This window comes from Peribacillus sp. GL_122, from assembly GCF_057835005.1.
The window spans coordinates 1,906,547-1,964,217 of record NZ_CM174415.1 but is presented as its reverse complement, the minus strand read 5'-3'; the positions used below and the strand labels follow the sequence as shown (position 1 = coordinate 1,964,217).

The following is a 57,671-nucleotide window of genomic DNA, read 5'->3' as shown; positions in this document are numbered from 1 at the left end:
TATCAAGGCCTCCCCCAGCTTTAATCAGTTCATCACTAAGCCGGGCACCTGTGGAATCAAAGACATCTTTCAGCATCCCGATTTTCAATCGGCCGACGAAAGAACGGCTTCCGAACGTTGATAAGTTAAAATCATTAGATTCTTCAGCCGTAAATGAAACGATTTCCAAGTCATGGTCAAGAATCACGTTATTTTCAATTAATGTTTTAATAATCTCTTTCGCCATAAGAACACCTAACGGGCCATCATACTTACCTCCATTCGGAACGGAATCAAGGTGTGAACCAATGACAATACTGCCTTGTTTTTTTCCATTCCCCTTGTGCCTTCCCCAAATATTAGCGGCCCCGTCAATAGTGACCTTTAAATCCATATCCTCTAATTCCTTAATAAACCGTGCACGCACTTCATGATCTGCTTGTGAAAAACTGGGCCTTGTCACTCCTCCTTGATCATTTTTTCCGTATTCAGCATACTCTTTGATGTCCGACAATAATCGGTCAATATTGATTTTCATAGCTGTTCACTGCCACCTTTCCCCTAGGAACTCCAAACTGGTTAGCGTTACCTTTTATTCGTCACCTTTTACCCCATAGGAAGGTGCGAGATCCGGCTCAATTGCCCTAGATTTATAATTTTCTGCTTGCGGACTATAAATCTCCCATAGTTTTTTCAAATCATTTAGTGGATCATCGCTATAATCAACACGCAGATCTACATAAGCAAACGGAGTATCCGGATGATAGACCAAGAGTGCAATAGAATGTTCTTGATCAAGCTCCCCTCCCATGTTAAAACCGAGTTCAAGAGCTGAAATTAACCGCTCAGGTAAAGAAAGGTCCTTCCGTTCAAGAAAATGTTGGCCCATCGCTTTTGGGATTTCTGGATTGCTTAACAGGTTACCTATGCTGGCAACATTATCTGCATAATAGTCCCCGTGTACTCCAAGCGCTTTTTCACCTGTAAACACGCTTGATTCCCCGTTGGCATCGACAACAGCCAGCTGTCTAAAATCAGGAAAGTCTGAGGCAGCAACCATTGTCCGAATTGACGCTTGGGCGCTGTAACCTTTTTCCAAAGCTGAAAGTCCTATGTCCGCTAGTCTGGGATCTGTGACATTTTGCGTCAGGATGACACCTATATTTGATTTGACCCAAGGACATCTTGCCCCAACAGCGGGGCTGCTGGAAGTGACAATAGCTCCTAAAGCTCCTGTTGAAGAGCAACGTCCTGCCACGGAAAACGTACTTGTAATGTTCATTTTTAATCCTCCCTTGAGAAAATAAGGAGCAACAAACATGATTCTTTTCAATAGTTGCTGCTCCATTCGTTTAATTTATATTCGTCATATCCCCTTATTCCTTACTGCTAATAATTGCTTCGACGTCTATTTCCACCAGCATTTCAGGAAGAGCCAGCCCATTGACGACAAGTCCTGTACTAACTGGATATACGCCTTTAAAATGCTTAGCAATAACAGCGTAGGCTTCTTTTCGATAGGAACGATCAGTAACATAAGTTGTGAGTTTGCAAACGTCTTCCATTTTCCCCCCTGCTTCTTCAAGCAACTGCTTGATGCAGCGACAAGCATTCTCTGTCTGTTCAGTAACATCATTCTCCCCGTGAAAATTACCTTCCAGATCAAATGCAGTTTGCCCTCTCATAAAAATACGGTTTCCAGCACGAACAATCATAGAAAACTCATTTGCTACGTGATGAGATGCCTCCCCCATATCAGCTGGATAAAATTTATTCGTTTCAAATTTACGGTATCTTTTAATTTCCATTTTCTTAATTCTCCCTTGCTTCTTATTATATTAATGAATTTCCAACCTATTTTTTCTGGCATATGGGTTCTCACACATTGAAATCATCGTAAAACACTCGGCCCCTAGCAGCTTTTTTGCCTGAGGGTAGTTTCCTTGTTGCAAAAGCTTGCGAATGCGTGAAGAAGAGATCATTTCACCTCGTTCACATGTCAGGGGCTTTACCACTTCTACTTTAAAATAGCGGCGTAATACTTCGATAGTGCCCTTTCTATTTTTTCCGAATAAGAAGTTAGGGCCTTCCCAGATTTCAATGGGATTTATTTCTTTTAATTCTTCAATGAATACCGGAACTTCCTTTTGAGTAAACGCTTCATCAAATGGACCGACTATTACATGGTCAACTCCTAGCATTTCGAGGCGCTGAAGCTTCTCTTCCACTGACATTAACAGTTGGCAGCCTTTAAAAAAGACTTTTGGAGGAGGATCAAAAGTATATACAACCAAAGGAACTCCAAGCTTCATGGCCCGTTCTTTTGCCTTTAATAGCAATGCTTGATGCCCCCTGTGGATGCCGTCGAGTGCACCAATCGATAGAACCGATGCAGAAAGCTGTAAAGTACCTTGTGTATGTATTTCCAATGAAAACTTCCCCTTTCTATATTCAAGATTACTGATTAGTAACAGTAATAGCTGATTTTAAATCCGCTGCTTTACGAACCATTTCGCGCTGTGCTTCCATATCGAAGCTATTGAAAACTGACATCTGTTGAGCAAATGGAGGACTTTGAGCAAACAATTCAAAGGTAGTTCTATGTCCTGCATAAGAAGAATTCAAGAGGTCTCTCGCAAAGTATAGTAATTTTCCTCTTTCTTTCGCGCTCCACTCACCAACGGAATAGTACTTATCAACATATTCTTGAATCGCTGGATCTGCAAACGTTTCGGAATCTGGTGTAACGGCTAGTTGCCCTCCTACGAGTTCCCTTGTTAAATGCGCCATCGCCGGGAAATTAGATAGTGCAAATACACGGCCAGTGTAAAGAAGAGATTGGTTTGGCATCATTAAACCGCCGGGGCTGACTTCCGCATTTGCAACAGCAGCTGTTAAATGAGCATTAATTCCTTCACGATAATTAATAAGCTGAGATATTTTTTCCCTTACTGCCTGCAGCTTTGTCAGACCTGTTTGTTCAACGTTCAATAAAGCCGTTCCTAGCAAATAATCTGCTCTGCGCAATACTCTAAGGACGTAGTTAAAAGCAGAATACCGATGCAGTGTGGAACGAATGTACGCAGCAGAGGCCAAAGAACGATGGAACAAAACGTTTTCCCATGGAATAAGTACGTTATCGAATATTAGCAATGTATCAATTTCTTCAAATTTTGTAGAAATCGGATAATCTGTATCATTTTTTCCTGTCCCGAGGGACGTACGGCAAATGTGCTTTAATCCAGGAGCTCCCATATCAGCTATGAATCCACAAGCAAATGGCGCCATTGTTTCTTCACCGGCTTCCCAGTTCAAGATAGTCGGTTTAACGAATGCCTGGTGAGCATAAGCGGCAGCCGTTTCAAACTTCGCACCTTTTACGACAATTCCTTTATCGTTTTCTTCAACAACATGCAACAGGGTTCCGCCATCTTTTCCGCTAAAAAGTTTGCTTCGGTCACCTTTTGGATCCGTATTAGCGGAAACATGGAACAAGTCTTCCCTTGCCACTCGATCGATATGATTCGCAATATTTTTCGCATAAGTAGGGTTAATTTCATTTAATTTATCCTGCGCGTCATATAAGGACCACATTTCACCTATCGTTTCATCACCAACACGGTATACAACTCCGCCAAGATCATCAAGCACAGTTTCCACGTGATTGCGGATTCCAGTTAAATCTTCTTTAGTCTTTGGAGCTTTATACGCTCGGGAAACGACTTCGCCATCTTCCAATCGAGTTGTTAACTTCTCCTTGTTTTCAGGTTCAAAGGCCATGTCATACATTCTTGCTTTCACATCAACTATCGGTTTAAACGATGGGTGTTCAGCTACATTTGTGACCCTTTCCCCATCGATGAATACTTCCCTGCCGTCATTCAATGATTCACGATATTGCTTACCAGTCATTAAAGCCATACTATTTCCTCCTTTTAGATGATTTGTTATCTAATTTTCATTTTGAAAGGACTTAGACAAACAGCTTGTTTTACCTTCAGTTTTAAGCTTTCTTGAACGAACCAAATTCTCCTTTGAAATACACGAGCGGATCCCCTATGAGTGCATGGGCTTTTTGAACCTCCGCCAGAAAGACGGAATGAGTACCTCCTGTTACTTCTTCGACCACCCGGCATTCAATCTGGGCAAGTGTGTTGTTTAAAACAGGGTTACCAAGTTCGCCATAGGACATTTCCACACCTTTGAACTTCTCAGTGTTCGACCTGGCAAACTGCATCGCAAGCTCCCCCTGGTTTTCAGCAAGAATGTTTACAGTAAATGAACCTTCTTTCGAAATAGCATGGCATGTACCTGTATTTTTATTGGCACATACAAGTAGCATTGGAGGCTCAAGAGACACGGAACTAACTGCGCTGGCAGTAATCCCATAATCTATTTCACTTTCCCTTACTGTAATTATCGATACTCCACTGGTGAAATGACTGATTACATTTCTAAATGATTCAGGACTCACTAACTGTAACGATTGATTATCTCGAGAAGAGATATTACTCATATAAAATGCATCCCCCTTTTTTATTTAAGGAATTATTCTTAATGTATTCCTTAAATAAATCATAAAAAAAATCCAGCGGATTGTCAACTGAATTTTCTAACAATTCTTATTATTTTATTTTTCTTCATCATCTATTAAAGGTCCGTTTCTTTTAAAGGAAGAAATACTGCTTGTTGCAATAGAGCAATTCATTCAACATATATACTAATGTTTACTATAATTGTTATAATCGATTAGAGAATATCCGAAAAGAAAACTTAAAAGATTAGTAAGCAAAAATGAAGGAACTAATCAATTAATTAATTAATATATTTCCCTAAATAATACATAATGTTTTTGGAAAATTTGCAAGTTATTCTATTAGGTGGTGTTCGACTATGAAAATAAAAGCCGGAATTGTTGGTCCAAGTGACTATGTACAGATTATATGCGATATTGCAAAAGAATACTCCGACAGACTGTACCCGATTCCATTTGGATATCAAAATGCTGAAGAGGCGACAAATATCGTGAAACAAAATCAACAGTTGGTCGACCTTTGGATTTTTGCAGGCCCAGCCCTCTATCCTTTTGTAGAAAAAAGCGGTTCCAAACAACCTTTTTTTTATCTTAACTTAGATGGGGCAAGCTTAACAAAAACGTTGGTGGAAGTGGGTTATAAAGATTCTAAAAGCCTCAATCGGATGAGTATTGATTTGCTTAAAGAAAGTGATGTATATGAGACATATCATGATCTCGGCATTTCATATGAAGATATTCATGTTCATGAATATCTTCATGATACTTCTCTCCAGGATCTTCTTTCATTTCATCAAAAACTATTTAAAGAGGGACAAGTTGATATTTGCATTACCTGTCTATACTTTGTATACGAACAATTGAAGTTACAAGGGATTCCTGTGTATCGAGTAACCCCTACACGCAGCAACATACGTGAAACGCTAAAAACAGCGATCCAAAAATGGGAAACCCTTCATTTTAAACAATCACAAATTGCTGCTATATTTATCAAAGTAGAGAACATGGATACAAACATGAATCACCACACCATTTCCTACGATTTACATCGCTTGAACTTAAGAGTACAAGATGCTGTATTAAACTTTTCCGAATCAATTTTCGGCACTTTTGTACCTCTTGGGGTTGGAACATTTGTGGTTTTCTCCACGAGAGGCTCCATAAAAGAAACAGGGCAACAAATTGGAGATCTTCTGGAAAAATTAGCTCTAATTTCGGAATTACCATCGAACGTTGGGATCGGCTATGGAGAAACTGCACTAGCTGCGGAGGAAAATGCAAGGCTCGCTTTAAATCATGCACAAAATTACGATTCTTTTTGTGCATTCCTTGTTGATGATAGAGGGATTATTGAAGGTCCTCTTAAAGAACAAGAAAGCATTTCTTTTGGCTATCGAACGGAGAATAAGGAAATAAGTGAAAAACTTAAACAGTGTGGCGTCACTATTACAACACTTAACAAGATTTTGTCTGTACAAAAAAGAACAGGGAACCACTCTATAACAGCATCAATTCTTGCAGAATGGTTAAAAATGACACCCCGGAACGCACGGCGAATTCTTAATGGTTTAGTCGAGCAGGAGATTGCCGAAATAATTGGTGAAGAAGCACCTACAGCTAAAGGAAGACCTAGAAAGATATATCGAGTTAATAGTGAATTGGAGACTAAAACGGAATAGACCGATTAAAAGTAGAGGGCACTAAATTCCTAAGTGTGGAATTCCCACATCTCACATTTCAAATTGGATTAGGAGCAAAATGCTCCTTTCAAAGGGTAATTCAGAAGTTTTGTGTGTTGTATTTTTACAGATTCAAGAAATCTTGTAGTTCAACCCTACCATTAACAAAACGCCATTTAGAGCGTTTCAGCCTATAGGCGAACTCGATGAAAATCGAGTTTGTCTACAGTTTTTTAACGGTTTGTCCAATTTGAACGTTGCCTCCAGGCACTCGCTTTCCGCGTGCGATCCAATCAACTTTGTTTTAACTTTTAGATAGACCCACTTTTGTCTACAGTTTTAAATGCCATTTAGGGCGTTTAAAATTACCTACTGGGTTTTGGTAGGTAAAAACAACTTAATCCCCCAACCTATCTAATTCCGATTATCTTTTAAAGTTGATAGTTTAGGGTAGCCAAATAATGTCATGTTCGCAAAGTTTGTCCAAAATAAGAAAAAGAGCAATGTATTTGCTCTTTCCGACTCAAAGACATTATAATAACTCGCTAGCTATTGGCAGCTTTCCTATTTTGCTTACTACCATAAAAGACTAACTGTTTTCCTTCCTGTTCTTCCATTTTAAATCCACGCCAACCTTTTGCAATAATTCCTTGCTGGGATGCTATATCATTCATCTCAATGATCTGGATTTCCTGCCATGGAGATGCGTCCACTACAGACAATTCCTTGACAAATATATAACGTAATTGCCTTCCATATTTCTCTTTTAACGCCACAATCTCCATTCCTTGGGCAAATTTATCTTTTAAACTGGGAATGTTAAAAGGCGCAACTGTACAGCATACATATCTGTAAGGCGACTCCTGCTTGTTCAACTCCTTCATGATCAACGTTGCAAGTGTCTGTTGCAGTTTGTTTCCCCTGTATGCAGGCAGTACGTTTGAAATTTCCTGATAAATCACTTCCGACAGCTCGTATTCCATCATTCCGAAATCTCTCCCTAGATGTTCCTCATCAATAGGCGGAGCTAGCAACGCCCGGAATGCAATGAGTTCCTCACCAACGAATGCTCCAATCATGAGCCCATTTCCTTCTAGAATATATTGAAACTCTTCCTTAGTAAGCGGTTGAAGTACACCTTTATCGGTCAAATGGTGAACGACCTGTTCTTGAACTTGCAAAATATCGGTTAAATCCTCCAACACTAATTTTCTGACCTCATAGCATTTATGATTTTTATCCTTACTGATGGTACCCTCATAAATCAATTCCAAAGTTGCTCCCCCTTTTATTGAATGACATCCTGAAAAACTGTTAAATCAACTAGCGTTTCTTCATTAATCGCTACACCTAATCCTGGTTTTTCAGTCAACCTAATATATGGTACATCATAATAAAGATTCCCTACATCCCTGAAGAATTTCAATGGACCAGTGAGTTCCACGCTTGTGATCACCTTTTTTGAAAATGCGACATGGAAGCCAGCTGCAGAACCAATGGATGATTCTACCATCGAGCCAATCTGACATTCTAACCCAGCAAGCTCTGCTTGGTGGGCTAGCTTTATTGCCGGATATATACCACCGCATTTCATCAATTTAATATTCACTTTATCGGCTGCTCTTTTCTGGATAATTTCGCGCATTTCCCGTGGGCCTTTTAATCCCTCATCAATCATCAGCGGAATCGTAGACTTCGATTTTATTTCAACCATCCCATCGATGTCATCGGCAGCTACCGGTTGTTCAAGCCAATCAAGCTGGCATTCACGCAATTGATCAATCGCTACAAGAGTTACCGCACTGTTCCGCCATCCTTGATTAACATCTGCACGTATAGCGATATTATCACCTACACGGTCTCGGACAGCTTGAATGCGTGCCACATCTTCACTGACATTGGTGCCAACCTTCATTTTAAATGACTGATAGCCCTGCTCGACCATAACTGCCGCTTCTTCGGCCATTTTTTCAGGAGGGGCTATACTTAAGACATGGGTAATTGGGAACTCATCATGATAACGTCCCCCGATTAACTGGTAGACTGGCTGCCCCAGCTTCTTTCCCATGATATCAAAGCAAGCAATGTCAATGGCCGCCTTAGCTGTAGGAGCTCCATAAATCGCTTTGTCCATCAAATCATGAAGCCTTTCGATTTCAAATGGATTCTTGCCTAACAGTATGGGTCCCAACGTATTTTTCAACACTTGGTAGGTCCCTTCCAGAATCTCACCAGTCACATGTTCGTCTGCCACACCTTCCCCGTACCCAACAAACCCTTCATCCGTCTCTATTTTGACAATGATCGATGGCATAAATTCGTAAGTATGATAACTAACCACAAAGGGCTCTTTAAGAGGCAGATGGATTGCATAAAGGTGGATCGCTGTAATTTTCATTTCTAATACTCCCTTTCGATTCACAAGATTGTACGAGTTTGATATAGTTGTCGTTAATAAACCGTTATTTAAGAATACATTAGCTGTTTCACTTGGAGGTTAACAATGAATACAAGAATTGCTGTCATTGGTTCCACTGAATTTATCGAAAGAATTGAATCCATCACATCCGAAATTGCTGAAATTGATTTCGACGCCTATGTATATGAGAAACCTACTGAGGCTGGTATGCTTGTTAAGAAACTCAAGCCGTGTGATGCTGTGTTGTTCTCCGGGGCGTTGCCGTACTACTTTTCAAAAAAATATCATGAGCACCTTCCAATTCCTTCTTTTTATTTAGCACAAGATGAAATGTCGATCGCTTCTTCCTTACTATCCGTGCTTTATCATAAAAAAATCTCTCCTCATCGAATTTCCGTCGATGTTAGCAACGCCTTGATCGTAAAGAACGTATTAACTGACCTCGAAATCGAGATGGACCCGAGCTATATCATGGATTATCAGGAGATGCTGAATGGCTCATTTGATATTTCACTGATCACTTCTTACCATCATGAACTTTGGAAGGAGGGTTTCATAGACCTTGCATTAACAAGCATCCATTCTGTATTTGATCAACTGCAACTTATTGGGGTACCTGCCATGCGCATGGTTGATCCTCGAAGCTCCATCTTTAAAGCGCTGCAGGATATTAAAGCCAATACAGAACTAATTAAAAGCAGATCTTCACAGATTGCCGTTTGCTATGTCATATCGGATGAAGCGAACGCTCATGAACTGGTAGATGGTTTAGCACATGAAATACAAGCCTCGGTCCAGCTTCTTGAAGACTTCCACTTCATCCTGTACAGCACTCGTGGTGAAATCGAATCGTTGATAAAGAAAAACGGCCTGAATTATTTTTTTGACAAATTCAAGAAGAAAAGTAAAGTTGGTTTCGGATATGGTTCAACCATTATGGATGCAGATCGTCATGCAAAGATTGCCCTCGGATTTGCTGAAAAACATAGTGAGTACAAATGCGGATACATTCTCACGGAAGACAAAGATTTGCTTGGACCGTTTCCACAGCAAACCAAACAGCAACGCTTGAAAAACGATCATCCCGAACTACTTCAGGTTGCCAAACAGACAAAATTGAGTCCTGCAAACATATCTAAAATCATCCAGTTTAGTCATTCCCGCCAATCCGTCCAATTCACAGCTGCTGAACTAGAGGATTATTTACAGGTGACCCGTCGTACTACTGAAAGAATTTTAAAAAAGCTATCCGATCATGGGCATGTCACCATCGTCGGTGAAGAAATGACCTATTCGAAGGGACGCCCCAGAGCAGTTTATGAACTTAATTTGCCAGTATACTAGATTTAAATGTAAAGAAAGGTTCTTTTGGAAGGAACCTTTCTTCCTAGAGGTCTCTTGCTTTATTGCAGGTCATATTTAAAATTTGGCAAGTTTTTCATATAGGTAAAGTTGCTTCCTCTTCTTTCTTGATATTCTGAATTTCGGCTTCTGTCAATTTCGTAATGGTAAAGCCAGTCATCGCATAAATGATAGAAATAACTGGGATGATAAAATTCAGAATCGCATATGGTGCATAATCGAATGCATGCACACCAAGTGTTGCAAGGATAAATACTCCGCAAGTATTCCAAGGAACAAATACTGAAGTCAATGTTCCGCCATCCTCAAGTGCACGGGATAGGTTCTTCGAGTGAAGTCCTTTATCTCGGTAAGCTTTTACATACATACGTGAAGGAATGACGATGGAAATATATTGTTCTGAGCATGTTACATTCGTCGCAAAGCATGATAAAACTGTTGACGCAACTACACTTCTCGATGTTTTTGCGAATTTTAATATTTGCTTTACGATCGCTTGAAGCATGCCTGTGTTTTCAAGTATTCCACCAAATGTCATTGCAACAATCGTCATGGACACGGTGTACATCATTGAATCCAATCCGCCGCCGTTAAACAGCTTGTCGACCATATTATTGCCCGTATCAATCACGAAGCCGCTTTGCAAAGCTGCTATTGCATCAGCCATATTGCCTCCTTGAATGAAAATTTGGGATAAGAAGCCGAGCAGGACCCCTATAATCAACGCTGGAATGGCTGGAACCTTTTTAGCAACTAGAATAATGACGATTAACGGAATGATCAATAGAAACGGAGAAATGACAAAGCTATCCTGCAAAACACGCATCGTTTGTTCAATATTCTCAGCATTCATATCTCCTTTACCAAAATCCTTCCCAAGAAAGGCGTAAATAACCAAGGCAATGATAAATCCTGGAATCGTCGTGTAAAGCATATGGCGAATATGCACGAATAAATCCGTCCCTGTCAGTCCGGATGCAAGATTGGTCGTGTCTGAAAGCGGTGACATTTTGTCACCAAAATATGAGCCTGAAATAATAGCCCCCGCAATCATTGGTGCTGGTATTCCCATACTTAGACCAATCCCCATCCCAGCAACACCGATTGTCCCCATCGTTGACCAAGAACTGCCGATTGCCAATGATACCACTGCACAAATAACCGAGATGCTAACAAGAAAAAATGAAGGAGTGAGGATTTCAAGACCATAATATATCATGGTCGCAACAATTCCTCCTCCCATCCAAGCCCCGATTGTCATCCCCACTAGAATAATGATGACGACTGCTGGCAGAGCGAGACGTATTCCCTTGTACATGGACTCTTCAATTTCATTCCACTTATATCCAGAACTCCAAGCAACAATAGCAGCAGCTGATGTGCCTACAATAAGCGGAATATGCGGACCTTGTTCCAGCCAGACCACCGTCATTGCCATCATTACAATCATGACGATGAGCGGTATCATTGCAACACCGAATGACATTTCTTTTTTCATAAAGCATCCCCTTTGTTATTAATTTTCATGACTCTATTATTTTGATGACTATTTAAAAACGAATGACATGTCGCTAAATAGCCGTTAATAGAATTATCATAATATTTCTACGAATAACAGTCAATTAATATTTTGAAAGTTAGCTCTCTTTAACAAACCATTAGAAATCCATTACAGTTACTAAAAAAACTACAGTAATAACTGTAGTTCCTCAAAGATTTCATTGCCATTTATTTTTCATCTCTAGTCCTTCCTCAAACGACAAAGATTTCTTAACTATTAATTTCAATGAATTACTCTTTAAATCCAATTCATAAGTATTTAAAACCCAAGGTAAACCTTCCATATTGTAATAATTCATTGTTTCTAACTCATTTTTCTCATTAAATCTTGGTGGTAAAGTATAGGACAAAGCACTCTTTACTGATACTATTTCTTCATTATCTACATAATACAGATATCCTACCTTTGTGTTACAGTCTAATTGATTTGAAACCATCACGATATCAGGATAAGATTTAGATTTTATAGGAAACACGTGAAAGTAGCTACTGTAATTCTACCCTATCTAAATTCGCGCCAGTTTGTTTGTCGATAGATAACTTGGCATCCTGCTTGTTCAGTTGACCGTTACAAATTCTGTTCTTTGGTCAAACCCCTCACGTACCCAAAAGCATTTATACTTTTGGAACAGTGCGATCATAGATTTTACAGGCATTTTCATACTGTCCCATTTGGAGTACCTTATTGGGATATTTTTTAGAATCTCTGAAAATATGTATAAGATTTTAATAGAGTGGATAAACTAATAAAAAATATTGGTAGATTATGGAGATAGATACTAAGAAGAAAAGAAAGAAATGTGGAGTGAAATCAATGAATGTATAACTCAAATAATTGACGAAAAACATGATTTATCTTTTCAGAAGAAAAGCAATGATAATTATATGAATCTATATATTCAAACGGCCGTATTACACACCTTATTTGGAATTTCAGATGAACTTCAGAAAATTGAAAGGAAATATACTTATAGTGATGTTCCTAAAGAACTCATGCGCTAAATTTAATTTTATGGTGGATTAGGATAAAAAATAAAAAACTCCCCAAAGGGAGCCTTTCTAAATATCAAAACAAAATCTAATTTTTCCTAATCCACATTTTTCTTACACAGCTAAATCTCACAATGTAATATCGGTCATTCTCGACTCCAACAATTCTGCCCATTTTATAACTGTTCCATTTGTTCTTTACTTTTCCTACATTATCAAAAACCTCTACACGACTTGCATTAAATACATGGACTCCCTACGGAGTGAACGGATCTGTAATAGAATGCTTGGCAACCATATCTTGCTAGGCTCCATCATCAGTTAAAGCCGCTGAATAAGCTACTACATTGTTCCAAGATAATGTAGCCCCAGCTTCTACAAGGTTCGCTTCACTGGCAGTAGGTACTTTAACGGTCAAGGATAGACCGTAGGAACTGGGATTGGACCTCTAACGCGAGTTGCCATTATATATAACCTTCCATAAAAAAATTTCAGCATGGTCAATCTTTACCGTTTTCTTGGTTCTTCTTTTGGCTTGTTATCACATGACACCTGGCATTCCTATCAAAGAAAATATGACAGGGATAATAAATCAATAATGATAGGCAACTTTTATAGAATGTTGAATTAATTCCTATCCAGAAAATTGATTTATGGAACTATACATGTGGTCTCAGTAAAATAAATACTAAACTCAAATCAAGAATAGGAATCCTCCTAATACGACGTACTGTGTACCCATTCCTTATATAACTAATCCACCTACTGCCGGTTGTTACCCCTAAGTTACCAGATACTAAAAACAATCCATTTGAGAATTCAGGAGCTCCGGAGCTGCAGTCGTAATTGTATCTCTAGTCAATCACGTCATCACCATCCCATGAAAGGCGGCAACATAAGGATTCGCAAACTTGTTTCGATTTTCCGTCTTAAAGATTCATTTTCTTTAGAAAGCTGCACAACCGGTAGCTGTAAACTCTTCATAACCATCACCTCGTTTTCTTTTTATACACATGTTCAAAGAGCCTCAATGATTACTGAGATTCCTTGTCCTCCTCCAATACAGAGAGAGGCTAGTCCATACTTCTTTCCTCGATTCCTTAACTCTAGGGCCAATGAATATATAATTCTAGCTCCACTAGCCCCAACTGGATGACCTAATGCGATTGCTCCACCATTGACGTTAACTTTTTCCCTTTTCAAACCAAGCTCTCTCTCTACTGCAAGATACTGGGCAGAGAATGCCTCATTGATTTCGAACAAATCGATATCTTCAATATTGAGTCCTACTTTCCGTAAAGCTAATTGACTAGCAGGAACTGGTCCAATGCCCATAATATTTGGGTCTACCCCAGCAATCCCCCAGGATATAATTCTTGCCAATGGCTTCACATTGTGATTGGTTTGAAGGAAGGATTCACTTCCAAGTATTAAGGCAGCTGCCCCATCATTAATACCACTGGCATTACCTGCCGTTACGGTCCCATCCTTTTTAAAGGTTGGTTTCAGTTTCGCTAATCCTTCCATTGAAGTATTATGGCGAATATGTTCGTCTTCTAAAATGGTTATTTCCTTTCCTTTTTTGGTGAATATCGTGACAGGGGAAATCTCTTGTTGAAATCGCCCCGTCAGTTGGGCCTTTGCTGATTTTTGGTGTGATTGGACAGCCAAACTATCTTGATCGTCTCGGGTTAGTTCATATTTTTCAGCAAGAGTTTCCGCTGTTACTCCCATCCCGCACCCTATATATTCATCGCTCAAAGTCGCCCAAAGCATGTCGTCCATTTGTGGAGACTGTAAACCAGTACCAAAGCGGACATCTCGTAATACGTGAGGAGATTGGCTCATATTTTCGGTTCCCAAGGCTAGGGCGACTTCAGCATCCTTTAAAATGATCGACTGAGCTGCCGATACGACCGCTTGCAATCCAGAACCGCATAAACGATTGAGAGTTAAAGCGGGGCTCTCGATTGGAATCCCAGCTTTCAAAGCAATATGCCTGGATAGGTAGGAGGCATTTTTCGAAGTATGTATCACATTCCCTGCAAAAACATGCTCAACCTCTTCAACTGAAATATTACTTTTTTCAACGGCTCCTTTACTTGCGATCACTCCAAGATCGATGGCAGAAACATCCTTTAATACCCCTCCAAAACTCCCGAATGGCGTCCTAGCTCCACCTAAAATGTAAACATGACTCATAATTCATTCTCCTTTATTGAAGGTTGTTTGATTCGATTTAATGGATGGAAAACATCTTTTCCATTTCTTTATTTCACCCTCTAATTTTATACCGTTATAAGGACTGGATTGAAAAAGTGCAGTCCTATAACCTTTAGTCCCCTTTTTTGATTTTGTTATTCCAAACAAAATATCTTCTGAAAAACTATGTAAGCTATTTGCCATCGTAAATCTATAAAGATAATACTTTTAAAAACTCCAACCCTTTCAAGGATAGAACTTTAATGCTATTTACACTTTTTGTTCGATAAGCTTTCGGGTATAGATGGTTACCCATTTCCTTGGCAGCAATCCCACAGATTTAGCCATGAGTTTATTTTTAAAGCCTGGAATGATCACCGTTTTATTCTTCATTAACCCTTCAAATCCGCACTTGGCAACAGCTTGCGGTTCAATTAAGTTCTTAATGAAAATTTTTGTTCTTGTTGAGGCCAAGCCTTGCGTGAGCGGCGTTTTGGTAGAAGGGGGACATAATACAGAAGCTTGAACTCCGGTTCCTTTAAGTTCTTCCGCAATTGCTTCCGTAAAGAATAAGACGTAAGATTTGCTGGCCCCATACATCGACATCCGTGGAGTTGGCTGAAAGGCCGCTGTTGAAGCCACGTTTAAAATTTTACCTTGCTTTCGTTTCACCATGTCATCCGCAATAAGTCTAGTTAAATACGTGAGCGAAATCATGTTGAGCTGCAGGTATTCCATTTCTTTTTGAATATCCAATTCCGTCATCAACCCTAATCCGCCAGCTCCAGCATTATTAATCAATATATCGATGTCGATTCTTTCGCTTTTCAAGTATCGATGCAAGCTCTCTACCGTTGTATGGCTACTCAAATCGCCGGCAAAAGTATTCACTTGCACGCCATATTCCTTTTTTAGACTCTCGGCTTGTTGTTCCAACAACGCCGAACCTCTGGCAACTAATACCAAGTTATAACAATGCTCTGCAAAAACTTTTGTGAATTCATATCCGATCCCTTTTGTAGCACCAGTAATCAAAACCGTCTTTGCTGTCATTAATCATTATCCCTCCCAACATTATTATCTGTTAAATTTGAATATTAAAAATTTTGAAAACATTATTATGTTAATGATTATACTTATAAGTTTTAATAAAATAAAATTAAAAATATTAATTTGTAAATTATTATGACTAATATTAAAAATGAAAAAGCCAAGAAAAAAGAGAAGCCTCTTCGTCAAGTGGACGCCGGACTTCTCTTTTTTTTATTAATCAAATTATCAAAATTTAGTCACATCAATAGGTTCAATTCCTTCAGCCGCGCAATGTTCATAGTATCTTTTCAGGAATGTTTCCCAATTGTCTCTGGCAAGAATTTCTCCTTCTTCACCTATATAGTCTAATGTTCCTTCTACAATATTGAAGGTGATAACATCTTCATCCCCTACAGCTGTCGGCGTATGTTTGGAGCCTGCAGGCTCATAAACCATGTCACCAGGTTTGGAGATCCAAGGCTCCTCGAGATATCTCCAAGTCCCTTGGACGGTATATACAATGACTGTTCCAGGATGGAAATGGGCCGGAAGCTGCATTTTCGCAGGAACAGATAATAAAGTAACCGTTTGTCCTGTCACAGGGTTGGCTTTAAGCAATTTAAATTTCGCATCTCCAAAATATGGAATCCAAGGCAATTCATCTACACTAACATTACCTGCATGAAATACTTCTACTTCTTTTACATCTTTTAAATTACCCACTTAAAATCCCCTCTTCCAATAAATATTTATTAAATTCGCATATTGTTATCGCTTTCATCAGCAAGCAAATTAACTAGTTCGAATTTATTAATTTCAGTATATTCTTAATTTTCAGTTAAGTAAAATTGATATTTTTTAATTGCAATTAAGTATGATTAATTTACGCAACCACGTTATTTGGATGAAATTTACTTAGCCCCAAGTCCACCATCAAGAGTCAAAATTTGTCCAGTACAATAATCAGATGCTGCTGAAGCAAAGTAAAGGAGTGCACCTACCAAATCATTGTCACTGCCTAATCTTCTAACTGGAACTTGTGAGGCAATGAAAGGGCCTGCTTTGTGTACAAGTGTTCCCGGTATTTCTGGGTTATTCATTCCTGTAGTGAAAACTCCAGGAGCAATTGAATTTACATACACTCCATGTCGTCCCCACTTAACTGCCAGATCCTTCGTTAAAGTCATGACTGCACCCTTACTAGTTGTATATCCGACAGAATCTACAGCTTCCGGGTCAACACCTTTAAAACCGATACTAGAAGAAATGTTAATGATTTTACCGTATTCGTTATTAATCATATGTTTACCAACTGCCTGACACATCAAGAATGTTCCTGTCACATTTGTATCCAGCATAGCTTGCCATTGTTCTAAAGGCATATCCGTAGCAGGAGACTCAAAAACTGTTCCACTGCCGTTGACTAAAATTTTGATTTCCCCAAAATGAGAAACCGCTTTCTCCACACCTTGAACGACAGATTCCCGATCTGTGACATCCAATGATAGAGCAAGTGCCTGTCTTCCTAACGCCTCGATTTCTTTTACAACTGCTTCGCAAACTTCTAAACGCCGTGAACAAACAACAACGTTTGCTCCGGCTTCTGCCAACGCCAGTGCCATTACACGCCCTAACCCGCTGCCGCCTCCGGTAACGATTGCTGTCTTACCATTTAAATCAAACAATTGGTTCAATGACATTCTAGTTCTCCTCCTGTTTTTAGAATATTCAAAGATTTTAAAATATTATTGATATTGATTATACTAATAAATTATAATTAAATAAAATTAAAGATTTTAATCTGTAAGTAAGTATTACTAATATTTAAAAAAGGAGAACAGTCATGAATATTGAACAATTACTATATATCGTAGAAGTCGCAAAATACAGTTCTCTGTCTATCGCAGCACAGAATCTACATGTGACTCAATCCAACATCAGCCAGTCCATAACCAACTTGGAAAAGGAGTTGGGGATTAAAGTTCTTAAGCGGTCACGGGGACACGGCGCTGTCCCAACCGATGAAGGAAGAATCATTCTGAAACTCGCCTATGAAGTACAAAAAAAACTTGAGGAAATAAAAGTGACTGCTAACTTATTGAATTCCACGGAAGTGGGGGAACTAAAAATTTCGTCATTACCTGGATTGATGACGTTCCTGGTAAAAGCGATAGCATCGTTTAGACATGATTATCCGCACGTAAATTTGGAGGTTTCCGATAAAAGTGGATCTGCTGTAATTGAAGATGTTCGACAGCACAAGACTGACATTGGACTGATTACGTATTCAAGTGATTTGAACATAAACATGGAAGGAATAGCTTTTGAAGCATTAATCGAAGGGAAGCAGAAAGTTTATGTTTCTAAGCATTCTCCCTTAGCCATCCTTGGTACTATAACTCCGCATGATATACTTGATCAAACTCTCGTGACATATAAGGGTGAATTTATGCAGTATTTTGTACAAGAATTCTTTCATAAATATAAGCCCTTGAAAATCTTATTTACATCAAATAATATGGATGGAGTTCTCCAAGCCGTCAATGAAAATTTGGCAATTACATTTGCTCCTGATTTCGTAATGAAAAACTATCCCCTTATCATTAATGGTGATATCGTTCCAATTGATTTGGTGTATCATCCGACTGTAAATATTTCTTTAGGATTAGTTCGATCAGAAAATAAACATTTGTCCACTTTTGCCAACAAATATATTCATTATTTAAAATCAGAAATTATTAAGAATTAAAAAAGAAAAAAAAGAGAAGGTTCTTCGTCTCAAGGTGGGCGAAAAAGCTTCTCTTATTACAAATCTATCTCTACCCTTAGCAGTGTAATCTCTTTACCTTGTAATAGAAGTCTTTTGGCGATCCCCTTTACCACATGTCAAATTGGTGCTGATCGTAAAGGAAGCCTCCGTCTTTTCTATCACTTCATCAAGTGAAACACCTTCTTGAGTTTCCACAAGAATCATTCCCTCGGGAGTAAAATCAAATACAGCCAAGTCAGTAATCAGTCGATTTACAACCTTTTGACCTGTCAATGGAAGGGAACAGCTTTTTTTGATTTTGGATTCATTGTACTTATTGGTGTGCTCCATTATGACCACAATTCTTTTGGCACCATGGACAAGATCCATCGCACCTCCCATCCCTTTGACCAATTTTCCCGGAATCATCCAATTTGCCAAGTCACCTTGTTCGGAAACCTCCATACCTCCCAAGATAGCCAGATCAATGTGTCCCCCACGAATCATGGCAAAGGACTCAGCACTGTCAAAGAAAGATCCACCGATTACCGCTGTAACCGTTTCTTTCCCTGCGTTAATAAGATCAGGATCTTCCATCCCTTCAACTGGATAAGGTCCGATGCCAAGCAACCCATTTTCGGATTGCAATAATACATGTAATTCTTTCGGTATTTCGTTCGCAAGTAAAGTAGGCATTCCAATTCCTAGATTCACATTCATCCCATTTTGAATCTCTTGAACCGCACGCTTAATGATTTTTGTCCTGGTATCCATACTGTTAATCCTCCTGAAAAATCGCATTGTAATTTTTGCGGTAAGTTACCCTTTAAAGGTAAGTTAAGTAGGTATGACGGTACGGCGTTCAATTCTTTTCACATAATTTTTTCCTTCCAATATCCTTTGAACATAGATCCCAGGTGTATGAATCTCATCCGGATCAAGAGCACCTACTTCAACCATTTGCTCCACTTCGGCAATCGTAATCCTGCCTGCCGTTGCTGCTAGTGGATTAAAATTCCGCGCTGTCTTCCGGTAAACAAGATTTCCTAACGGTTCACCTTTCCATGCCTTGACGAAGGCAAAATCCCCAACAATTCCTTCTTCAAGAATATGCGTTCTGCCATTAAATAATCGGTGCTCTTTGCCCTCTGCAATCGGTGTACCCACTCCAGTCGGCGTATAGAATCCAGGGATGCCAGCTCCTCCTGCCCGAATTCTTTCCGCCAGTGTACCCTGGGGAACAAGCTCTACTTCCAATTCTCTACTTAAAAATTGCTTTTCAAAGATCTTGTTCTCACCTACATAGCTTGCCACCATTTTCTTAATCTGTTTATTGGCAAGCAGTAAACCCAGTCCCCAATCATCCACCCCACAATTGTTACTGACAATCGTAAGGTCTTTTGTTCCCTTTTCTCGCAATGCTAGAATTAGATTCTCGGGAATTCCCGACAGACCAAACCCACCAACAATGATGGTTGCACCATCTTGAATATCTTGAATCGCTTCATAAAATGTTGTGTTTAACTTTCCTTGCCCAGCCAATATTTTCACTCCCTGCATTATTAACTTAATTAATAGAATTTTTTTATTATGATACCGACCATACTCATAAGTAATAATTAAATAAAATTAAATATTTTAATCGGTAAGTAAGTAATCTTTATATACTACAAACTATAATCTTAAATATAAGCTGTGTTAAACTTACCTGTTGATTTCCGCTCCAGGCACTTCGCTCCAATCAACATAGTTTGAAAAATCAACAATTATGTTTAACATAGCCTAAGAATAAATAAGGACCTCCGTAATAAAGAAGTTCCTTTTACAGTTCAAATCATTTACGAAACTTACTAATTTACTTAATCCTCCGCTTCAATATGATCATCAGCGTAAGTCTCGGATATCTTATCCTGACAACTCCAGCACTTACTGCGATTTCGCTCCATAATGGCTAATTCCTCATGACACAATACACAACTGTCCATCTCAGAAACGGCCTTTTCATTTTTACACATAGTTTATTTCCCTCCTTGATTCACCTATTAATGATTTTTATACAATAACTTGTTCCTCAGGTTTTATCGTTGTCTGACTTTGGTTCGCGGGACGGACAATGGTCCAAAATAATAATCCGATTACGAACATAACCAAAGAAGTTACTTGAAAGCCATAACTATATCCAATTGCCTCTGTTCCTGCATACTGGATAAGATACCCGAATATGAGTGGAGCAATAATGCTTGTTGAACTTGATAGAGCCACATAGGTCCCTTGAGCCTTTCCAATGTTTTTGGGAGAAAATAATTCCATTAATATGGCGGGTGCGAGTGAAAGAATAACAATCGCAAAACCCGGAGCAAGGATGAAGAATAGAATGGAAATAGAACTAGAATTAAAGGCATTTGCAAGAAATAAACAAATAGCGGATAGCACCATCGTAATCCCTGCAACATTTATTCGTGCTTTACGAATATCTCTTGTTTTGCGATAAAGCCGATCCGATAACAAGGCAAATACAATTTGACAAATGGCAGCAAAAAGAAAAGGTAAAGACACTGCAAGTTTTAACATTTTTCCATCAAAACGTTGAATTTCGGTAAAATATGCAGGAAACCATACCGCTTGAACGGACAATAACCAATAGGCACAACCTGCACACAAAACGATAAAAATAAAATTTTTAGATAATAGATACGGAAGAAACTGACGCCAAGAAACATTAGAAGAAATTATTGAGTGCTTATCTTCTTGATCAAAAGTATACGAACCGATTTCTTTTGGGCTTTCTTTTCCAAGAATCAACCATAAAACTAGCACCATTAGTCCAACAATCCCCATTGCAATAAAAGCAGATCTCCATCCATATCCATTAATCAAGGAGATTAATAATGGCGAGGCAATCGCGGGCCCGATTGTTGCTCCAAAGAGAACAGCGCCAAAGCCTATACCATGTCTATGTTTAGGGAACCATTTTCCTATTATTGAAGTTGATATAGCAACTGCAGGACCTTCTCCTGCTCCCAAGACCATTCTTGTGATTACTAGCAGAGACAGACTGGAAACAAAAGGTGTGGTAAATTGAACAATCAACCATACAAACGAGATCCAAGTAAACATTTTTTTCGTATTTCTTGAATCGGCCATTCCCCCTAGAATGAAAGATGAAAAGGTAAAGAACCAAAAAAACGAACTGCCGACAATTCCCCATTGTGAAGGACTTAAATGTAACTCTTTCATTAGAGGAACAGAAACCAAACCAATGATAATTTTATCAACCTGGTTGATCATACCTGAAGCTACAAGAATTAATAATATGATCCAAGAATATTTAGGTGTTTTCAAATTAATAATCTCCCCTTCTATTCCGTTAACATGAATCAATTGGTGTTTTAAAAGTTTTTAAAGGTAAATCTCCGTTAACCTCGTCTAAACTCTTTATATTTATTAATCCCATTACCTCATTTTATCTGCAATACCTCCAGCTGTTTTTTCACGTACCGGAATACCGCCGCGACCCGCTTTACCTGTTTTCTCATCAATGAACATCGCGAAGTCTGGCGCAATTTCTCGCCCATTTGGCATCGTGAGCCATAATCTTAATAAATGACGTTTGCGTTCAGGTTCTTCATAGTCTTCGTATACAGTACGTGAATGAAGAACAGTATAATTATTAACAAATTGCATATCACCCGGTTCCATCATCATATCAATATGCATGTTTTCATCATATAGGAGGGAATCCATTAAGTCATATGCTTCAGTTTCAACTTTTGACAAGTATCTCCCTGTTTTCGCCTGTGCCGATTCGACATATCCGCGGTTATATCTGCAGCTTAATTTACCTTCGTAATAACTAAAGACTGGTGATGAATAAACAGGAGATTCACCTGGTGTTTCCTCACCACGACGATCCAGGAAATATGGAAGATAGAGAATTCCAAGATACTCTGGGTACCTATCCACAATTTCATTGTAAACCGCGATGGAACTTACGATACTACTGTAACCGCCAGCTTTAGCTTTTCGAAGACTTAATAATCCGACTACGTCAGATCCATCTGGGTGAAAAGGAAGATGAGCCTTCGTTTGGTAACCACGTACATTTGAATCATTAATGTCGAGACCTTGGTCCACAACATGCCCTAATAGATCACCTTTTGCATTTTGCGTTACCGGGATGCCCAGGTGGACTCCGAGACCCCAGTAAATGATGCTTGCTTCTTCATCTGTATACTTTTCTATTGGTAAGCCACGAATTAATAGAAAACCTCTCCCATTTTCCAGTTCGTTTATAAAATAGGCTATTTCGTCAGAAAGATTCGGAATTGGAAAGTCCTCCTTGTTAAAATCAGGTGCCTTTAACCCTTTTTGTTTTACATAGAATAAAGCGCTTTCAAGATTTACAATCGTTTTCTCTGACAAATAATAAATCCATGAATCATCTTTTGCTAAATCAATACCTTTCCAAGCTACTGGTCCTTGAATTTTTTCCTTTAAAATAGACTGCACCGAGAACCCTCCTTCGTTTTCTATTGCAATTTTAACTAATGAAAAAGTTTGGGCTGTTTTCCTACTTTAAAAGCGACTGCCACTATCTTTCAGACCCTTATACAAACAATTATTGCTTAATAAATGATGTTCCTTGTCCCCCCCTTTTTTCATGAAAGCGCTTTAAATAACTTCTGACTGTTATAAATGTTATTCCGTTAATTATATTCATAATTTTCAGTTAAATAAAATTAAAATTTTTAATTTGCAAATAAACTTTACTAATAAATGGAAAATGTAACACCCTTATACATGCAATTTTACAACACTTATCATTATATTAATAAAACTTAAGTGCAATTTAAAATCTTTAATTTTATATAATTATCATTTATAGGTAGAATCAAAGATAGAAATGATTAAATATTCTAATAAATCACTTTCAAGCAGAGTCTTATACAAGTTAATTCGAAACAGGAGGTTGAACTATGGACTTAAAATTATCTGGAAAAAAAGCACTTATCGTTGGAGGAAGCAGGGGGATTGGCAAAGCTATTGCCCGTCAGTTGGCTTTGGAAGGTGTGGATTGTACGATTTGTTCAAGAAACGAATCTTCACTAAAGAATGCAGCAGACGAATTGGCCAATGAAACCAACAGAAATATTTATCCAATCGTGGCAGATACTAATGATCCTGGCTCTATCCTAAATTTAGTTGAAAAATCAGCAGCCGAAATGGGAAGCATTGATATTTTAATCAACAGTGGAGCCCGTGTTGGAGGTCATGAACCAGAGGATTTTAACAGCATTAAAGATGAACTTATCTTGAAAGATTTTGAAGAAAAGTATATGGGCTATTTTCGTTGTGTCCGGGCTGTTGCTCCTTATATGATCCAAAATAATTGGGGACGTATTATCAATATAAGTGGTCTGGCAGCTAGAATTGGCGGCAATTATTTTAGTTCCGGTCCTCGTAATGCATCTGTTGTCCATATGACAAAATCCGCTTCATTAGAATTAGGAAAGCACGGAATTACTGTCAATGCTGTTTATCCAGGGATTGTCGATACTGAAACGTTTAGAGGCCGTGTCACTAATGAGGAAGCTATACGCCAGGCAGCATCAATGAATGCCCTCGGCCGTTTGATTACACCAGAGGAAATTGCTAATGTCGTTACCTTCCTAGCCTCACCTTTGGCGGCATCGATAACTGGCGATGTCATTTCGGTAACCGGTGGAATTGGAAATACCGTTTATTACTAAATGCCTAGGGTTGCTATTGTTATTGTTTCATTGATTCTCAATAATTTCTATTTAAAAATTAAATATGTATTTTAAAAAGCGAGCCTCACTAAATTCTGAGGCTCGCTTCATTTAGAACATTTTCTTTCATTCTATCCCTATTGTATATTTTAAGGAACTCAAGAACTTCTCGATCCTAGAAACAGTCAATTCTATGTTCTTTGAGAAAATGGCCATTTGTACAAAAAATCCGTGGACCATCCCGGGTTCACATTCATATTCAACTTGAACACCAAAATCTTTCAGACGTTCAGCATAGGCCATTCCTTCATCCCGAAGTACATCATTTTCCGCTGTAATAACAATTGCTGGCGGGAGACCACTTAAATCTTGAGCGACCAAGGGGGAAGCATACTCATTACGCCTGTCCTCATTATTCCTTAAATAATGATCACGGAACCAAATTAACTGTTCGCGATCAAGACCAAATCCTTTTGCAAAGGTTCGATGGGATTCCGTATTGAACTCAAGATTTGTAGCAGGATAGATTAAGACCTGTGCAGTTATGTTTGGACCCTTTTTGTTTCTCGCCATCATCGTAACTACAGTCGCTAGATTTCCACCTACGCTATCCCCTCCAACTACCAATCGAGAAACTTCTCCGTTAAATGAAGTCCCTTTTTCAAAAACCCATTGCAATGCGGAATAGGCGTCTTCTACTGGAGTCGGAAACTTATACTCTGGAGAAAGACGATAGTTTACGGATACAACAATACTTTCCGTTCGATTCGCTATCATTCGGCAGCTTGCATCCGTTGATTCAATGTCTCCTAGAACCCATCCTCCACCATGGTAGTAAATAAATAGAGGGAAAGGACCTTGCCCTTCCGGTATATATACCCTGCATTTGATTGTTTCATCCTGGCTTACCGGAATCATGAAATCCTCAACTTTTGAAAGCGGTTCTAATTTTACAGCAGGACGCGGTGCTTTAGAAAGCATCTCTCTTACTGACTTATGATCCATCGTATGAATAGGTGGCAGCTGATTAAATGCTTGTAAATATTTTTCTGCTTGCGGATCTAAATTTGCCAAAAAACATCATCCTCACTTCAAAATAAAAAACATAAAATGGTGATTTCATTCATCATTTTCGTTGAATAAAATCACCATTCAAGAATTATTGGTGATTATTATTACCACCGGTTTTTATCTAATTACAGGTGCTCCTCCTATATAAAACTCGAAACCTGGAGCAATTTTTCGGCCATTTGGCATCATGAGCCACAATCTTAATAAATGACGTTTGCGGTCATCTTCTTCATAATCTTCAAATAGTGTACGTGAATGAAAAACGGTATAATTATTAACGAATTGCATATCACCCGGTTCCATCATCATATCAATATGAAAGTTTTTATCAGCAGTAAGGGAATCTACAAAATTAAATGCTTCGATTTCCTCTTTTGACAAAGAGATACCTGTTTTTGTTTGTGCTGATTCGACATATTGACGCATATATCTGCAGCTTAATTTACCATCGTAATAGCTAAAGATCGGTGATGAAACTACTGGAGATTGACCTGGTGCTTCTTCTCCACGAAGATCATGGGCGAATGGACGATAGAGAATTTCAAGGTACTCAGGGTGATTATCCAGAATTTCATTATAGATAGATAACGCACTAGCGATACTGCTTAAACCGCCAGATTTCGCTTTACGAAGACATAGTAATCCGACAACATCAGCAAGATCTGTGTGATAGTCAAGACGTACATTCGTTTGGTAACCTCTTACTGTTGTATTATCATTAAAGTCTTTACCCATGTTTTTGATATGCCCTAAGAGGTCACCCTTTTTTCCTTGGATGATCGGTAGGCCCAAGTGAAGTCCAAGACCCCAGTAAATGATACTAGCTTCATCGTCAGTATATTGATCCATTGGTAATCCACGAATCAATAGAAATCCTCTCCCATTCTCCAGCTCGTCAACAAAATAAGCAATTTCATCAGCGAGATCAGGAATCGGGAAATCCTCCTTGTTAAAATTGGGTGCCTTTAACCCTATTTGTTGAACATGTAATACAGCCTTGTCAAGAGCTGCAAGGGTTTTCTCTGACAAATAATAAATCCATGAATCATCTTTTGCTAGTTCGATACCTTTCCACGCTGAACGCCCTTGAATTTTTTCCTTTAAAATAACTGACATACATATTCCTCCTTTATATTTGTTATATCTCCATAATTGACTGAATATTTTGAATTCGTTATTCATGGCACACTTATTATTAATTAAATGAAATTATTATTTGTAACTTATAATTAAGTTAGATCAATATAATCTTACTAAGAATCTTTCAATCTACGTTTATACCTCTTAAATACTCAATTTCTCATCTGTTTCAATTATTGTGTGGCTTTCCTTTGCGGGACGTACACCGATCCAAAACAATAATCCGATAATGAGCATCCCTAAAGAAGAAGCTTGAAATGCGTATCCGTATCCGGTAGCTTCAGTCGCTGCATTTTGAATAAGATAGCCAAATACGAGTGGAGCAATAACACTTGTAGTACTCGCAAGTGCAATGAACGTCCCTTGTGCCTTTCCAATATTCTGGGGAGAAAAAAACTCCATCAATATTGCGGGTGCGAGTGAAAGAATGACATACGCAAAACCCGGAGCAAGGGTGAAGAACAATATGGACATCGCCGTGGAATTCGCGGCATTTGCTAGGTATAAGCATAGAGCGGATAACATCATCGTTATACCGGCAAGATTTATTCGTGCCTTACGAATATCTCTGGTTTTACGATAGAGCCGATCTGATAGAATGGCAAATCCTAATTGGCAAAAGGCTGCAAAAAGAAAAGGTAAAGACACTGCTAATTTTAATGTTTGACCATTAAAATGTTGAATTTTGGTAAAATAGGCTGGAAGCCATACCGCTTGTACGGACAATAACCAATAGGCAGCCCCCCCGCACAATACGATCAGAATAAAATTTTTAGATAATAGATGCGGAAGAAACTGACTCCAAGAAACTTTAGAGAGGCTGGATGATTGCTGCTCCTTTTGCTGTATCGACGGCCAGCCGATTTCTTGAGGATTTTCTTTACCGAAAATCATCCATAATACCAGCACAATCAGTCCCAGAATGCCCATCGTTATAAATGCAGATCTCCATCCATAATGATCAATCAAGGAGATTAATAATGGTGAAGCGATCGCAGATCCCCCTGTCGTTCTAATAGAACCGCACCAAAGCCGATGCCGTGCCTATGTTTCGGGAACCATTTTCCCATGATTGCCGTGGATAGAGCGGGGGCAGGACCTTCACCAGCTCCCAAAATCATTCTGGTTAACAAAAGCATAGACAAACTGCTAACGAAAGGGGTGAAAAATTGAACTATCAACCAAATCAACGACATCCAAGTTAACATTTTTTTCGTGTTTTTTGAATCGGCCAGGCCGCCAAGAATAATAGAGGAGAAGGTAAAGAACCAAAAGAAAGAACTTCCTACGACTCCCCATTGCGATGGACTTAAATGTAACTCTTTCATTAAAGGAACGGAAACCAAACCAATAATTATTTTATCCACTTGGTTGATCATCCCGCTAAGAACTAGGAATAATAAGATAATCCAAGAATATTTTGGAGTACTTGTCATGTAAATCTCCCCACATTTCCCTATATAAGGAACACTTTTTCTGAACTCTGAAAAAGTGTTCCCACTCGTTCTTATAAGCATTTTTAAAAAATCACTTCAGGGTTTCTACAATACCGCCAGATGTTGTTTTACGTTGCGGTACGCCGCCGCGACCTGGTTTACCGGTATTCTCATCAATAAACATCGCGAATTCCGGGGAAATTTCCCGACCATTTGGCATCGTGAGCCACAATCTTAAAAGATGACGTTTGCGTTCCGGCTCTTCATAGTCTTCGTATTGAGTACGTGAGTGAAGAATCGTATAATTATTGACGAACTGCATATCCCCTGGCTCCAACATCATGTTATAATGTAAATTCTCATCGTGAAGGAGGGAATCCAGTAAGTCTAATGCTTCAATTTCCACTTTTGACAATTGGATGCCTGTTTTTGCTTGTGCTGATTCAATAAATAAACGGACATATCTACAGCTCAATTTACCATCATAATAATTAAAGATTGATGATGTAAATACTGGAGGTTCTCCCGGAGCTTCCTCTCCACGACGATCAAAGTAAAATGGACGACAGAGAACTCCTAGATATTCCGGATTCTTTTCCAGAATTTCATTGTAAACAGTCATCGAACTGATGATACTGCTGTGACCTCCAGATTTCCCTTTTCGCAAGCTTAATAATCCAACAACATCAGAACCATCAGCATGAAATGGAAGATGCAGTTTCGTTTGGTAACCACGTACATTAGAATTTTCTAAGCTAAAACCTTGATCTTTGACGTGCCCTAAGAGGTCACCATTTGCGTTTTGCGATACCGGAATGCCCATGTGAAGTCCGAGACCCCAGTAAATGATGCTTGCTTCTTCATCTGTATACCTTTCAATAGGTAATCCACGAATTAATAGGAACCCTCTCCCATTCTCAAGCTCTTCAACAAAGTAAACGATTTCTTCATATATATCAGGAATCGGAAAATCCTCTTTGTAAAAATCAGGTGCTTTTAAACCCTTTTGTTTAACATGAACTAAAGCGTTCTCAAGCGAGGCAATCGTTTTTTCAGACAAATAATAAACCCATGATTCATCTTTAGCCAGGTCAGTGCCTTTCCACGCTACTTGCCCTTTAACTTTTTCCTTTAAAATGGTTGACATAATTAATCCCCCTTTAATAAGTTGGTTCATTTCTTACTTCACTTCAGTCAATTCTCTTAACTCTCTCCGCAAAATCTTCCCTGTTGAGTTCTTAGGCAGTTCTTTAAAAAATTCTACTCGCTTAGGAAGCTTGTACTTCACCAGCTTATCCTGACAGAATTGAATAATGTCATTCATGGTGACCTGCTCATCCTTAACTACGACAAAAGCTTTAACACTTTCTCCGTATTCCCCATCTGGAACTCCGATTACGGCCGCCTCTACCACAGCAGGATGTTGATATAGGACTTCCTCCACTTCACGAGGATATACATTGTAGCCTCCAACAATAATAATGTCCTTCTTGCGGTCAACAATGTAGATGTATCCTTCTTCATCCATTGTTGCGAGATCACCAGTGTAAAACCACCCGTCATTAAAAGCAGCTGAAGTAGCTTCCGGCATCCCCAAATATCCCTTCATTACATTCGGCCCTTGAACAACTAATTCTCCAACTTCTCCTCTCTGCAATTCCTTTCCGAACTCATCTACAACTTTGCTTTGGACAGCTGGAATATTCAAGCCGATAGAACCTGGCTTGCGAGTCCCATTTAAAGGATTAATAGCGACGAGAGGAGCAGTTTCCGAAAGCCCATATCCTTCCAAGACAGAAACATTAAACTTGTTTTCAAATTTATGCAGCAGCTCTGCCGGAATCGAAGCACCTCCTGAGATACACATGCGAATAGATTGGCAATCCTCCGCAATCGCTTCAGGCAATTGATAAATAAAACTGTACATCGTAGGTACTCCAGCAAACACGGTTGCCTTTTTTTCTCGAATGGTGCTGACCACGTCATGAGGGCTGAAATTAGGCTGGATTAGGATTGTTGCCCCACAAGCAATTGGCGCATTCAGACAAACTGTCATACAGAATACATGGAACATTGGCAGAACAGCTACGATACGATCTTTAACATCGAGTTCTAGTAATTTTGAAATGGAGTCCGCATTTGACACCAAGTTCCGATGCGTTAACATTGCACCCTTTGGTTTCCCGGTTGTTCCTGAGGTGTATAGAATGACTGCAAGGTCTTCCTCATCAATGTAAGGGCTTTCGTAAACATTAATGCTTGTGCTTGTTTCCATGAGATTCTCCCATGTCGATTCCTGGTCCTCGGCTTCGGTATAAACCACAAGCTTCAGATTTTCCAATTGCTTTTTTACTTCTGATAACTTCTGTTCTACAGATACATGAGTAATGACCGCTTTGGCTTGACTATTGTCTAATAAGTAGTTGATTTCCCCTTGGGTATACAAAGGATTGATTGGAACAACAAATGCACCAAGCCGTAAAATGCCGTGGAACGCAATGAGAAATTCAGGGCTATTTCCTAAAATAAGAGCCACTCCATCTCCCTTCCTGATTCCTTGTACATACAGACCAGCAGCCAATCGATCCACCTTCTGATTTAGTTCTTGATAAGTAACACTTTCATCTCTATAGATATAAGCGATACTTTCTGGGAATTTACTTGCGCTTCTTTTTAGATTTTCGTTTAAGTTATAGCTCATTAAATGAATTCCACCCCTTTTCTCACATAGGAGGCTTTGAACGCCTACTATTTTGAATATTTAAAATATTTACATTTTAAGTATACTCATTAATTGTAATTAAATAAAATTAAATATTTTAATTTGTATGTAAGTATTAATAATATTAAAAAGGAAATTCAGGATAACAGGAGGGCTACTTCGATGATCTCTACATCTACTTCTAAAAAAAGACAAAGCCCCAGTAAAGAGCTTTGTCTTTTTTTATATTTTTGATTAATTTATAAAATAGAGCTATTGCAATAATTGGTTCTTTAGATATTTTTCTATTAACTCAATAAATAAGTTCATAGATTTCGTATGCAATTCCACAGATTCTGTTATTACTGAAAAATTTCTTTTTATCGGTGTCCCTTTTACATTTAATACTTGAATGGTACCGAGCATTCTTTCTTTTTTAACAGTAAGTTCAGATAAGTAACTAATGCCGAGCCCGGCTTCAACTGCTTCTTTTATAAGTTGTGTGCTGCCGAACTCCATTAACTTGGAAGGACGTATTTGTAAAGATTGAAATAATGTTTCTGTTGCCTCTCTTGTACCAGAACCTTCTTCACGGACAATCCAATTCTCTTGTTCTACCTGTCTTCGTGTAACTTCCTTATTGAAATAAATTGGATATTTACCCCCTGCCACGATATACATTTGGTCGGTGGAAACGGGTTTTATATATATATTTCTAAGAGAAATTTCTCCCTCTACAATTCCTACATCGATCTCATGACTTGTGATTGCTTTGGCAATATCCCTTGTGTTGCCAATCTGTACCGAAGGGTAGATATTAGGAAATAGTTTTTTCATTCTTGCAAGTATATGTGGTAATACATACTCTCCAAAGGTATAGCTGGCACCAATTTTTAATGGTCCTGTTGGCTCGTTATTTAATTCATTCACTAACATTGACATTCGTTTATATAAACCTGTTATTTCTTTAGCATGTAAATAGACTATTTCACCTGCTTTAGTCAGCTGGACAGATTTGTTTGTTCGCAGAAGTAGTTTTGAACCTACATATTTTTCTAATTGTTGAATTTGCTGGCTGACTGCAGGCTGAGTCATATGAAGCTCTTCCGCTGCCCTTGAAAAGTTTCTTTTATCAGCTACAGATATAAATACAGATAATAGTTGATCCATATGCTCTCCTTCTGACTATCGCATTTACTTATTATAACTATAATAATCATTTATTTTCCTTATTGTAAATCATTAGTTACGATAAATTATAAATAATCCAAATAAGGGGTTGAAAAACATTGGAACAAAAAGCGTTAATAACTCCCAGTCCAAATAAGCAAAAAAAAGCGGCAAAAAAGCTAAATGTTTCTTTGATTTCTGGAATTGGTTTTACATTGATTATAGCCGTGTTAGGTTTTATTTTGGCAGCGTTGCCAGGTCTAAATCATATTGGACCTCTTGCGTGTGCCATTTTATTAGCTGTGGTTTATAGACAGGTTTTTGGATATCCAATAAAATTACGTACTGGTATTCAATTTTCATCAAAAAAACTATTGAGATTTGCCATCATACTTTATGGATTAAAGCTTAACATGATTGTGATATTTCATCAGGGTTTCCCTCTATTGCTAAGAGGGACAATGACGATCATTTTTTCAATTGTTGTTCTTATGATCATTGCAAAATGGCTGAAGGCAGATTTTAATCTTTCTTTATTATTAAGTGTCGGCACAGGCATTTGTGGTGCGGCTGCCATCGCGGCCGTATCGCCAATTATAAAAGCAAAAGATGAAGATACGGCTATGGGAGTAGGCATCATCGCATTAGTCGGCACAGTGTTTTCAATAATCTATACGTTAATATATCCTTTTTTATCTATTGGTCCTATGAATTACGGAAATTGGGTTGGAATCAGCCTACATGAGATAGGCCATGTTGCTTTAGCTGCTGCCCCGGCAGGCCAGGATGCTCTTGCTCACGCATTACTTGCCAAACTTACACGAGTATTCCTATTAATTCCGGTTTGCTTTATCCTCATGTTTTGGATGAAAAAGAAAGGAAAAATAGAAGGGGAGGCAAGATTCGAGTTTCCATGGTTTTTAATTGGCTTTATCGCTATGAGTTTTGTGGGAAGCTATATCATTGGTAATAAGGTATCGGTATCACAAAAAGTGATGACTGATATTGCAGGCTTCACATCATTTATCTTAACAATGTCAATGACCGGATTAGGATTAAATATTAGCTTGAAAGAACTACGTACCAAAGCAATACGTCCACTTATTGCCATTATTATTACATCAATTCTTTTATCCTCGCTAACGTATATTAGTTTTTAACAAAGAATAAAAAGGTGAATTTTTACCCACTGCAATACATATATGACGTCATGAATATGTTCAAACCGAATATTTTTTTATTTTTTTAACTCATTATAGATGCATGGATCATAGCAAAATCGTAATTTTCCTTATTGAAATTCTGAATAATATCTGTAGGGTTTTGCTCTACTAATTCAAATTCAAATGTTATTTCACTATTTTTTGAACCATGATTTCTTGAAGTATAAAAGAAAAAGTAAACGCAGTAATTAAATGAGTTTGATTGCTATTTTTATAATCATACATTTCATTGTTTTAGTTCTTTAATGGTGTTTAGTAATTTATTGCTTTCGAAATAACTATTTTACCTCGAAAGTGGGAGTAACTCCTTGTTTTGAACGGATTACCGCACGATTGCTTACAAGGTCTTAACAGGTCATTTCAACGCATTCCAGTCATCACTATATTTTTTAGCATAAAATTAAAATATTTAGGGAATTAATAAATACGTTAATCTGATAAAAAGGAGATGATTATGAGTATGAGTATGATTGATAACCCATTGAATAAAGAGAATTACGAAACCTCTGTAGAGTCAGTTGAAGGTGAAGCTGCTATCAACTCACCTAATGAACAATCCGACGCCCTTCCAATAACTCAGTCAAAAGATCCTGAATTCGATCTTTTCGGCACAGGATTAAATGAGTATCCGTTTTAATTTAAATTCCTTATCCCATGATACCTAATGAATATTGTTGATGATATTAGTGGATTAGATTTGATACCAAGGCATTTCATCGCTGCATTCGTTTTAAAGAACTCATCCGCTCATTGGGATGGTTTGTTTAGGAATAAGATTCACAGGCCTCACCCTAATAATATTAGAAACTGCCGGGTCAGGTTACAAAAATCGCGCACACAAAGTAAACCACAAAAAGGTACAGCGTATCATGAAAGAACTAGGGCTAAAATGTCTGTCCGTATGAAAAAATATCGCTTTTACAAAGGGACTGTGGGCAAGTAACCTTTAGTCTATCAGTCCGGTGCAATATCGTTACTATTTAGAAGGAAAGGTTCAAATGGAGAAAACCATACAATCGTCTTTCGAAAATTTACTATATCAAGATAAGGACTTACAGTACGAAGCCCACAATCATACCACCAATGAATAAAAAGGAGAATACATATCGGACGTTTATAATATGCATTCTCCTTTTACTGCTTGTAAGACAAAGCACCATTATGGGAATGCATTAGTCTTTAGGTTATTAATCCAAATGCATTTTTTAGAACTTTCGGTGCCTTTTTAATTCCTTCTGTTCCAATAAAACTGCTCGCACTCGCTATTAATACGCTTGAAGAAATGAATTTGACCACATAAAAAATTCCTGATCCAATAATTAGATCCAGGATTAAAAACCTTTTAATTGTTGAGCCTTTTATTATATAAATAACGATTTGGTCGTTTTTCTTCCTACTCAGCATTGTCACACCCTTATCTTTTTACTAAATGTTATGAAAAAGAGGGGTTGTCATATTCTTCTGCATCATGTCTTTCCTATTTAATAAAACTGGTTTTTTCTGCAATTTTGTGACGACTCCTAAAACAAACCAGTTCACAATATGACGGATATCAATCACAATTGTCAAAAGGTTATATCCGCCAATTTGGAAACCTTTAATTTCTCGTCTAAAAATGCATTACGAAATGAATGGGTTTTACAGATGTAACCTCTTCTTCTAAAACATATAAATTCACTTAATTTGTTCGGAATTATGCTTTAACTGAATACCTATGTGAAACTCTCCAACAAAAAACTCCAAAACTATTTAAAATGAATTTACCCCTTAATGATCGTTAGAATTGTTTCTTGTTTTTACTGTAATCACTACATCATTTTTTATCTTCTTTTTTCTTACTACTATTTTTCTCTTTACTCTTACAATATATTTCTCTAGCTGAAAAAGCACTCAGTAAATGAGTGCCTTTCGATGATTTATGAAAACGTTCAGAGGGTTCTTCTATGTATTATTTTCTTTATAGATTTTCTTGGAACTTCACTCCAATGAAGGAAAAAGTATTACTGCTATGAACATTTTGCTTATTCACTACTTTAAATAGATATAGTATTAAAACTCACCCTTTAGGTGCTTTTTAATTTTTTCACTTCCCCTTAACAGCGTCCATTCACACCCAATAGTATCACGATTAATTCCTATTAATTCTTTAACGAGAATTAGAAATGAAAAAATTTTGCCGTCTTATCACGTTCTTAGTACTAATCTCTTTTTCTCCTAATAAACTTAATAAACTAACTATTTAGGAGGGGTATAATGTTTAATCAAAAACTGGATAGTAATAGTCCACTTATTTTTAAAATTAATGACGTCACTTACCAAAAGTACAATCTATATAAGAAACCATACAATCGGGAAATATTCATCATAAAAGATTACGGTGAAGACCGCGGTATTACCGATAAAAGTATTGCGTTATTCGAAGCAGTTAAAGATCATTTTGACCGTTTTAAAATTGCAAAAATTGTTAAAGAAATTAATAAAGACAATCTTTTGCTCGATAGTGATCTCATACTTATAGACAAAAAAGGAAATGAGCTACACCTATCTGGTTGTAGTTGCGGGTATGCCGGCACTGGTGCGGATGGAACTGTTGAAATTTTGAACAAGGCTGGATTCGAGATAGATAGAAGGTTTGTTTTTTGTTCAAAAGGATTCACTCTTTTTCATCCGAATGAAGAAAAGGAACTATATGGCGAACGCTTATAACTTTCTACTTCTCCCCCGTTCTTTGATAGAACTCTCACAAATACAAAAATCAAACAAGAAACTCTATACAGAAAAGGATTATTATCTAATATAGATAATAATCCTTTTCTATTTTACAAAGAACTTAAAACTGCTTCCATCCAAATGCCAAAAAGGTCATCTAATGCATAGTTCTCCTATTTGTATACATTCCACTGCGAAATCCTCTTACTTACAAAACCTGTTATTCCTCAAGCATGCCCTTCACTCGCTTTACTTTGTCTTCCATCTTGCGGTCTTTATCACGACGGTCATCGATTCGGATATTCGTACAAACTCTAGCAAGACCTTTTTCAAAAGGTACTTCGTGCATCGCTTGAATCACTTCAAACAACTTAGGCAGGTCGCCTTCAATGATTGTATTCATGGGAGTCAGTTGAAAACGAATTTCTCCCTTTTCTTCATATTGCTTTAAAACTCTTTGAATATCTGCCACATAACTGCTGACACTTGGAGTTTGTGTACCGACAGGAATAACCGTTACATCAACTATTGCCATACTTATTCACCAATCCTTTTTATGTATTAATCAAGAAGCTTACTGACATCTATCCTATATAGACGGATGTTTTTACTATTATAACTTAAACTCCAAACTTTGCACCTACGAAAACAGATATAAGCTTTGGAGCTAGTTACCTCTTTTTAAACCAAAGTTTGAGATTCACAAATCAAAGCACTTCTGCAGGTAAGGAAATTACTGTAAAATCGGTGAAATAAAAAAGGAAGCACTGATTCTTGACGCTTGTCCTGCCGGCTAGGCCAACAGCTGCTTTTTAAGCATCCCCTGTATGCGCACGAGATGAACTAGATGTATTGCAGGTTTAGTGTATTGGTATTAAAGGTTTGTTTTCTTGAATAGCCTTCTTAAGTAAAAGCCATATTATAATCCACTTTTTTGCAAACAAATCCACCTCTATTATCATAGAGGTGGATAGTTTTCATCGATTTATATATTTTTATACCTTGACTTTTCAATTAAATAATCCTTATATACTAAAACTGCAACAACAATAAAACTTAGACTAACAAACCTGAAGATCATCTCTAAACTAATCCATTCAGCTAAAATACCTAATACAAATGAGCTAATTCCAACACCAACGTCAAAGCTGGAAAAAAAGGTTGCGTTGGCTGCGCCTCTTTTTTCTTCTCTTACATTTTGAACAGTCCACGTTTGTAAACATGGCATAACAGTTCCATAACCTGCCCCAAATAAAATCGCCGCAATGATAAGTTGAAGATCATTTGTTGCATAAGAAAGTATAAAAAGTGACAAAAATCCTAACACAGCTGACATAATGATAATAGACCAAGGTCCTTTTTTGTCATACCATTTTCCCGTAAACGGACGTAGTAATGTAGCGACAGTTGCATTGATAAGGAAGAATAGAAAAATATGATCCAATTCCTTTTGTTTTCCAAATAGAACGACAAATGTAATGATCGCTCCAAAACCAAGTGTTGTAATAACCGTCAGTAACGCTTGGAACCAAACATCTTTTTCAAAAATCATATCCAATAATCGAAATGGTTTCTTCTCACGCTTTTCAGTGGTAGGTGAATATACAAATTGAAGCGCAATTACTGCCAATAGGCTCAGTACTACTGATGACCAAATTAAAATATCGAAGGAAAAAGAGTCATAGATAAGGATACCTATACTTGGTGCAATGATAGCCCCTACCGTTGTGGATATAGAAAAATACCCTATTCCTTCTCCTAATCGTGTCTTAGGAATTAAATCAACTACTATTGTACTATTAGCTGTGGTCGATACTCCCCACGCTGCACCATGGAAAAGTCGTAACAATAGAAGAAGCCATATAATATTAAGAAATGGATACAGCATTGTTATAATCATTAAAGCTGCACTTGCACAAATGGCTAGACTTTTCCGCTGGTTATCAATTAAATAGTAACCTACAAAAGGTCTGATTAGAACAGCACCTATCGTAAATAATGTTGTTACTAGACCAACATGAATGGAAGATGCATTCATGCTTAACATATAGGCTGGCAAAATAGGAAGCAACATTTCAAACCCTATAAAAACTAATAAGTTGCTTGTAAATAAAAAAAGAAATGATTTATTAAAGATTCTTTGATTTTTCATATAACTATTCCTCGCTTCTAAATTATTTTTCTAAGTTAGAAGCGTTTGGAACACTGAAACGTTTTTCAATTGTCTAAGTTTTTTAGTCAATTGACTCACCCTCTCTAAACCCCTTAAAAATTTTCAAATAATTATATCAGAATCTCGACTTATAAACAAGCTAATTTTTAAACAGCTTTATTAAAAATTAAATGACTTTATTGTCATTCTACATGAATTAACATCACTGTTTTTGTTATTGTGTATTTATTCCAAAAAAAAACATCCTCGACAGGATGCTTTAAAATTACTAAAACCCATTAAAAGCAAAAATAACAACCTGATAATCCTTCACAAGCACCCTCGTAACGAATGATTTTTTCTTTCTCCCCAAGTGATTTTTAGCGAATTCTATTTTTCTTGATTTTCTTTATGATACTCTAATAATCTATTCAACATTTTTCCTTATTATCATAAGTCTCTTCAATTTACAGTTCACTTTCCTTTTTGCCCCTCTTTCCATGTTACCCATCAATTTTTGCGTAGCTTACAAGAAGGAATTCCTAGTATAAAACAAGTTAAACGAAGTGTATCAGACCATAAATTTCTCCTTAGTTATGTGAGATAGCCTGGGGACTTCCAATCTTTCGGCTTTATGTTCTTATTCATCCATTTTTTTTGTGGCGCGTGATATGGAGTGGAAGAAATTAAATGATCATTGTGCCAGCTTGCTGCTCCAGAACGAATCATTTCATCAAGCAGGACTCGAATAAATTCCTCTGGATTTAGCTGGAAAGAGTAGCGTGCAAAATCATGGAACCAACCACACTGTAATAGGTACTCATCAACTTCTTCTTTTGCCAATCCATTTTTAATGATTAATGTGAATGAAAAAATCCTCTTACAAGCATGCCATGAAACTTTTTCTGGTGCCTTTAGCCACTTTTCAAACCGTTTCCTTGCTGCATCAATGGAAACCATAGGATTTTCTATTTGAGGTCCATGTCCCGAATATGCCTTTCGAATTGTGAGCATGGACAATAGATCCAAACTTTCTATAGATCGTTGGATAGATGTTACACCCTCTCGGAAGATATTTAACCATCCGATATCATTTTTGTGGAAAAGATCCCCGCAAATTAGTATTTCTTCTTCCGGTTCATATAAAGAAATATGCCCTAAAGTATGTCCCGGAGTGTACAAGACTTTCAAATTTCTACTTCCTGTGTTAATCTCATCGTTATCTGAGAGCTTTATATCCACTCGATAAGGTTCTACAGGCTGATCTAACCATTCTGCACTACAGGATTCAAGGTCACAAGAATTAATTAAATCTGCTTCCCATTTATGAGCAGCAATCTTAACACCGAAATTTTTTTGAAAATGAAAATTCCCCCCTACATGATCGCTATGATAGTGTGTATTCACTATAAGGTGTAATTCTTCAGGTGAAACGCCTACTTCTTTAATTAATTGCTCTGTACCTTTCGCATCACTTCCAAAACCAGTATCAATAAGGACCGGGAGCTGATCCTTAATAAGTAACATGTTTGCACTAGGAAATTTTCTTTCAAAAAAAATAATACTTGAGTTGTTCATAAGCTATTCCTCCTTAAATAATCAAATAATCTGAATAATCAAAATATAATAACTATATCATCATTTGGATTTACACTTATGATCACTGTTATATCTATCGAATTTGCACACCGACAATGACAGTCGCCCCCAATTTGTCCCCTGTGTGGTTTTGCGTCTCAGTCACCCATGCTGCTACCTGCGGGGTAGGCGCTATAGAATCAGTTCAAAAACAATAAACAGAATAAAATTAAGCAGCTAGGTATATACGTTTATAATATGACTCCCGCAAAGCTTCCTCTTAATACTTGTTCCTCATTCTGGTTTGCGCATAGGAAAGTTGCCAAAATAGATATTCTACCATTATCTTTCTTTTCAAACTTTTCGATCGTTACTTCACATATTATTGTATCTCCTGTATAAACTGGTTTAATAAACTCAAAATTCATAGTACGAGCCAGTACATTGTTTTCTCCACCAACTTTTGTTGGTAAACAAGCAGTCAACAACCCTTGAATAACAAGTCTCCCCTGTTCATCGGGAGTAATATGGTGATTCCCCTCATCCCAGGATACTTTTGTGAACATTTCAACATCCTCTTTGGTGAAAGTCCGTTCAAATTTAATAATATCCCCTACGTTTAAAGACAACTTTATTCCCCCTTTTATTTTTATCCTAATTTAATCGTGTAGACTTATACGATTGCCGCCATTATATTTCTTGAAGATTTTCAGGATAGATGGCCGTGGTAACGTCTAATGTGCACAAATTCTACCCATTAAAAATGCTGTAATATTTAGTTTTACCTTGTTAAAAGAATCAGTCTTAATTTATCCCTTCTCATTTTAAATGTGACATATATTCAAATGCCGTTATTCCATATACGCTTTTAAAATGTTTATTTAAATGGGTTAAATCAACAAAACCACAATCAGCAACAGCTGAATAAATATCTCCGTTTTTTTCTATTAGCTGCTTTGCACGTTCTATCTTGCAGTTAAGAAAGTATTGATATGGTGAAATTCCAGTATGGGCCTTGAATAATCTGATAAACTGGAATTTAGATAAATTAAGCTCTTTACATATCTCGTCAAGTTTAAGTACATTGTCTAAATTGGTATGAAACATTTCCTTTGCTTTTCTAATTGGAGCGTTATCTTTCTTACAGTCTGTAGAAAGATTAGTTTGAATAAGGCTATCTGCGAGGGATAAGAGTAATTCACTGCACAAAGCCTCATCTTTTTCACTTAAAATAGCATTAGAAAGATTTAATATTCTTTGTTCAATTCTATAATCATACACAATGGGAGTTGAAAATCGTACTAAATCCTTTTTCTCAATAACCTCTAAAAGCAATTGTGGCTCAATATATAGCATAACATAATCAAGACCTGCCTCATCATGTGCCATTCCGTCATGTGCCTGTTCTGGATTAAAAAGCATAACACCATTTTGATATGATAATTGTAAACTTCCATCCAAGTTATAATGCTGAATACCACGCAATGTTACACCTATCGCATATTCCTTGTGAGAGTGCTTTTTATACGTAAAATCAGTAATACTGGCTGACAACGCCGTAATACCTGCAGATTTTTTATAGATAAATTTGTCCATTTAATTCACCCCTTATCTACATCCAAATCATTATAGCAGAATAAGCTAAAGATATTGCCATCACGGCATTAACAAACTTTTCATGCTTCTGTAAAAACTCCTTGAAGAGCGTACCGAAAAGAACCCATGTAATAAAAGCTAAAAATCCTACCATAGTTATAGAAACAACACTTATTGTCACTGCAGGCATTGCAGTATAGTGTGGCATAATAAAGCTGGGAATTACAGTCATTGTAAATAGAACCACCTTAGGATTTAAAAACTGCATAAGGAAGCCTGACATAAAAGTGGCAGTTTGGTTTACAGTTGGTTTTGATGTATCCATTTTGTAAATTTGATAAGCGAGATAGAACATATAAAAGCTTCCGATTATCTGCATAACGATCAAAATTTTTGGGATTATCGTTACTAGCATAGTATTCAACATAGCAGAAATAACAAGTAATAAACCAAAAGCAATAGTTGCTCCATACGTATATTCCATCGCCTTCTTTGTCCCCATATTATGCACTGTGGATAATATCACGATATTAGTAGGTCCTGGTGTAAAAGTTACAATAAAACAGTAAATTAAAAAAGATGTAATATTCATGAGGAAAACTCCTTTCAAGTAACCCATATATTACATCTTAAAATCAATTGGTATATAGTATATTATTGCAGGTTTATTAGGGTATCTCAAAGACTCCACAGAAAACATACTGAATATTTCAATCTTTCTTCAAGCTTTAACCCTTTATCTTGCCTTTTATGAAATGGGAGCACATAAAGGTTTATTATCATTATGACTCAAAAAGAACATTGCTAAATTTCTAAGTTACATAATCAACCGTTTTGATAAATGCTTGGAAATCCGTATAATCCTCTGAATCTGCATCTATAAAAACTTACCCATACTATATGAGTAAAAAGTTATTTGGAGTAATATGTTTTTTTCTACTGTCAATTAAAGCAATACAGTGAGCCAATCGCTCTACCCCCAGTTTAATTTGACTCTCGTTCACTTGTGAGATGCATAATCGAACGAGATTTTCCTTTTTATATTCTGCTAAAAACATTCTAGAGGCATCATCAACATATATATGCTGCTCATTTAACATATGAACCACCTGTTTTGCTTTCACATTTTCGGGCAAACTGATGGAAAGATAGAATCCGGAAGTCGGTTTTGAAAAAGAAGTATTGGCCGGCAGCAATAATTGACATGCTTCTTGAAGGATCTGCATTTTAGTCCTATATACCTCTTTGACTTTTTTGAGATGGCTATTAAACATACCGCTTTTTAAATAGATTTCTAGCGCACCTTGAGAAAGTGCTGAACTATTAAAATCCGAACTAAATTTATATCGTATGAAATTGTTAATCATTAATGCAGGAAGAACGACAGTACCAATCCTTAACCCAGGGAGAAAAATTTTCGAAAGGCTTTTAATATAGATCACTCTCCCAGAAGGATCAAAAGAAAATAAAGGATCTGATTTTGGATTTGGATCAAGGTCTCCTAATATATCATCCTCCACTATATATACATCGTATTTTTCAGCTAACTCAACGATTTTTTTCTTTTCGCTATTCGTATAACAATGTCCAAGTGGATTGTGAAATCTCGGGATAATATAGAAAAATTTTATATCATTATTTCGAAAAATGTATTCCAGACGATCAAGATCAATCCCTTCCATTGATAATTCAATTCCAAAAGTAGTAGTTTGATGCAGATTGATCGACTCAATGAATCCGAAATAAGTAGGCTGTTCAATTAGAATATTGTTTTTTCCATTTGGAAATGGCATAGACACTAATAAATTAAGGGCTTGCTGCGAGCCAGATACAACGACTAATCTTTCTGGTTGGGTGAAAACCTGTAAATTTTGCAGATATTTCACCAACTGTACTCGTAGTGAGTAAAGCCCTTGTTGATCAGAGTATGTAAAAAGCTCTTCTTTATAATGATCAATTGCTTGATTCATACAATGTTGAAATTCAACATAAGGCATAACATTTTTATCTGGACCGGCAGACAAAAAATCAATCACCTCATTTTCTTCCGTCGCTTTTTGGTATTCATTCACAACATAGTAGCCGCTCTTAGGAACAGAATAAATTAAATGCTCTTTTTCAAGTTCTACGTATGCTTTAATGACCGTATTTTTGCTACATGAAAAATACTCAGATAACTGACGAACAGAAGGCAGTTTACTGCCTGCAATTAGCGAACCATCTTCTAGTCGAAGCTTAATATCTTCCATTATCTTAATATATTTTGAATTCATTTAATGATCCCCCTCCAACTGTACCAGGACAGATAGGTAAAAAAATGGTGTATTTTTATTGAATGTACTCATAGTATGTTAATTATATCAAAACTGTTATAAAGATACGAAAAAAAACGGTACAGATGTGGTACAAAGTATAATTGGGGGTCTGAAAAGATGCAGGGAGAAAAAAGAGAAAAATTCGGATTATTTTTGGGATTAGTGGGGGTCATTTGTTTTAGCTTAACACTCCCTTCTACAAGTATTGCAGTAGAATATTTCGGGACTGCGATCGTTGGTTTAGGAAGAACAGTCGTAGCCGCTATTTTAGTAGCCGTGGTACTAATTGTTCGTAAGGAAAAACTACCTTCTCTTCGTCAATTTAAACGTCTACTCATTGTTGCTTTTGGTGCAGTTTTAGGATTTCCTCTCCTCACTTCTTGGGCAATGGAATCCTTGCCAGTTTCGCATGGAGCTGTAGAATTAGCTCTGTTACCGTTAGCGACAGCCGGATTTGCTATATTTAGGGCAGGTGAAATCCCATCTCTCAAATTCTGGATTTCAAGTATGATCAGCTCTTTAGCGGTAATTATGTATGCACTTCATCTTGGATTCGGCCAATTACAAATCGCCGATTTAGCTTTACTGGCAGCAGTGGTCATTCTGGGACTTAGTTACGCAGAAGGGGGAGAATTAGCGAAAGAATTAGGTAGTTGGCAAGTTATTGCTTGGGCAATTATGATCGGTGCTCCATTTTTCATTATTCCAGTTGGGCTAAACCTGACAACTGAAATGCTTCATGCCCCAATACATGCTTGGATTAGTTTTATTTATCTCGCAGTGGTTAGTCAATTTCTAGCATATGTTGCTTGGTATAGCGGAATGGCTATGGGCGGGATAGCAAGAGTTAGTCAGATTCAATATTTACAACCATTTTTGATGATTCTATTTGCAACAGTATTTCTAGATGAATCCATCACAATCTTCACTCTTGTAATAGCAGTGATTGTTGTCTTTTCTGTTATATTAGGCAAAAATGCTCCCGTATCAAAAAACACAGCTGTATCAGAGAAAAGCTAACTAAATGAAAGTTAGCTTTTTAGAAGACTAAATTGTATAGATGAGAAGTTGTCATGACTATAGATTTAACCTAGAAATACATCAAAAATCAAACCGTCTTAGCTATTTTTCATGGCCTGCATTGTTATATCTCTCGATCTTGGTATGAGTCGGATAAAGCAGTACCAACATGGAATTATGTGACCGTTCATGTTTACAGAGAAGTCGAACTGCAAGAGGATGAACATGAGTTAATTAGCGCCCTACATGATATGGTATCGAAGTACGAATCTCCTGACAGTTCATACAGTTTGCAAGATGTAGATGCTGAGTTTCTCGCTTGTATGAACAAAGGAGTTCAAGGATTCGAAATAAAAATAAACAAAATAGCAGGGAAAGCAAAGTTAAGTCAATATCATCCATTGCAAAGACAAGAGTTAATTTTAATCACAGCCCCAGGTGGCATAGATCAAATGGTATTATTAGCAGTTAATGCAGAGGTCTCGCTTGTTTCGATGTTCCAAATGTTCAGGCTACTGTTCATCTTTGTTTTAATTATGCCTTTGATGAAAATGTTTTATCGTTGGCGAGAAAAAAAAGAAATTCTCTACAATCAAGAAAGCAGTGTCCGCAAGAGACTGTGTGTTTTGAAGCGTTTGTTATATATGGACTGCTCCCTCCCGTAATTCCTATAGACCCGGTGATACCTGTAGCCCCTGTGGTTCCTGCAGTACCTGTAATTCCTGTAGCTCTTGATGATATATAAGGCTTATTGTAGAGTTGACGCAAACCGTGGGATATGTAAGTTTTTGGCCTCCACAATCTGACAAATCATTAAGAAACAAAGATTCGCTTAAAAGTTTGTTATCGCAAAGTATCTTTTCTTTAATGTCAGGATTGTCGCATTTGTAATAATCGTCCAATAACCGTTTAAGTTCGTGACAAATAGTTCAATTTGAATCATTTTATTCCAGATTTCTACGACTTAGCTTCACTGTCTTCTTAACCGCTTTCTTTTTCTCATCATGGTTCATCGGTCTCACCCCAATAAAAAAAGCATCCAAATTAATGGATGCGTTCTCCTTTTATTCATCAATTTTGACTTTTTTCAATAGATCATTTCTATACGAAATTGCATCTCGTTCAAAAACTTTTTTAAACCTATCTTCGTACTCTTCGCGGGTTATTAGTCCTTTTTCACCCAGTAATTCTACTATAGCTCTAACCCTTACTCTACTCGACACTAATTCGTTTGTCATATTGGATAATAAAATACCGATTTTCTCATAATCATCATTCATTTTTTCATCCCCTTTGTTTAACTAATTTGACAAAAGGGACTAATTCCCTGCAAAGAAAAGCACCCCAAATAATAGATGCTAATGTTTTTCAATAGGTAAAATATATAAAATAAGGGTGGGCTGTTAGTTCCTCTTTTACACCCTCATTTAACTATGAGGATATTATCATAGCACCCAACCACAAACACACCCGATTATGGAAAACTTTATAGGTTCACTTCATTTTTTACGGTCTCCTTTATTGCACCCTATGGATGCAACTGTAACTTTAAGTACACTACTTAACTTCTTTGCTACATTAAATAATGAATTCATGTTAGGAGTTAAGAGATTATGCTATTCAAGTGGCTTAACCTTATATCTCAAAACGGTTTTTAATTTTGCAGGTTCAACTTTTCTAAAATCTGAAAGATATATTTCTCTATGTTGTAATGAAGTTCTTTCAAGATTATTATTTTTTATGAATTCATTCATTAATTTAAAACTTTGAGGTTCATCATCATATGGACCTACATGAAGCATTTGGACAGATAAACCATCTTGAAATGTACCGAACTTTACATCATTTAAAAATGGATGTGGTTTCTTTTTTTCTACATTTTCAAATGCCCACTCTACTATTTCCCTCTTCTGTTAAATCCCAAATTCCTTCTAATGGATATACAGTATATTTAAAATATCCATCTGGAGTGTATCCTTACTTCGGCATCATTCTGACCGCATAAGCCAATGAATAAAGAACACCTATCTTTTCAGCGAATTCGTGTTCATTTGGATTTCTTTTTCCCTTTATCAAAAAAAATTCTGTTCTGGAATTGTTACAAGTTCAGATTCTCGTTTTGGAATATATAAATTCTATTCTTGTTTTCTCCATTCGTATTTCATTAGTTTTTGTTCCCTTCTATATATTTTTTTCAATATGTTTGATATTAATTCAACGTCCTTCTAAATAAACCTTCTTCTGGACAATTCCTTCAAGCCCTTGTTGGTTATCTTAACAAAGGAAAGTTGATGTCTATGCATGTGTCAAAGAACTCAAAGAAAAAAAGTGTTTATGGATATTCAAAATACATGAATTATGCCCATAAAGGATAACTTTACGATAACCAAAATGGTTTTAGACAGTTGTTCTTTCTCAGTTAACACAACTTATGATAAACTAAGATTATCAGAATTTTCCAAATAACGGAACGTTCATTGTTCCGTTAAAGGGCCAGTTTAATTGAACAAGGAATTGGCATGACACCTTAATTAGTGAGCTATCTACAACACGCCGCAAATGAATTTTGACCAAAGGGATTATCTAGTAAAGGGATTAAATTGGAGGGAATAGAAAATGGATGTAAAGACACTTTTGTTACAACAATGGGCAAGCTGCTTAGATGAAGAAGACTGGTTTCCACCACTTGAAAAAGTGCTAGAGGATATCACTTTTGAACAGGCAATTTGGAAACCAGCTGATGGGGCAATGAATTCCATTTGGGAATTAGTTTGTCATTTACTTTTCTATGAAAAGAGATTTCTGATGCGATTTCTTGGTGAAACAGCGAATGAACCACAGGCAGAAAATAATGAATCTACATTTCGATTACCAACTGAGAAGTTAGAAAATTGGAAGGAAACAAAACAAGAATACTTTTATGTTCATCGTGAACTTGGAAAAATACTAGCAAAATCAGAACATGAAGATTTGTATAGACAGATCCCAGGAGAAGATAATTCATTAGTGCTTGAACTGAAGAGTTTAGCATTGCACGACGCATATCATATTGGGCAAATTGTATTCCTAAGTAAAATGCAAGGAGCCTGGCCAGGGAAACGCAGCTTTTAAAAAAGCTTCATTAGCTTTACAGTTATTCCATAATAGGGGGCTTTAATGGATTAAGAACGGGAACGTCCAAATCGGACGTTCCCATATTTTATACCTAAAAAACAACATTACTACTTAACAAAGCCAAATTTGCCAAGGGTTTGAGATATTTATTGTTCGCATTCCCATGGGTGAACTTGTGTACGGAACAGACTTTGTAGCATAATCAGGACTCTTAAAACATCACAAATGCCTGTTTAACAGCATTTTTAATAATCGATGAAAAAAAATATCAGCTCCCCATTCATTAGCTGCTTTAGTACGTGCCGATAATGATAGAAAAGTGTCACCAGTACGACTCATTTTGACCGAGACTTTCTCATACTCAGTTAGAATGTCTCTAATCCTTTTTCCGATTCTTAATGTTAAATTCTTTTCTTTTATTCCGTTTCCGACTGCCACAGAAAAAGGGATGAACACAGGAGTGAGATATTTTTCTGTCACAATTTCTCCCTCTTTTACTTCTTTCACCAATTCGATCATATTGCGTTTTAGTTAGCCATTTCAAACATCTCCATTTCTAATAGGCTTTGTTATAGATTAATGTTGATTTTTGAACAATTAAAAGAGACCACCTAAAAGTGGTCTTCTTAAGTACATCCTATGGAACTAACGCACCCTATTGTTAAGAACAATATCTCACAATCTTGCTAAGCAAAGTACCAAAGGCAACTTTTGCTTCCAATCGGCCGACAGGGGGCTGACCGTTGGGTGTCGCGGGTTGAGGGCGGGCGTACCAGGCGCGGGCTCGGTGTCAGTCTTCGATTGCCTGGTAGACCATGGTCCAGAAGTCGTGGATAAGCCGCGCTGAATCCGGGGTGGACATCCCGACCTGGGTGAGCAGGATTCCAGTGAGCTGTTTGTCCGGGTCGGCGTACGTCGTGGTGCCGGTTCCACCGTCCCAGCCGAACTGGCCGATGGACGCGTAGTCACCACGGTAGGTGCGCACCGCCATCCCGAAGCCCCAGCCGCCGTGCTGCCCTTGGCCGAATGACACATGGACGTTGTTGCTGGCCATTGCGTTTCGGACGGATTGTTGCTCGGGCGTGAGGCGGTTGGTGGTCATCAGCTGGACGGCGGGCCGGGACAGGATCTGTTCGGTCCCTTGCATCCCGTGATTTAGCAGCATCCGGAAGTAGGCGTGGTAGTCGTCGACGGTGGAGGAAAGTCCGCCTCCGCCGCCCTGGAACGCTGGAGGCTGGCTGTGGCGTCCCCCCTTGGCCTCGTCCCACACGATGAACTCTCCGGTCTGCGGGTCGGGGGCGTAGAGGGGCGGCAGCCGGTCGATCTTGTCGGCGGGCACGTGGAAACCGGTGTCCTTCATGCCCAGGGGGTCGAAGATGCGTTCGCGCAGGAACGTCTCAAACGACTGGCCCGTGACCCTGGCGACGAGCACTCCGAGTAGATCGTTGCTGATGTGGTACTGCCAGCGCTCTCCGGGCTGGTGCATCAGCGGGAGTGTGCCCAGGCGGCGCATCCACTCATCCGGCTCGGGCATCGGCTCCGGTAGATCGGGAGTAAGCCCCTGCTCGAATATCGCGCCCATGATCGGAGTGCCCAGCGACGTCATATCCATGCCGAGCCCGAACGTGGAGGTCAGCAGGTCCCGTACTGTGATCGGCCGCCGCGCCGGCACGGTATCGTCCAGCGGGCCGTCGATCCGCTTCAGCACCCGCCGGTCGGCGAGTTCGGGCAGCCACTGCTCTACTGGGTCATCCAGCCGCAGCCTGCACTCGTCGAGCAAGACCATCGCCGCAGCCATCGTGACCGGCTTGGACGTCGAGGCAATCCGGAAGATCGTGTCCCGGTCCATCGCCGCGCCACCGTCATGGCGCATCGTCCCAATCGCTTCGACGTGCGTCTCACCGTACCGGCTGACCAGGGCGACGAGTCCAGGGATTTTCCCGGACTCGACATGCCGTGTCAGCACCTCACGCAGTCTACGCAGTCCTGCTTCGGAGAAGCTGTTGCTTTGTCCCGTAGTAATCTTTTTCATTTAGTTTCCCTCTCTTTACTTTTTTATCAGCCCTATTGTTCTACAAAATCTCTATTTGTTATCAATGCTTGAAAGCGTGTTCGATGCATCAAAGAGACTGAATATTGGTATTCAAAAGGTCACTCTCCTCCTTTCTGGGTGATCAGAATCTAGATATGTCCACCACTTAGCATAGAGCCATATGTTCATCGGACGTTTATTCTCGGTTTTATCAAATTCAAAGTCACCATTATTCCGTAAGTAATCTTCTTTGTAACCGTTGTCTTGCCCCCCCTTATTGGAGTCAAGCAGAGCGAGAATACGGCCCTTTTCCAGTTAAGCTCCCACCTCCACATTCCCTAATTATGTATATTCTAGATGTAAATATAAATTCCTTATTCAACTATCCTGCCCCGTTAGTTCATTAAGAAAAGCGATTCTGAATACATTTCATGCAAAATGAGTAACTTGATTTTTACTTTACATAAAGATTTTGCATTTGGGCAAAATTATAGAAACAAATTCAATTGGAGAACAACATTTATGATTTTCCTTGCCCTTTTATTAATGTTAGGCGGGTTATTAATTATTAATGCTATTTACGCTTATCACACCAAGCACATTGACTCAAATTTTTTATCCACTTTATGGTACTACATTAAACTTTTACCTTTGTTTCTGCCTGCGAGTATTATGATTGGATACGGAGTGAAGTTTTTAACAAAAATTGTAGATAACCTAACCTTCTCACTTATTGTCTCTAAAGGAATGGAGATACTAGTTAGTGTAGCAATTGGATACATATTTCTAAAAGAAATTCCCAATTGGCGAACAGGGGTCGGTATCACATTTATATTAATTGGTTTTTGGTTATTAAAAGGAAAATAAGAAAGAGCTTACCTTGATAGGCTCTTTCTTATGACAAACCATAAATATAAGAATTACTTATAATTATTCTAACGCCCTTTCATAAGTATACTTTCGTTAGTTATTCAATAATATGGCCAATTGTTGAATATAGATCAAACAGCATTCTTGAACTAACCTGCCATGTTAGTGCCATAAGAAAAAGCTGCCTTAAAGACAGCTCTGATCTTAAGATAGTTGAACAAAGAGCAATCACCTTATTCAACCATAGGTCCCGTTCCATACATTTTTTAAAGGCTAATTATCAATAAAATTTATGTTATTGTCTAGACACCATTTAATCGCAATTTGTTTATATCGTTTGTCACGATAAGAATACCATTGGTCTTCCACTTCAAAGTCAATAATTTTGTCCTTAAACCTTCTAAAAGCACCCTTCCCCTTAATTGAATTTAATAATATATCTTGCTTTCTTTCATCACTAACAGTAAAGCAAAAGTCTTCAATGATCTCATATTCATTTACTTCATATTTTGTTGGAAGTTCCTTGTAATTATCAAAGTTATCAATTACATCATTAGCAACTTTTCTATTTTCTTGTTCCCACTCTGGTAAATGACCGAATTCTTCTTCATCTTCAGCGGCTCTCAAGTCACCCAAAGTTACTGAAATGATTTCCCCATTTTTTACATTAAAAAATGTCCGAGACTCATCAAACTGTATTTCCAATTCTTCAATAATGGCCTGAATCTTTACTGGATTTCTCAATTATAAATCACCCTTTAATTTTTTTACTAATGTACCTGTTAGTTCATTAATAAGAGTTATTATTTTTCTTCTACATTACATAAATCTTCTGCTATCTGCTTTATTCTTTTAAATCCAAGTCCTTCTCTTTGCTCTAAGGATAATGGGTGGTTTGTTGGTTCTAATTCTATAGAAGGACGTAGACCTATTGGACGAGTATGAACCATTGTTTTTAAGTTTAGTGTTTCAGAATAACAAGGAACAGAGCTTAAGAAATTGACCGAAATAAACAATCATTTTTGTAAGTCTTAATGAACTAAAGCACTCGTTAGTTTAAGTGTATCTCTTCACTATTCCGTTCTGTTTTTATGTTCCCTTCTTTCATTTTTATATTAGGCTCTGTTAAATTTTAATCTTGTTAATTGAATAAAAATTAAAGGAAACCCTATTTAAAGGGCTTCCTCCTTTCTTGCTCGACCAACACACTCCGCTACTTTAAGTACAACCTTTCACTATCTTTGGTATATAAAAGAAATTATCTTTATCAGTAATGATTACACTAAACTTAGTTTTTCAATTGCCTGCTTTTCATCTGGAAAGAAAAATATATCCTTCCCTTTATTACTCTCATAAATAAAGTCTTTCAAACTTTTACTTGAATATACAGAAAAGTCTCCTACAACAGCTATTTTCACGTGATAATTGATAAACTTTTGTAATATTTCCCCTGCAAGTTTCGTACTTAAGTGAAAAAAGTCCTCACATATTGCCGATTTATTCAAAATTATACGGTTACAGCCAGTTTCATACTGTACTGTCGCTATAAAATCCAATGCCGACTGAACATCCTTTATTAGTATCTTGTTACTGCTTATAACAGCAATTTCAATATTATTCTGTTTAATTGTATTTGTTTTCATTAATAGTCCCCCATTTCAGTAAATATCCTCTGATTTTTGTTTTATTTTCATTAATACGTCTCATTATATTTTACAGTAGACTTCTTGTTGAACTATCCTGCCCCGTTAGTTCCATAAGAAAAAGCTGCCTTAAAGACAGCTCCGATCTTCAGCTAACGCACCCGTTAGTTCTTTAAGGAAACGATCCTTATTAAAGGAGCCCCCCCTTTGTTGAAGACCGACGAACTTCTATTATTTATGTATCCTTGACTGATAAATTCATTGAGAAATTGATATAATTCTTCTAATATCAAAAATTGTACATTCTAAAAGCCGCCTATAGGCGGACTTCTTATGGCTCTAGCCTGGATTAAACAGAAAACAATTAGGAAAAAATATTATTCTTCTGATGGGCTAACAAATAAAGAATCGGTTTGAGAAATTACACATAGCTTTTTTCCTTCTTTTTCATAGATTGTCATTGCCCCTTCTTGTGATTTTTTATCCCACCCCCAAAATTTAATAACCGTTAAATAATAAAGTGGAAGTCCGTTTTCTTCGGAAGCTGGACCCCATTTATATTCTTCATACATATTTTTATCGTCTTTTCTTATTAATTTGGCCCCTAATGGTATCGGGAATCCTTTATTTATTGCTGATTCACTATAAGATAAGAAAAAATAACTAAACATTGAAACTAAAATAACTATAATAATAATAAGAATAATAGCTTTTTTCTTTCTAAACACAAAAATACTCCCCTTTTTACGGCCCTGAAAGTGCCACCTGTTTTTAATTATTTAATCTCCCTCTATAAATTTTACTTTTAAATACAATATTTTAATCCACATATCGATAATAACCTACTTCAATAATCTGTCCCATTAGCTGTAAAAGGGTGATTTTCGTTTGAATATGACAGTACGATAAGTTTTAAAATCGCACTTTAAAAAGGCAGCCAATTGCCGGCCTTTTTTATGAAGCTAACGCACCCGTTAGTTCATTTAGAAGTAGTAAAAAAGGGCGTTCCATACTAATAATGAACATAATCATTCCCTCTAGTGAAATTATTACAAATGCATTGAGATTTCCAAACCTGTGGGTTTGTCCCCAAAAGGTCCGCTATATTCTCTAAAAACTAAATCAAGTCCTGAAATATCGTCAGGTAAAGGCGGAGACACGATAAAACTGTATACGAATTGCCCTGTTGAACCACTTCCAGCATCCCATCGACAATCATATTGTTCTCCTAAAAACAATTCGAAAAAATTGTGTTGATGTCGGGCTCCTGGTGAATCCTTCATCGAATCCCAATCGATATTAAGATGAACCACGCTTGCATTCTGGTACTGCCGAATAAAGGTTACCGTATATAAATATTCACCTTTATCAACTGATTTTAAGATGGGTAAATGCCGTCTAAATTCTTTTGGTTCAACACGTGGTCTAAATTCTTCATCATCTCTCAATGTACCGAATACCGAATTTAACAATTCCTCGTACAGTCCGAACCTTTCTGCCCAATTTGAGATATTTTTATGAGGTGGAAAACCTGGATCATTGTTTGAAATTTCCTTCCGTTGTTTTAGTAATGCACAAAGTTGTTCATCTATTAAAAAAACCTTTTCATCATAATGGTCTGTTGGTTGTTCGAATGGCATTCGTTTCATTGTATTCCTCCTCATTTTTAATTTAAACTCAAATAATTAGACCCCTTTATATTAACAAATATTGAATTTATTAGAAATAATGTTCTTCAACTAACCTGCCCCGTTAGTTAATTAAGGGTACTTATTCGCTTGAATTTGAACGTATGATAATGTAAATTATCATACATTCAAACCCTTGATTTCATTGATTTTTTTCATTTTTTCTCTTTATATTTAAAAAAGAGACAAAATCGTACATTCAAATCGTTGTTTTTAAAGAATTTAGAAGTTCGACTTACTCTTTGATAGTAAGTCGTCTCCTGCACTGTACGTGGATTGAGTACAATGGTATGTGATGGTCAATATCTTTGTGATGATAGGTGCACTGATTGGAGTATGTGGCCATATCATATCCTAACCCTTGTCCATACCCCCTATGATAAGTAGTCTTGCTGTATGCCGTATGCTGTTACGCGTAGTGCAGTTGTACAGGCCCTAGGATGGGTCATACGAAGGTGCTAGAATTAGGGGGGGAACTTAGGGGGGAGTTTGTTAACGTCCTGGACCTTATACGGCTTATATATTGATAAAAAAGTATTCTCTATGAGAAAAGATCCTAAAAAAAGACCTTAAAAAAATATTTAAGACCTCTACATTAGAGTGGCGATATTAACAGCATCCCTTTTTCTTTTTCTTTTTCTCTTTCTTGTTGCTTTGTGCACCGGATTCATTTGAATTGGATGAATGTATTGAACTTATTAAAATGAGTTTGAGAAGTTTTTTCAAGATAGACTTGTGTATCATCAAAATGTCTCTCCTTCATGACTGTTTTATTATATTTTATGAAGGTTGTACCAACTTGCGTAGATTATGATTCAAAACATCCGGCCATTTCGGAAATTTTTTTTTATCCTATGAACAGAGATGGAGACTATTGTGTCATTTTCCTAATTAAAGCATAAGGTATATAACCCATTTAATTAATTTCCTCCTTAAAAACAATTAAGGAGATGTCTTATGTCAGGTTGTGAATCAAGGTGTGACGACGGTTTTGGATTTGGTGGAGGTTTCGCCTTTATAGTCGTCTTGTTTATACTCTTAATCATTGTTGGAGCTAGCTTTGTTGGTGGCTGCGGCGGCGGTTACGGCGGCGGTTACGGATATGGCGCCTGTTGTTAAAAATAGTATGAAAAAAGCCGACCTTTATTGGTCGGCTTCTTCAAATTTGATTCCTATTTCTGGGGAATGATAGCTATTTTGAGGACTCTAATTATGGTCCAGACGACAAAACGCGAAAAACTATGATAATACATTCTATGAAAAATAAAGCCCCGAACGCTTAGAATCTTCAAGGATCTCATATCTTATAGAACTAACGCACCCGTTAGTTGATTAAGAATTTTCTATTTTGAATTTATGTAATAAACCAGATTATCAGTCCATTCACCAAATTCAAAAATAAATCCTTTTCTTATGCATTCAAACTCCATTCCTACATTCTCTGCTAAATTATAAGAAGGTGTGTTATCAACGTTTATATGAGCCTCAATTCGGTGGAAATTCAAGTCTTTAAAGGCGATATTAAGGGCTTCTTTTACTGCCTCTTTACCATAACCTTTTCTCCAATATTGATTATGAATAGTGTAACCTACCCTACCCCATTGAAAGTCATTTCTCTCTAAGGTGGAGAAATCTATTGTTCCAAGATGTGTACCGTCTTCTTTCCTAAAGACACCAAAAACATATGCTATATCATTCATTGCTAATTCTTGATGTTTTCCCACTAAATTGGTAAACCATTCCTCTGTACATTCACTCATATCAATCTTCCCTTGATCATACCTGTGTTGAGATGGAAGTCTATTTTTAAATTCGCTAAGCCAATTTTTAAAATCATCTTCTTTTAATGGTCTTATTACTAATCTTTCCGTTTCTGAAATCCAGTCAAATTTGTTCAAATAAAACAACCTTTCTATTTATGTCTCTTATCTCTTAAAATCTCTCCCTTTCAAAATAAATCCAATTGTTATCAATTCGCCTTAACAGTAATAATCCCTTTTTGCAACGTATTCTTTATGCAACTAAACTGCCCCTTTAGTTGCATAACAAAAAGGTTGCTTCAGCAACCTCCCTTATTGAACTAAAGCAACCGTTAGTGCGATAAGAAAAGTTACATTCTATTGCACATTATCTACGTACTTCGATACGAAAAAATCAAATCTCTAACTTTAAACCGATTTGTAATTTTTTTATTATTGTATACAATAATACTATCTTAAAGTGTGAAGGGACTGAACTATGCACAGATATCAATATCTAAACCCCAAATTAAAATAAAATGGAGGCAAAAATATTGATTACAGAACTACGAACAGAAAGATTAATATTAAAAAAAATGAAAGTATCAGACTCCTCTAGCCTATTTAAGATCTGGTCTGATCCTGAAGTTACAAAGTTTATGAATATCAATAGTTTAACTGATGAAAGTCAAGCAATACAAATGATTGAAATGCTTGATAAGTTATATCAAGAAAACAAAGCTATTCGCTATTCAATTTTTCATTTAGAATCAAATCAAATTATTGGTTCTTGTGGTTACAATACCTTAGACTTTGAAAATTCAAAAGCAGAAATCGGTTATGAAATTAGTAAAGAATATTGGGGTAACGGATTTGCTTCGGAAGCCATTCTTAAACTATTGGATTATGCATATAATACTTTAAATTTTAATAGGATTGAAGCGAAAGTCGAACCTGAAAATAGAAATTCAATAAAGCTTCTAGAAAAGTTAAATTTTCAATTTGAAGGCACACTAAGAAAGTCCGAAAAATCAAAAGACACATTTATTGATTTAAATATGTATTCAAAATTAAAAACTGATTAACATATATTGTGAAAAGCCTATATTCTATACGAATATAGGCTTTTTCGGCACTTTATTGATCGTTTTTATTCAACATAAGAAATATACTACTGTTTAATAATAAAATTATCTTTTCTTATTGAACTATCCTGCCCCTTTAGTTCCATAGTAAAAAGCTGCCTTAAAGGCAGCTCCGTTCTTCAGCTAACGCACCCGTTAGTTCATTAAGAAAAGCGATTCTTATTAAAGAAACGCGCCCTTTTATTGACTATCACTATTTATCTTTTAATTATTAATACAAAGTATCTATGTAATAAATGGAATTCAGTTGTTTGACTAAATATCACTAGGTAAGGTAGCCGAATTGTTGATAGTTCATCATACTTTAAGTTGATGGACTTATCAGCTTTACATATTTTCTATTCGTTATTTTTCAAGTAAACTTTTAATTGCTTTTCCAATTTTAATTTTTCTTTGATTGACTATTTTTTCACGCTGACTTTCAGCTTCAATCCACTCTATGGAGCATTAACATCTGCATAGAGTATCTTTTTTTATTAAGACTTATTCATGATCATAGTAGCTCTTTCTGCCTTGTATGTAAGAGTTGGCAAGGTCCAATGCTTTTTGAACGGCACCAATTCGGTTATAGAAGTGGAAGAGTTTTTTTTCGTAGTGTTCAATAAACATGGTGAAGCCCATATTTTTAAAAAAAGGAAGGGCTGTAGTCTCAATAAAATGATAGTAATCGTCTTCTTCATGATTAAGCTGATAAAGGTGTAATTCAAAAAAAATCCAGTTATACGATTTTGTCGATTTTGCTATTCTTAGGCCTTTATGTGCTAATTCCAATAAAATCTCGAATGAAAGTAGTTTTCCTTTATAACAAGTATTAATATAACCATCTAATGCAGTTAAATAATGAGGAACCTTTTCATCAATTAGTTCCATGGCTTCTTTGTATAGTTCGGATGCTTCTTTGTATTTTTTTCTTCTGTAAAGTTCAAATGCAAGATTATTAAGGAGCTTTGATTTACGGTCTATTTCATTAATGGTATCACAGGTACGTATTAATTGTTCGTACCTTTCTTTCGTCTCTTCATAATCATGAAGCTCCTTTGCATTTAATTGTAATAACATGATCGTCTCTGTAT

General features: G+C 37.2%; 55 protein-coding genes and 3 pseudogenes (2 of these 58 running past the window's edge). 14 read left to right on the top strand and 44 right to left on the bottom strand.

What is annotated here, in order from left to right:
• From AC3ISB_RS09565 to AC3ISB_RS09540, 6 genes are all read right to left on the bottom strand, one after another.
• Positions 1-517 carry the start of a M20 family metallo-hydrolase gene (locus AC3ISB_RS09565; RefSeq protein WP_489276188.1) on the bottom strand. It extends 725 nt beyond the left edge of the window, so the window shows 517 of its 1,242 coding nt (coding positions 1-517); it begins with the start codon at positions 515-517; its stop codon lies off the left edge, out of view.
• Positions 518-571: 54 nt separating this feature from the next.
• Complete coding sequence (locus tag AC3ISB_RS09560; protein WP_098372769.1) at positions 572-1,261, bottom strand: DUF1028 domain-containing protein; 690 nt, start codon at positions 1,259-1,261, stop codon at positions 572-574.
• 94 nt (positions 1,262-1,355) lie between these two features.
• Positions 1,356-1,787 (bottom strand): RidA family protein, encoded by a 432-nt coding sequence (locus AC3ISB_RS09555; protein WP_489276185.1) that lies wholly within the window; start codon positions 1,785-1,787, stop codon positions 1,356-1,358.
• 30 nt (positions 1,788-1,817) lie between these two features.
• Positions 1,818-2,408, bottom strand: coding sequence for an FAD synthetase family protein (locus tag AC3ISB_RS09550; RefSeq protein ID WP_141994126.1), 591 nt, complete (start codon positions 2,406-2,408; stop codon positions 1,818-1,820).
• A 28-nt stretch (positions 2,409-2,436) separates the two neighbouring features.
• On the bottom strand, positions 2,437-3,900 hold the full coding sequence (locus AC3ISB_RS09545) for a 4-hydroxyphenylacetate 3-hydroxylase family protein (RefSeq protein ID WP_141994125.1): 1,464 nt from the start codon (positions 3,898-3,900) through the stop codon (positions 2,437-2,439).
• Between the two features lie 82 nt (positions 3,901-3,982).
• Positions 3,983-4,495, bottom strand: coding sequence for a flavin reductase family protein (locus AC3ISB_RS09540; protein WP_098372765.1), 513 nt, complete (start codon positions 4,493-4,495; stop codon positions 3,983-3,985).
• 377 nt (positions 4,496-4,872) lie between these two features.
• On the opposite strand from AC3ISB_RS09540, the gene AC3ISB_RS09535 reads away from it, so the two are divergent.
• Positions 4,873-6,192, top strand: a complete 1,320-nt coding sequence (locus tag AC3ISB_RS09535) for a helix-turn-helix domain-containing protein (protein WP_489276182.1) — start codon at positions 4,873-4,875, stop codon at positions 6,190-6,192.
• A 545-nt stretch (positions 6,193-6,737) separates the two neighbouring features.
• On the opposite strand, the gene AC3ISB_RS09530 is transcribed toward AC3ISB_RS09535, so the two are convergent.
• Positions 6,738-7,466, bottom strand: a complete 729-nt coding sequence (locus AC3ISB_RS09530) for a GNAT family N-acetyltransferase (protein WP_489276180.1) — start codon at positions 7,464-7,466, stop codon at positions 6,738-6,740.
• 14 nt (positions 7,467-7,480) lie between these two features.
• The gene (locus AC3ISB_RS09525) at positions 7,481-8,590 is read right to left on the bottom strand and encodes a mandelate racemase/muconate lactonizing enzyme family protein (RefSeq protein WP_141994122.1); all 1,110 of its coding nucleotides are present in this window, start codon (positions 8,588-8,590) and stop codon (positions 7,481-7,483) included.
• A 105-nt stretch (positions 8,591-8,695) separates the two neighbouring features.
• Between AC3ISB_RS09525 and AC3ISB_RS09520 the strand changes: the two genes are divergently transcribed.
• On the top strand, positions 8,696-9,955 hold the full coding sequence (locus tag AC3ISB_RS09520) for a TroA family protein (RefSeq protein ID WP_489276179.1): 1,260 nt from the start codon (positions 8,696-8,698) through the stop codon (positions 9,953-9,955).
• A 94-nt stretch (positions 9,956-10,049) separates the two neighbouring features.
• Here the strand turns inward: AC3ISB_RS09520 and nhaC are convergent, their stop codons facing one another.
• From nhaC to AC3ISB_RS09490, 6 genes are all read right to left on the bottom strand, one after another.
• Positions 10,050-11,471, bottom strand: a complete 1,422-nt coding sequence (gene nhaC, locus AC3ISB_RS09515; RefSeq protein WP_141994120.1) for a Na+/H+ antiporter NhaC — start codon at positions 11,469-11,471, stop codon at positions 10,050-10,052.
• Positions 11,472-11,691: 220 nt separating this feature from the next.
• Positions 11,692-12,009 carry a hypothetical protein gene (locus AC3ISB_RS09510; protein WP_141994119.1) on the bottom strand — a complete coding sequence of 106 codons (318 nt, stop codon included), beginning with the start codon at positions 12,007-12,009 and terminating at the stop codon, positions 11,692-11,694.
• A gap of 1,531 nt (positions 12,010-13,540) precedes the next feature.
• The gene (locus AC3ISB_RS09505; protein ID WP_489276177.1) at positions 13,541-14,725 is read right to left on the bottom strand and encodes an acetyl-CoA C-acetyltransferase; all 1,185 of its coding nucleotides are present in this window, start codon (positions 14,723-14,725) and stop codon (positions 13,541-13,543) included.
• A gap of 270 nt (positions 14,726-14,995) precedes the next feature.
• Positions 14,996-15,778 (bottom strand): SDR family NAD(P)-dependent oxidoreductase, encoded by a 783-nt coding sequence (locus AC3ISB_RS09500; RefSeq protein WP_489276176.1) that lies wholly within the window; start codon positions 15,776-15,778, stop codon positions 14,996-14,998.
• 225 nt (positions 15,779-16,003) lie between these two features.
• Positions 16,004-16,480 (bottom strand): 2,4'-dihydroxyacetophenone dioxygenase family protein, encoded by a 477-nt coding sequence (locus AC3ISB_RS09495; RefSeq protein WP_057213822.1) that lies wholly within the window; start codon positions 16,478-16,480, stop codon positions 16,004-16,006.
• Between the two features lie 188 nt (positions 16,481-16,668).
• Entirely contained in the window at positions 16,669-17,457 is a 789-nt protein-coding gene (locus AC3ISB_RS09490) for an SDR family NAD(P)-dependent oxidoreductase (RefSeq protein ID WP_057213825.1), read from the bottom strand.
• Between the two features lie 143 nt (positions 17,458-17,600).
• On the opposite strand from AC3ISB_RS09490, the gene AC3ISB_RS09485 reads away from it, so the two are divergent.
• Positions 17,601-18,506 carry a LysR family transcriptional regulator gene (locus AC3ISB_RS09485; RefSeq protein ID WP_057213827.1) on the top strand — a complete coding sequence of 302 codons (906 nt, stop codon included), beginning with the start codon at positions 17,601-17,603 and terminating at the stop codon, positions 18,504-18,506.
• A gap of 93 nt (positions 18,507-18,599) precedes the next feature.
• On the opposite strand, the gene AC3ISB_RS09480 is transcribed toward AC3ISB_RS09485, so the two are convergent.
• The 5 genes from AC3ISB_RS09480 to AC3ISB_RS09460 form a co-directional block, all read right to left on the bottom strand.
• A complete protein-coding gene (locus tag AC3ISB_RS09480; RefSeq protein ID WP_098372747.1) occupies positions 18,600-19,280 on the bottom strand; it encodes a 3-oxoacid CoA-transferase subunit B in 681 nt (226 codons plus the stop codon).
• 63 nt (positions 19,281-19,343) lie between these two features.
• Positions 19,344-20,048, bottom strand: a complete 705-nt coding sequence (locus tag AC3ISB_RS09475; protein WP_431844661.1) for a CoA transferase subunit A — start codon at positions 20,046-20,048, stop codon at positions 19,344-19,346.
• Positions 20,049-20,365: 317 nt separating this feature from the next.
• Positions 20,366-20,521 carry a hypothetical protein gene (locus tag AC3ISB_RS09470; protein ID WP_489276172.1) on the bottom strand — a complete coding sequence of 52 codons (156 nt, stop codon included), beginning with the start codon at positions 20,519-20,521 and terminating at the stop codon, positions 20,366-20,368.
• Positions 20,522-20,558: 37 nt separating this feature from the next.
• Positions 20,559-21,848: an MFS transporter gene (locus tag AC3ISB_RS09465; protein WP_141995168.1), complete on the bottom strand. Its 1,290-nt coding sequence runs from the start codon at positions 21,846-21,848 to the stop codon at positions 20,559-20,561.
• Positions 21,849-21,959: 111 nt separating this feature from the next.
• Positions 21,960-23,015 carry a TauD/TfdA family dioxygenase gene (locus AC3ISB_RS09460; protein ID WP_141995167.1) on the bottom strand — a complete coding sequence of 352 codons (1,056 nt, stop codon included), beginning with the start codon at positions 23,013-23,015 and terminating at the stop codon, positions 21,960-21,962.
• A gap of 467 nt (positions 23,016-23,482) precedes the next feature.
• Here AC3ISB_RS09460 and AC3ISB_RS09455 point away from each other — a divergent pair, with 467 nt between their 5' ends.
• Positions 23,483-24,256 (top strand): SDR family NAD(P)-dependent oxidoreductase, encoded by a 774-nt coding sequence (locus AC3ISB_RS09455; RefSeq protein ID WP_144553460.1) that lies wholly within the window; start codon positions 23,483-23,485, stop codon positions 24,254-24,256.
• Positions 24,257-24,382: 126 nt separating this feature from the next.
• On the opposite strand, the gene AC3ISB_RS09450 is transcribed toward AC3ISB_RS09455, so the two are convergent.
• From AC3ISB_RS09450 to AC3ISB_RS09420, 7 genes are all read right to left on the bottom strand, one after another.
• Positions 24,383-25,330 carry an alpha/beta hydrolase gene (locus tag AC3ISB_RS09450; protein ID WP_480340418.1) on the bottom strand — a complete coding sequence of 316 codons (948 nt, stop codon included), beginning with the start codon at positions 25,328-25,330 and terminating at the stop codon, positions 24,383-24,385.
• A 114-nt stretch (positions 25,331-25,444) separates the two neighbouring features.
• Positions 25,445-26,443 carry a TauD/TfdA family dioxygenase gene (locus AC3ISB_RS09445; RefSeq protein ID WP_141995164.1) on the bottom strand — a complete coding sequence of 333 codons (999 nt, stop codon included), beginning with the start codon at positions 26,441-26,443 and terminating at the stop codon, positions 25,445-25,447.
• 168 nt (positions 26,444-26,611) lie between these two features.
• Positions 26,612-27,436, bottom strand: coding sequence for an MFS transporter (locus AC3ISB_RS09440; RefSeq protein ID WP_489276169.1), 825 nt, complete (start codon positions 27,434-27,436; stop codon positions 26,612-26,614).
• Positions 27,437-27,441: 5 nt separating this feature from the next.
• Positions 27,442-27,903: an MFS transporter gene (locus AC3ISB_RS09435; RefSeq protein ID WP_489276168.1), complete on the bottom strand. Its 462-nt coding sequence runs from the start codon at positions 27,901-27,903 to the stop codon at positions 27,442-27,444.
• A 91-nt stretch (positions 27,904-27,994) separates the two neighbouring features.
• On the bottom strand, positions 27,995-29,050 hold the full coding sequence (locus AC3ISB_RS09430) for a TauD/TfdA family dioxygenase (protein WP_141995162.1): 1,056 nt from the start codon (positions 29,048-29,050) through the stop codon (positions 27,995-27,997).
• 33 nt (positions 29,051-29,083) lie between these two features.
• Entirely contained in the window at positions 29,084-30,604 is a 1,521-nt protein-coding gene (locus tag AC3ISB_RS09425) for a long-chain-fatty-acid--CoA ligase (RefSeq protein WP_489276166.1), read from the bottom strand.
• 273 nt (positions 30,605-30,877) lie between these two features.
• Positions 30,878-31,774, bottom strand: coding sequence for a LysR family transcriptional regulator (locus tag AC3ISB_RS09420; RefSeq protein ID WP_098372737.1), 897 nt, complete (start codon positions 31,772-31,774; stop codon positions 30,878-30,880).
• Between the two features lie 119 nt (positions 31,775-31,893).
• On the opposite strand from AC3ISB_RS09420, the gene AC3ISB_RS09415 reads away from it, so the two are divergent.
• From AC3ISB_RS09415 to AC3ISB_RS09400, 4 genes and pseudogenes are all read left to right on the top strand, one after another.
• Entirely contained in the window at positions 31,894-32,934 is a 1,041-nt protein-coding gene (locus AC3ISB_RS09415) for a YeiH family protein (protein ID WP_480340416.1), read from the top strand.
• Between the two features lie 517 nt (positions 32,935-33,451).
• Entirely contained in the window at positions 33,452-33,634 is a 183-nt protein-coding gene (locus AC3ISB_RS09410; protein WP_141995159.1) for a hypothetical protein, read from the top strand.
• Positions 33,635-33,824: 190 nt separating this feature from the next.
• Positions 33,825-33,937, top strand: a pseudogene (locus AC3ISB_RS09405) (IS3 family transposase); the annotation flags it as partial.
• A gap of 1,313 nt (positions 33,938-35,250) precedes the next feature.
• Positions 35,251-35,703, top strand: a complete 453-nt coding sequence (locus AC3ISB_RS09400) for a hypothetical protein (protein WP_489276164.1) — start codon at positions 35,251-35,253, stop codon at positions 35,701-35,703.
• A gap of 223 nt (positions 35,704-35,926) precedes the next feature.
• On the opposite strand, the gene AC3ISB_RS09395 is transcribed toward AC3ISB_RS09400, so the two are convergent.
• From AC3ISB_RS09395 to AC3ISB_RS09365, 7 genes are all read right to left on the bottom strand, one after another.
• Positions 35,927-36,241, bottom strand: coding sequence for an MTH1187 family thiamine-binding protein (locus AC3ISB_RS09395; RefSeq protein WP_098372734.1), 315 nt, complete (start codon positions 36,239-36,241; stop codon positions 35,927-35,929).
• Between the two features lie 450 nt (positions 36,242-36,691).
• Positions 36,692-37,858, bottom strand: coding sequence for an MFS transporter (locus tag AC3ISB_RS09390; RefSeq protein ID WP_141995155.1), 1,167 nt, complete (start codon positions 37,856-37,858; stop codon positions 36,692-36,694).
• Positions 37,859-38,452: 594 nt separating this feature from the next.
• The gene (locus tag AC3ISB_RS09385; protein ID WP_141995154.1) at positions 38,453-39,436 is read right to left on the bottom strand and encodes an MBL fold metallo-hydrolase; all 984 of its coding nucleotides are present in this window, start codon (positions 39,434-39,436) and stop codon (positions 38,453-38,455) included.
• 251 nt (positions 39,437-39,687) lie between these two features.
• Positions 39,688-40,065 (bottom strand): FAS1-like dehydratase domain-containing protein, encoded by a 378-nt coding sequence (locus AC3ISB_RS09380; protein ID WP_489276161.1) that lies wholly within the window; start codon positions 40,063-40,065, stop codon positions 39,688-39,690.
• A 190-nt stretch (positions 40,066-40,255) separates the two neighbouring features.
• The gene (locus tag AC3ISB_RS09375; RefSeq protein WP_144528696.1) at positions 40,256-41,032 is read right to left on the bottom strand and encodes an AraC family transcriptional regulator; all 777 of its coding nucleotides are present in this window, start codon (positions 41,030-41,032) and stop codon (positions 40,256-40,258) included.
• A gap of 16 nt (positions 41,033-41,048) precedes the next feature.
• On the bottom strand, positions 41,049-41,624 hold the full coding sequence (locus AC3ISB_RS09370; RefSeq protein ID WP_144553480.1) for a LysE family translocator: 576 nt from the start codon (positions 41,622-41,624) through the stop codon (positions 41,049-41,051).
• A gap of 304 nt (positions 41,625-41,928) precedes the next feature.
• On the bottom strand, positions 41,929-43,305 hold the full coding sequence (locus AC3ISB_RS09365) for an aminotransferase-like domain-containing protein (RefSeq protein ID WP_141995152.1): 1,377 nt from the start codon (positions 43,303-43,305) through the stop codon (positions 41,929-41,931).
• Between the two features lie 159 nt (positions 43,306-43,464).
• On the opposite strand from AC3ISB_RS09365, the gene AC3ISB_RS09360 reads away from it, so the two are divergent.
• Together AC3ISB_RS09360 and AC3ISB_RS09355 are read left to right on the top strand one after the other, a co-directional pair.
• On the top strand, positions 43,465-44,367 hold the full coding sequence (locus AC3ISB_RS09360; RefSeq protein ID WP_480340411.1) for a DMT family transporter: 903 nt from the start codon (positions 43,465-43,467) through the stop codon (positions 44,365-44,367).
• 74 nt (positions 44,368-44,441) lie between these two features.
• A pseudogene (locus AC3ISB_RS09355) lies at positions 44,442-45,032 on the top strand (FMN-binding negative transcriptional regulator); the annotation flags it as partial.
• A gap of 399 nt (positions 45,033-45,431) precedes the next feature.
• Here the strand turns inward: AC3ISB_RS09355 and AC3ISB_RS09350 are convergent.
• Positions 45,432-45,647: a hypothetical protein gene (locus AC3ISB_RS09350; RefSeq protein ID WP_141995150.1), complete on the bottom strand. Its 216-nt coding sequence runs from the start codon at positions 45,645-45,647 to the stop codon at positions 45,432-45,434.
• 336 nt (positions 45,648-45,983) lie between these two features.
• Positions 45,984-46,268 (bottom strand): GyrI-like domain-containing protein, encoded by a 285-nt coding sequence (locus AC3ISB_RS09345; protein ID WP_489276889.1) that lies wholly within the window; start codon positions 46,266-46,268, stop codon positions 45,984-45,986.
• Positions 46,269-46,983: 715 nt separating this feature from the next.
• Between AC3ISB_RS09345 and AC3ISB_RS09340 the strand changes: the two genes are divergently transcribed.
• Complete coding sequence (locus tag AC3ISB_RS09340) at positions 46,984-47,478, top strand: DinB family protein (RefSeq protein WP_489276159.1); 495 nt, start codon at positions 46,984-46,986, stop codon at positions 47,476-47,478.
• Between the two features lie 222 nt (positions 47,479-47,700).
• Here AC3ISB_RS09340 and AC3ISB_RS09335 read toward each other — a convergent pair whose 3' ends face one another.
• Both AC3ISB_RS09335 and AC3ISB_RS09330 read right to left on the bottom strand, forming a co-directional pair.
• Positions 47,701-47,961, bottom strand: a complete 261-nt coding sequence (locus AC3ISB_RS09335) for an N-acetylmuramoyl-L-alanine amidase family protein (protein ID WP_397429102.1) — start codon at positions 47,959-47,961, stop codon at positions 47,701-47,703.
• Positions 47,962-48,271: 310 nt separating this feature from the next.
• Positions 48,272-49,513: a serine hydrolase domain-containing protein gene (locus tag AC3ISB_RS09330; protein ID WP_489276157.1), complete on the bottom strand. Its 1,242-nt coding sequence runs from the start codon at positions 49,511-49,513 to the stop codon at positions 48,272-48,274.
• 522 nt (positions 49,514-50,035) lie between these two features.
• On the opposite strand from AC3ISB_RS09330, the gene AC3ISB_RS09325 reads away from it, so the two are divergent.
• Positions 50,036-50,380, top strand: coding sequence for a hypothetical protein (locus AC3ISB_RS09325; RefSeq protein WP_430099952.1), 345 nt, complete (start codon positions 50,036-50,038; stop codon positions 50,378-50,380).
• A 276-nt stretch (positions 50,381-50,656) separates the two neighbouring features.
• On the opposite strand, the gene AC3ISB_RS09320 is transcribed toward AC3ISB_RS09325, so the two are convergent.
• The 5 genes from AC3ISB_RS09320 to AC3ISB_RS09300 all read right to left on the bottom strand — a co-directional run bounded on the left by AC3ISB_RS09320 (position 50,657) and on the right by AC3ISB_RS09300 (position 53,675).
• Positions 50,657-51,127 (bottom strand): UPF0158 family protein, encoded by a 471-nt coding sequence (locus AC3ISB_RS09320; protein WP_430099953.1) that lies wholly within the window; start codon positions 51,125-51,127, stop codon positions 50,657-50,659.
• 59 nt (positions 51,128-51,186) lie between these two features.
• Positions 51,187-51,399, bottom strand: coding sequence for a DUF2199 domain-containing protein (locus AC3ISB_RS09315; RefSeq protein WP_430099954.1), 213 nt, complete (start codon positions 51,397-51,399; stop codon positions 51,187-51,189).
• Between the two features lie 261 nt (positions 51,400-51,660).
• The gene (locus AC3ISB_RS09310; protein ID WP_133347283.1) at positions 51,661-52,026 is read right to left on the bottom strand and encodes a DUF4180 domain-containing protein; all 366 of its coding nucleotides are present in this window, start codon (positions 52,024-52,026) and stop codon (positions 51,661-51,663) included.
• Between the two features lie 377 nt (positions 52,027-52,403).
• Entirely contained in the window at positions 52,404-52,754 is a 351-nt protein-coding gene (locus tag AC3ISB_RS09305) for a hypothetical protein (RefSeq protein WP_480340670.1), read from the bottom strand.
• A gap of 321 nt (positions 52,755-53,075) precedes the next feature.
• Positions 53,076-53,675 (bottom strand): hypothetical protein, encoded by a 600-nt coding sequence (locus AC3ISB_RS09300; RefSeq protein WP_430099957.1) that lies wholly within the window; start codon positions 53,673-53,675, stop codon positions 53,076-53,078.
• 996 nt (positions 53,676-54,671) lie between these two features.
• On the opposite strand from AC3ISB_RS09300, the pseudogene AC3ISB_RS09295 reads away from it, so the two are divergent.
• Positions 54,672-54,785: pseudogene (locus AC3ISB_RS09295) on the top strand (YjcZ family sporulation protein); the annotation flags it as partial.
• A gap of 272 nt (positions 54,786-55,057) precedes the next feature.
• Here the strand turns inward: AC3ISB_RS09295 and AC3ISB_RS09290 are convergent.
• Positions 55,058-55,612 carry a GNAT family N-acetyltransferase gene (locus tag AC3ISB_RS09290; RefSeq protein WP_430099958.1) on the bottom strand — a complete coding sequence of 185 codons (555 nt, stop codon included), beginning with the start codon at positions 55,610-55,612 and terminating at the stop codon, positions 55,058-55,060.
• A gap of 395 nt (positions 55,613-56,007) precedes the next feature.
• Here AC3ISB_RS09290 and AC3ISB_RS09285 point away from each other — a divergent pair, with 395 nt between their 5' ends.
• A complete protein-coding gene (locus tag AC3ISB_RS09285; protein WP_430099959.1) occupies positions 56,008-56,538 on the top strand; it encodes a GNAT family N-acetyltransferase in 531 nt (176 codons plus the stop codon).
• Positions 56,539-57,081: 543 nt separating this feature from the next.
• Here the strand turns inward: AC3ISB_RS09285 and AC3ISB_RS09280 are convergent.
• Positions 57,082-57,671, bottom strand: the 3' portion of a protein-coding gene (locus AC3ISB_RS09280) for a helix-turn-helix domain-containing protein (RefSeq protein ID WP_480340580.1). 658 nt of this gene lie beyond the right edge of the window; the window shows 590 of its 1,248 coding nt (coding positions 659-1,248); its start codon lies beyond the right edge, outside the window; its stop codon occupies positions 57,082-57,084.

What these genes read in the sequence shown, in the direction of transcription:
- AC3ISB_RS09560 (WP_098372769.1), bottom strand. Translation starts at nt 1,261, where the DNA reads ATGAACATTACAAGTACGTTTTCCGTGGCAGGACGTTGCTCTTCAACA.
- AC3ISB_RS09555 (WP_489276185.1), bottom strand. Translation starts at nt 1,787, where the DNA reads ATGGAAATTAAAAGATACCGTAAATTTGAAACGAATAAATTTTATCCA.
- AC3ISB_RS09545 (WP_141994125.1), bottom strand. Translation starts at nt 3,900, where the DNA reads ATGGCTTTAATGACTGGTAAGCAATATCGTGAATCATTGAATGACGGC.
- AC3ISB_RS09540 (WP_098372765.1), bottom strand. Translation starts at nt 4,495, where the DNA reads ATGAGTAATATCTCTTCTCGAGATAATCAATCGTTACAGTTAGTGAGT.
- AC3ISB_RS09535 (WP_489276182.1), top strand. Translation starts at nt 4,873, where the DNA reads ATGAAAATAAAAGCCGGAATTGTTGGTCCAAGTGACTATGTACAGATT.
- AC3ISB_RS09525 (WP_141994122.1), bottom strand. Translation starts at nt 8,590, where the DNA reads ATGAAAATTACAGCGATCCACCTTTATGCAATCCATCTGCCTCTTAAA.
- AC3ISB_RS09520 (WP_489276179.1), top strand. Translation starts at nt 8,696, where the DNA reads ATGAATACAAGAATTGCTGTCATTGGTTCCACTGAATTTATCGAAAGA.
- nhaC (WP_141994120.1), bottom strand. Translation starts at nt 11,471, where the DNA reads ATGAAAAAAGAAATGTCATTCGGTGTTGCAATGATACCGCTCATCGTC.
- AC3ISB_RS09505 (WP_489276177.1), bottom strand. Translation starts at nt 14,725, where the DNA reads ATGAGTCATGTTTACATTTTAGGTGGAGCTAGGACGCCATTCGGGAGT.
- AC3ISB_RS09500 (WP_489276176.1), bottom strand. Translation starts at nt 15,778, where the DNA reads ATGACAGCAAAGACGGTTTTGATTACTGGTGCTACAAAAGGGATCGGA.
- AC3ISB_RS09490 (WP_057213825.1), bottom strand. Translation starts at nt 17,457, where the DNA reads ATGTCATTGAACCAATTGTTTGATTTAAATGGTAAGACAGCAATCGTT.
- AC3ISB_RS09485 (WP_057213827.1), top strand. Translation starts at nt 17,601, where the DNA reads ATGAATATTGAACAATTACTATATATCGTAGAAGTCGCAAAATACAGT.
- AC3ISB_RS09480 (WP_098372747.1), bottom strand. Translation starts at nt 19,280, where the DNA reads ATGGATACCAGGACAAAAATCATTAAGCGTGCGGTTCAAGAGATTCAA.
- AC3ISB_RS09470 (WP_489276172.1), bottom strand. Translation starts at nt 20,521, where the DNA reads ATGTGTAAAAATGAAAAGGCCGTTTCTGAGATGGACAGTTGTGTATTG.
- AC3ISB_RS09455 (WP_144553460.1), top strand. Translation starts at nt 23,483, where the DNA reads ATGGACTTAAAATTATCTGGAAAAAAAGCACTTATCGTTGGAGGAAGC.
- AC3ISB_RS09445 (WP_141995164.1), bottom strand. Translation starts at nt 26,443, where the DNA reads ATGTCAGTTATTTTAAAGGAAAAAATTCAAGGGCGTTCAGCGTGGAAA.
- AC3ISB_RS09435 (WP_489276168.1), bottom strand. Translation starts at nt 27,903, where the DNA reads ATGACAAGTACTCCAAAATATTCTTGGATTATCTTATTATTCCTAGTT.
- AC3ISB_RS09430 (WP_141995162.1), bottom strand. Translation starts at nt 29,050, where the DNA reads ATGTCAACCATTTTAAAGGAAAAAGTTAAAGGGCAAGTAGCGTGGAAA.
- AC3ISB_RS09425 (WP_489276166.1), bottom strand. Translation starts at nt 30,604, where the DNA reads ATGAGCTATAACTTAAACGAAAATCTAAAAAGAAGCGCAAGTAAATTC.
- AC3ISB_RS09420 (WP_098372737.1), bottom strand. Translation starts at nt 31,774, where the DNA reads ATGGATCAACTATTATCTGTATTTATATCTGTAGCTGATAAAAGAAAC.
- AC3ISB_RS09410 (WP_141995159.1), top strand. Translation starts at nt 33,452, where the DNA reads ATGAGTATGAGTATGATTGATAACCCATTGAATAAAGAGAATTACGAA.
- AC3ISB_RS09400 (WP_489276164.1), top strand. Translation starts at nt 35,251, where the DNA reads ATGTTTAATCAAAAACTGGATAGTAATAGTCCACTTATTTTTAAAATT.
- AC3ISB_RS09395 (WP_098372734.1), bottom strand. Translation starts at nt 36,241, where the DNA reads ATGGCAATAGTTGATGTAACGGTTATTCCTGTCGGTACACAAACTCCA.
- AC3ISB_RS09390 (WP_141995155.1), bottom strand. Translation starts at nt 37,858, where the DNA reads ATGAAAAATCAAAGAATCTTTAATAAATCATTTCTTTTTTTATTTACA.
- AC3ISB_RS09385 (WP_141995154.1), bottom strand. Translation starts at nt 39,436, where the DNA reads ATGAACAACTCAAGTATTATTTTTTTTGAAAGAAAATTTCCTAGTGCA.
- AC3ISB_RS09375 (WP_144528696.1), bottom strand. Translation starts at nt 41,032, where the DNA reads ATGGACAAATTTATCTATAAAAAATCTGCAGGTATTACGGCGTTGTCA.
- AC3ISB_RS09370 (WP_144553480.1), bottom strand. Translation starts at nt 41,624, where the DNA reads ATGAATATTACATCTTTTTTAATTTACTGTTTTATTGTAACTTTTACA.
- AC3ISB_RS09365 (WP_141995152.1), bottom strand. Translation starts at nt 43,305, where the DNA reads ATGAATTCAAAATATATTAAGATAATGGAAGATATTAAGCTTCGACTA.
- AC3ISB_RS09360 (WP_480340411.1), top strand. Translation starts at nt 43,465, where the DNA reads ATGCAGGGAGAAAAAAGAGAAAAATTCGGATTATTTTTGGGATTAGTG.
- AC3ISB_RS09350 (WP_141995150.1), bottom strand. Translation starts at nt 45,647, where the DNA reads ATGAATGATGATTATGAGAAAATCGGTATTTTATTATCCAATATGACA.
- AC3ISB_RS09340 (WP_489276159.1), top strand. Translation starts at nt 46,984, where the DNA reads ATGGATGTAAAGACACTTTTGTTACAACAATGGGCAAGCTGCTTAGAT.
- AC3ISB_RS09330 (WP_489276157.1), bottom strand. Translation starts at nt 49,513, where the DNA reads ATGAAAAAGATTACTACGGGACAAAGCAACAGCTTCTCCGAAGCAGGA.
- AC3ISB_RS09325 (WP_430099952.1), top strand. Translation starts at nt 50,036, where the DNA reads ATGATTTTCCTTGCCCTTTTATTAATGTTAGGCGGGTTATTAATTATT.
- AC3ISB_RS09310 (WP_133347283.1), bottom strand. Translation starts at nt 52,026, where the DNA reads ATGAAAACAAATACAATTAAACAGAATAATATTGAAATTGCTGTTATA.
- AC3ISB_RS09300 (WP_430099957.1), bottom strand. Translation starts at nt 53,675, where the DNA reads ATGAAACGAATGCCATTCGAACAACCAACAGACCATTATGATGAAAAG.